The sequence below is a fragment of the Streptomyces sp. TRM68416 genome (assembly GCF_014596915.1).
Classification (GTDB): Bacteria; Actinomycetota; Actinomycetes; order Streptomycetales; family Streptomycetaceae; genus Streptomyces.
On the sequence record NZ_JACVWU010000037.1, the window covers coordinates 1 to 57,671 of the forward strand.

Below are 57,671 nucleotides of genomic sequence, written 5' to 3' on the forward strand. Positions count from 1 at the left end.
GCTAGGGCCTGCGCACCTCGTAGAGGAAGCAGCCGTACTCGACGGCCCGGACGTGGACCAGTGCCACGGCCGGGTCGTCGAATGCGTTGTGGAAGGCGTCCTCGTCGAGGGTGGCCACCAGCTGTCCGCCCAGGATGCGCCCGTCGGCCGAGTACCGGCGGACCGTGCGGTGGGCGTTGGCGAAGGGGAGACCTGCGCCGGAGGGGCCCGCGCACTCCTCGGCGTGGATGAAGACCGGGCCCTGTTCGTCGTAGGCGCCGGGGTCCACGCTGGTCTCGGCCGCCCAGCGGCGCAGCGGGGCGTAGGAGACCAGCGCGATCCGCTCGCCCGGTGCGCTGCGGCGCAGGCAGCACCGCAGCGGTGCCCCGCCCTCCTCGTCGGTCACGGGGACCGTCTCGCGGCCCGCGTCGTCGGTGGTGCGCAGTTCCTTCAGGATCGCGGGAGCGACGGGCCGTGCGGTGTACGTGGTCATGGCTCCAGGCTCCCGCCCGTCCGCCCCGGTCACCGGCGGGAAACGGACATCGCCTTCTGCTCAGGTCGCATGGAAGGATGGCCGAACCCACACATAACGAGGAGATGACCGCGTGCCTGGCACAAACCTGACTCGCGAAGAGGCACAGCAGCGGGCGAAGCTGCTGACCGTTGACTCGTACGAGATCGATCTCGACCTCTCCGGCGCGCAGGAGGGCGGTACCTACCGGTCCGTGACCACGGTGCGCTTCGACGTCGCCGAGTCCGGCGCGGAGTCCTTCATCGACCTGGTGGCACCGACCGTGCACGAGGTCACCCTGAACGGCGACGCGCTCGACGCGGACGAGGTGTTCAAGGACTCCCGGATCGCCCTTCCGGGGCTGCTGGAGGGCCGTAACGTCCTGCGGGTCGTCGCGGACTGCGCGTACACCAACACCGGCGAGGGCCTGCACCGCTTCGTCGACCCGGTCGACCAGCAGGCCTACCTGTACACCCAGTTCGAGGTGCCGGACGCCCGCCGCGTCTTCGCGTCCTTCGAGCAGCCCGACCTGAAGGCCACCTTCCAGTTCACCGTGAAGGCGCCCAGCGGCTGGACGGTCATCTCCAACTCGCCCACGCCCGAGCCGAAGGACGACGTCTGGACCTTCGAGCCGACGCCGCGCATCTCGACGTACATCACGGCTCTGATCGTCGGCCCGTACCACTCGGTGCACAGCGTGTACGAGAAGGACGGGCAGTCCGTGCCGCTGGGCATCTACTGCCGCCCCTCCCTCGCCGAGTACCTCGACTCGGACGCGATCTTCGAGGTGACGCGGCAGGGCTTCGACTGGTTCCAGGAGAAGTTCGACTACGCGTACCCGTTCAAGAAGTACGACCAGTTGTTCGTGCCGGAGTTCAACGCGGGCGCGATGGAGAACGCGGGCGCGGTGACCATCCGCGACCAGTACGTCTTCCGGTCCAAGGTGACGGACGCCGCGTACGAGATGCGCGCGGAGACCATCCTGCACGAGCTGGCCCACATGTGGTTCGGCGACCTGGTCACCATGGAGTGGTGGAACGACCTGTGGCTGAACGAGTCGTTCGCCACCTACACGTCGATCGCCTGCCAGGCGTACGCGCCCGAGTCGCGCTGGCCGCACTCCTGGACCACCTTCGCCAACTCCATGAAGACGTGGGCCTACCGCCAGGACCAGCTGCCGTCCACGCACCCGATCATGGCCGAGATCCGTGACCTGGACGACGTCCTGGTCAACTTCGACGGCATCACGTACGCCAAGGGCGCCTCCGTCCTCAAGCAGCTCGTCGCCTACGTCGGCATGGACGAGTTCTTCGGCGGGGTGCAGGCGTACTTCAAGCGCCACGCGTTCGGCAACACGCGCCTGTCCGACCTGCTGGGCGCGCTGGAGGAGACCTCCGGCCGCGACCTGAAGAACTGGTCGGAGAAATGGCTGCAGACGGCCGGCATCAACGTCCTGCGGCCCGAGATCGAGACGGACGCGAACGGCGTCATCACCTCCTTCGCCATCCGCCAGGAGGCCCCGGCCCTGCCCGCCGGCGCCAAGGGCGAGCCGACGCTGCGGCCGCACCGGATCGCGGTCGGCCTGTACGAGCTCGATGACGAGAGCGGCAAGCTGGTGCGCGACGAGCGCGTCGAGCTGGACGTGGACGGCGAACTGACCGACGTACCGCAGCTGGTGGGCAAGCGCCGTCCGGCCGTGGTGCTCCTCAACGACGACGACCTGTCGTACGCCAAGGTCCGCCTCGACGAGCAGTCGCTGGCCTTCGTCACCGAGCACCTGGGCGACTTCGAGTCCTCGCTGCCGCGCGCGCTGTGCTGGGCGTCGGCGTGGGACATGACGCGGGACGCCGAGCTGGCCACCAGCGACTACCTCTCCCTCGTCCTGTCCGGCATCGGCAAGGAGTCGGACATCGGCGTCGTGCAGTCGCTGCACCGCCAGGTGAAGCTGGCGATCGACCTGTACGGCGCGCCGGCCGGTCGCGAGGCCCTGCTGACCCGCTGGACGGACGCGACGCTGGCGCACCTGCGGTCGGCGGTGGCGGGCAGCGACCACCAGCTGGCGTGGGCGCGGGCGTTCGCGGCGACGGCCCGTACGCCGGAGCAGCTGGACCTGCTGGAGGCGCTGCTGGACGGTTCGCAGACGATCGAGGGCCTGGTCGTGGACACGGAGCTGCGGTGGGCGTTCGTGCAGCGTCTGGCCGCGGTGGGCCGCTTCGACGAGGCGGAGATCGCGGCCGAGTACGAGCGGGACAGGACGGCCGCGGGCGAGCGTCACGCGGCCACCGCCCGTGCGGCGCGGCCGACTCCGGAGGCGAAGGCCGAGGCGTGGGCGTCGGTCATCGAGTCCGACAAGCTGCCCAACGCCGTCCAGGAGGCGGTCATCTCGGGCTTCGTCCAGACCGACCAGCGCGAGCTGCTGTCCGCGTACACGGACAAGTACTTCGAGGTCGTCAAGGGCATCTGGGACGCCCGCTCCCACGAGATCGCCCAGCAGATCGCGGTCGGCCTCTACCCGACGCTCCAGGTCTCGCAGGACACCCTGGACCGGACGGACGCCTGGCTGGCGTCCGCCGAGCCCAACGCGGCCCTGCGCCGCCTGGTCTCGGAGTCCCGTTCGGGTGTGGAGCGCGCGCTGAGGGCGCAGGCGGCGGACGCCTCGTAGGCACGGCACCGGCACCGCTCGGGGCGCCCGGTTCGACACCGGGTGCCCCGAGCGGCGGGGTGGGTCAGGGGCGGGCGCCGGGCTTGTCGACCACGCCCCAGCCGAGCCGGGCGGTGATCACCGCGTTGGACGCCGGAAGGGGCGCGAAGGTCACCTCACCGGATCCGCGCGACTCCTCCTTGGACGGCCCGGCGGGCCTCGTGCGCTGCTTCTCGCCCAGGTAGGCGTACGTCTTCGGGTCGAAGAACAGCTCCTGCTTGCCCTGCCAGCCGGCGGCGGAGGGCTTGGCGTAGTTCACGCTCACGCCGATCGCCGCGCGCCCGAGGGGATCCTTGACGCCCTTCTCCACGCGGGCGCCGGGGATCTTCGCCAGCGCCCGGAACAGGCCCGCCTGGACATGGGAGGGGAGGAGCACCGAGCGGTAGAGGACGTTGATCTCCCGCCAGTCGCGCTCCGCGCGCGTCTCCCCCTTGATGTCGCCGATGGCGTGCTCCTCGCGGATGCGCTTCATCATGCGGTCGGGATCGCTGGGCAGGGTGCTGAGGAAGCGCCAGAACTGCCGCTGCGAGCGGTCGTCATAGCCTTCCTTCGCCCACTTCTCCTCCTGGTTGGGGCCGTACCAGACCTGGAGCTTGTTCGGGTCGAAGTCGGACATGTCGCCCTCGCCGGGCAGCCCGGGCAGGTTCGCGTGGCCGGTGCCGTCCCAGCGGGTCCACTCCTCCGAGGTCTGCGGCTTGCCCTGCGTGAAGGACATGGACTTCTCGTAGACCCACTGCTTGGGTCCGGGTTCGGTGACGGCCTGCTTCTCCACGGTGGTGGCGGCGAGTTCGAGGGCCGCGGCCGAGGCCTGCGCCGACAGCAGCCCGCCGCCGTCGGCCGGGGCGGCGCCGTCGGGCAGCGAGACGACGATGCCGGCGGTCACGGCGAGCGCGCCGGTCGCCGCCGCGGTCACCAGGAAGGTCCTGCGGGTCCTGCGGGGCGGGCGCACCGGCGCCGGGTCGGCCGCGGTCTCCTGGCGGAAGGCCTGGGTGAGCCTCACCCGCGCTGGGGCGAGCCGGGCGGTGTCGGGCAGGGGGGCGTCGGTGTGCAGGGCGCGGAGGTCGGACAGCTCGTTCATGCGGGCTCACCTTCGGGTATGCGAGCTTCGAGGGCGGGGTTGTGGGGGTCCGTGGCGGCGCGCAGCTTCCTGCGGGCACGGTTGAGCCGGGAACGGACGGTTCCCACGGGGATGTCCAGGGCCTGGGCGATCTCCTGGTAGCTGAAGTCGGCCCAGGCGAAGAGCAGCAGCACATGCCGGTCCCCGGCGGAGAGCCGGGCCAGCGCCTTGGCCAGGGGGCGGGCTGCGGACTGCGCGGCGATGCGGTCGTCGGCGGAGTCGGTCCAGCTCTCGGCGACCGGGCTGGTGCCGGTGCGGGCAAGGATCTTCAGGGCCTTGACCTCCGCACGGCGGTGCCCGCTGATGTGTCTCGCGGCGATGCCGTGCAGCCAGGGCCGGACCCCGGCCCGGTCCGGGTCGAAGCGGTCCCGTATCCGGAACGCGGTCAGGAAGGTCTCCGCGGTGACGTCGTCGGCCGCGTCCCGGCCGAGCCGCCGGGCGACGTACCGGTGGATGGCTGGTGCGTGGCGGTCGAACAGCTCGGCGAACCGTTCGGGGTCGTCGAGCGACGCCGCGACGACGGCGGCGTCCCCGTCCGGGGTGTCGCGCGGGGAATCGGTCATCAAGGATCCGTCCGGTGAGAGGGCGGCAGAACGAGAAGAACTGCCTTCACCCCTACTTGGCAAGCCACACGAAAGCGGTTCACGCACACCGGGCGACAGCCGCGATCCCCGCACGTCCGTCCTCGGCGAGCCGCAGCACCCTGCGCCGCTCCCCCGCCCCGGACGGCAGCCCAAGCACCGTGCGTCCGCACTCGACACGCCGCACGAAACGCCGCACACGTCCCGCACGGGCGACCCGCAACACCTTGCGCCGCGCCCGCCCCGGCCGGTCGCCCCCCATCACCGCACACCCGTCGCACGGAACAGCTCACGCACCTCGGGCGGCCGCCCGAGGGCCGTACGTGCGCACTCGGTGCGGCTCACGCGTTCCGCGCGGGCCGCTCCGGGAGCCCTACGTCCTCCGCCACGCCCCGAACCGGCGGCCCCGAACGCCCCACCTCCTCCGCCACGCCCCGAACCGGCGGCCCCAGGCGCTCCACCTCCTCCGCCACGCCGCGCAGGGCGGTGAGGACCGTGCGCACCGCCGGGGCGTCCTCGCTGCCGCGGCGCACCGCTGCCACCACGTGCCGTACCGGGCGGTCGGCGCCCAGTTCGCGCATCACCACGCCGGCGCCGGGCACGGCGGCCGTGCGGGGGACCAGGGCGATGCCCAGGCCGGCCTCGACCATGGCCAGGATCGCGGGCCAGCCGGCGGCCGAGTGCGCCTGGGCGGGGCTGAATCCGGCGGCCTCGCAGGCTCCTCGGGTGATGTCCGACCAGGGGCCGCTGCCGCCGAAGATCCACGGTTCGGCGGCGAGGTCGGCCAGCCGCAGGGCCTCGGCGTCCGCCAGCGGGTGGGCGGGCGGCAGGGCCACGTCCAGCGGGTCGGCGAGCAGCGCGACGGTCCGGAAGCGGGCGTCGCGGGCGGTGGGTGCCTGGGCGGCGAGGGAGAGGGCGAGGTCGACCTCGCCGGCGCCGAGGAGGTCGTAGGCCTGGGCCGCCTCGGCCTCCCGCACCTGCACCCGTACCCCGGGGTGCGTGGCGCGCAGGGCGACCACGGCCGGTACGACGAGGGCGGGTACGGCGGTGGAGAAGGCGCCGATGCGCACCTCGCCGACCTCTCCGTCCGCGTACGCCGCCAACTCGGCCTCCGCCCGCTCCAGTTGCTCGAACACGGCTTCGGCGTGCCGCAGCACGAGGCGGGCCGCGTCGGTCAGCCGTACCCGCCGCCCGTGGGCCTCCAGCAGCGGCACGCCGAGCTGGCGGGCGAGGTTGGTCAGTTGCTGGGAGACGGCCGACGGAGTCATCCGCAGCGCCGCGGCCGTGGCGGTCACGGTCCCCTCCTCCCGCAGGGTCCGCAGGATCTGCAGTTTTCGGATGTCCCACTCGGCCATGGCGGCAACCTACGTCACCGGCGCGCGCCGCCCGCGCCGAGTACGACTCCGCCGAGGATCAGTGCCATGCACAGGGCCTGCCCCCACCCGGTGGCCTCGCCGAGGAGCGCCCAGGACAGCAGGGCCACGCACACCGGCTGGAGGTAGTAGACGACGCCCGCACGGACCGGGCCGATCAGGGCGATCGCCTTGTTCCAGGCGAAGAAGGCGACGGCGGAGGAGGCGACGCCGACGTAGAGGAGCGGCAGGACCGTGCCGGTCGTGGGGGTGAAGCCGCCCTGGAGGGCGAGGCTCGCTCCCTGCGCGGGCAGCAGCAGCACGGTGCCCAGCAGGAAGGTGGTGAACAGGAAGGCCGTACCGCCCAGTTCCGCGGGCCGGCGGCGCAGGAGGGCGCTGTAGCCGCCGAAGCTGAAGGCCGCGGCGATCATCCACAGGTCGCCCACGGCGAGCGAGCCGCCGCCCCTGACCAGCAGGAGCACGCCCGTGCAGGCGACCAGCAGCCCGGCCACCCGGCGCGCCCCGAGCCGGACGCCGCTCATCCGCTCGAACACCGCCGTCAGCACCGGCGACGCGGCCATGATCATGCCCATGTTGGCGGCGGGCGTGGTCAGTCCGGCCTGGTTGACGAGGGTGTTGTAGACGGCGACGCCGAGGAGGGAGGCGAGCAGGACGTAACCGAACCGGCGGCGGATCAGCGCCCGCTGCCGCCAGGCCTGCCGCGCGCCGAAGGGGGCCACCACGACCAGGGCCACGACCCAGCGCCAGAAGGCGTGCTGGACCGGCGGCACGCTGTCGTGCAGCGCGCGGGAGGTGACGAAGCTGCCGGACCAGACGAGCGTGGCGAGGGCGGCGAGCGCGATCCCCACGACGGGGGCGGCTGTCGTGGGGATCGGGGCGCGGGAGGTCGTAGGGGCGGTTCGGTGGGCGGTGGCGACGGCCACGTAGGTCCTTTCGCTGGGACGGGGTCTCGGTGGATCTGTGGATCTGTGGATCTACCGTCGCAGCGCGTGACCTGTCAGGTCCATCGAATCTTTTCGATCACTCTTTTCAGCAGAACTGAACAATTGACCCCTGGCGTCCTTCGGCGCGATCTGCCCGGCGACCGTCGCCCCGAACGCCAGCGCCATGCCCACGAGCTGCACCGGCGTCAGTGCCTGGCCGAGGGCCGCCCAGCCGACGACCGCGGCGGTCAGCGGGGAGAGCGGGCCGAGAAAGGTGACCTGCGTGGCGGAGAGCCGGCCGATGCCGCGGAACCAGAGCCAGTAGGCCACCGCCGTGTTCGCCAGCGCGAGGTAGGCGTACCCGCCGAGGGCGCGGCCGTCCAGCGCGGGCGGCGCGCCCTCGGCCAGGAGGGCGACCGGCGCGATGAGCAGGCCGCCGGCGGTCAGCTGCCAGCCGGTCAGCGCGAGCGGGCCGACCCCGTCGGGGCGGCCCCATTTCTTCGTCAGCACGGTGCCGGTGGACATCGAGGCGGCGGAGGCGAGGGCCGCGAGCACACCGAGCGCGTCCAGCGCCCCCGCCGCCCTGAGCACGACCAGGCTGACCCCGAACGCGGCCACGACCCCGGTCAGCACCGCGCGCACGGTCGGCCGCTGTCCCAGCAGCACCGCGGACAGGCCCACCACGAGCAGCGGCCCGACCGAGCCGACGACCGCCGCCATGCCGCCGGGCAGCCGGTACGCGGACAGGAACAGCAGCGGGAAGAAAGCGCCGATGTTCAGCGCGCCGAGCACCGCCGCCTTCCACCACCAGGCGCCGCGCGGCAGCACCCGGGCGAGCGCCAGGAGCAGCAGCCCGGCGGGCAGCGCCCGCAGCAGGCCGGTGAACAGGGGGCGGTCCGGCGGCAGGAACTCGGTGGTGACCACGTAGGTGGTGCCCCAGGAGACGGGGGCGAGCGCGGTGAGGGCGATGAGCGCGGGGCGGCTGGCGGCCATGGGGACGCACCCTTCAGATAGGTCGATAGAAAGTAGCTTACCCGTAAGCTACTTTTACGCAAGCAGCTTTTCCGGGGTCCGCTTTCCCGTGATCCACTTTCTTGCGGCCGACCGTTCCAGGTCCGATACTCGGCCCATGAATGCACGCCCGGAGCAGCGCAGGGACGCCGTCGACGCGATCATCGACCAGTGGGCGGACGTACGGCCCGACCTCGACACGGCCGCGATGGAGGTCTTCGGGCGGATCGGCCGCCTCGCGCGGACGATGGGCGACCGCATGGAGAAGACGTACGCGCGCTTCGGGATCTCCCGCGGCGAGTTCGACGTCCTGGCCACGCTGCGGCGCTCCGGAGAGCCGTACACCCTCTCGCCGCGGCAGCTCTCGGCGACGCTGATGCTGACCACGGGGGGCATGACGGGGCGGCTGGACAAGCTGGAGCGGGCCGGCCTGCTGCGGAGGTCGCCGGATCCGCACGACCGGCGCGGGCTCCAGGTGAGCCTGACGGAGGAGGGGCTGCGGATCGTCGACGAGGCGGTCGGCGCGGGTCTCGCCGTGCAGACGGAGGCACTGTCGGTGCTGGACGCCGAACAGGCCGGCCAACTGGCCGACCTGTTGCGGGAGTTGCTCAGGGACTGAAGGGACCGAAGGGGCCGTAGGGACCGAGGGGCTGTAGGGACCGAAGGGACCGAGAGGGCTCTCAGCCGACCGGGGCCATGCTCTGACCCAGGTGCCGGGCCACGGCCTCCTCGATGTCCGACCGGCTCGGGGAGTCCGCCGCCCAGGCCACGTATCCGTCGGGGCGGACCAGGACCGTCGTACGGGTGTCGTGGCCGCGGCCGGTACGGCGTTCCACCGCGAGCCGGTCCTCCAGGCCGGTCTTGTCCGCGTACTCCTCCGGGGTGATCAGCACGAACCGGCCGCCGCGCAGGGCCTCGTAGAGGCGGCCGCCCTCCAGGGCCACGTCGGCGACCCGGGAGCCGGTCAGGCGGTGGGCCCCGGCCGGGGCGCCGTACTTGACGCCGACGCCGGCGATCTGGAGGGCCAGCTTGCGGCGGGCGGAGGTGAGGATGTTGAGGGTGGTGGCCACCACCGCCCGCAGGCCCCGCTCCCAGGGGTGGTTGGCCATGGCGAGGCGGACGATGGCGCCGCTGCTGCGCATGGCCTCGGTGCCGACGGGGTGACGCTCGGTCTGGTAGGTGTCGAGCAGCGCGTCGTCCGCGCGACCCTGGAGCACGGCGGCGAGCTTCCAGCCGAGGTTGGCCGCGTCCTGCATGCCGATGTTCATGCCCTGGCCGCCGGCCGGGGTGTGCACGTGCGCGGCGTCACCGGCGAGGAAGACCCGGCCCACGCGGTAGGCGGGCGCCTGGCGTTCGTCGCTGTGGAAGCGGGACAGCCAGCGGGCGTCGTGCATCCCGAAGTCGTGGCCCGCGGCGAGCCGGACGGTCTCCCTGACCTCCTCCAGGTGCAGCGGCTCGCTCTCGGGGATGTCCCGGCGGCGGTTCCAGGCGACGACCCGGTAGTAGCCGTCGCCGAAGTCCGCGAAGAACACGAAGGCATCGCCCCGGGCGTGCACGGAGAGCACGTCCTTGGGCGGCTCGGCCAGCCGGACGTCGGCGAGGAGCACGGAACGGATGACCGAGCGGCCGGGGAAGGGCAGGCCCACGGCGTTGCGCACGGTGCTGCGCATGCCGTCGGTGCCGACGACGTACTGCGCCCGCAGCGTCTCGCTCGCGCCGCCGGGGCCGCGCGTCTCGACCGTGACGCCGTCCTCGTCCTGCCCGACCCCGGTCACCTCGGTCTCGTACCGGAACCGGACCCCGGCCTCGATCGCGCGCCGCTCCAGGATCCGCTCCATCTCGTACTGCGGAAGGATCAGGAGGTGGTTGAAGCGGGAGGGGAGGGTGTCGAACTCGACGGTGAGCCGGGTGAAGAGGTTCATCCGGTCCAGCCGCCTGCCGAGCGACTCGGCCTCCTCGGCGAGGGCGCGGGCGTCGAGCAGTTCGAGGGTGCGGGCGTGCACGACGATCGCGCGGGAGAGGTTGCTGATCCGGTGCGGGCGCTTCTCGACGAGCGTGACGGGGACCCCGGCGGCGGCGAGGTCCCCGGCCAGCAGCAGGCCGGTGGGGCCGCAGCCGACGACGATCACGGAGCTGGGGGTGTGGTCGGCGCCCGGGTGGGGGGTGCGGTTCGGGTCGATACCGATGCCGGTGCCGTTCATGGTGGCCTCCTTGCCAACGCCTCCGGGTTTACCAACGCATGTTGGCCAACGCTCGTTGACGACGATACGACGCAACGCGTCGAGAGTCAACACTTGTTGGCCCACGAGCGTTGGCCTACGCTTGTTGGTATGACTGGAAATGAACGCAGTACCGCGACCGATTCCGGGGGCGGCCCACGTCGCCGCTCGGAGACCACCCGCACCGCGATCCTCGCCGCGGCACGCGAACGCTTCGCAGCTGACGGCTATGAGCGGGCCACCATCAGGGCCATCGCCAAGGACGCGAACATCGATCCGTCGATGGTGATGCGCTACTACGGCAACAAGGAGGGGCTGTTCGCCGCGGCCGTCTCGGTCGACCTGAAACTGCCGGGCCTGAGCCGGCTGCCCCGCGAGGAGATCGGCGAGGCGCTGGTGCTCCACTTCCTGCACCTGTGGGAGGAGAACGAGGTGCTCACGGCCATGCTGCGGGTCGGCGTGACCAACCGGGCCGGCGCCGAGCGCATGCAGGAGATCTTCCAGGAGCAACTGCTGCCCGTGGCCCGCGAGGTCTGCCCGGACCAGGAGCAGGCCCCGGTGCGCGCGGCCCTCACCGCCACCCAGCTGCTCGGCCTCGCGCTCACCCGGTACGTGCTCCGGCTGCCCCCGGCCGTGGCGCTCGGCGACGAGGAGGTGGTGGCGTGGATGGCGCCCACGGTGCAGCGTTACCTGACGGCACCGGCCGCCTAGGAGACACGCCGGCCGGGGGACATGCCAAGGGCGCCGTCCCCGGCGCCGTACGGCGGTGTGCGCGTACGGCGGCGGGGGCGGCGCCCTCGGAACGTGCGGGGTGGGGTCAGGCCTTGGCCGCGGCCTTCGGCTTGGACTTGGTCGCGACCACGCGGTGGGCCGGGTTCGACCGGTCCAGGACCATCACGAGGCCCACGATGACCGCGAACAGGACCAGCGGGGCCACGACGAACAGCCCCAGCGTCTCGGCGACGCTCAGGCCGGAGCCCGGTTGGTCACCGTCGTCGCGGGTCAGCGCGAGCGCGGGGGACGACATGAGCAGCATCATCAGCGTCGTACCGGCGGCCAGGGCGCCGACGCGCAGGGCGTTCTTCTTGTCCACGCCGCCCAAAGTACCGAACCCTGCCGGGGGCCGCGCGCCCGGGGGGTACATACGGCTCCCCCGGCCTGCCGGTGACCACCCGGCGGGGGGCCGGACGTTGCGGTGACCCGCGGGCCGGCGGGGGCTGATCGCGCAGTTCCCCGCGCCCCTTTGGTACGCGACACCCACGCCCCTCTTCAGCGCCGGTCGCCCTACCCAGCCCGTCCGGCGCTTGAGGACGAGGCCGTTCAGGCCGAACGGGGGTCCAGGGGGCGGAGCCCCCTGGCGGGGTCGAAGGGGCAGCGCCCCTGGGGATGGGACGGGTAGGGGCGGCGGGGGCGAGATCAACAGGCGGGATCACCCCGCCCGCACCACCTCCACCAACGCACGCAACCGCGGCGACGACGCCAGCTCCTCCAGCGTCACCGCCCGCCCGTCCGCGTCAGCAACAGGAAGCCGCCAGTTCGGATACTGGTCCCACGTACCGGGAAGATTCTGCGGCCGCCGATCCCCCACCGCATCGGGCAGCCAGATCCCGACCATCCGCGCCGGCGTGCGCAGCAGAAAGCGATGGACGGCCTGAATCTCCACCTCCTCCTGCGACGTACCGTGCCCACCCCCCGTCCCCTCCATCAGCCCCAGCCGGGCCAGCACGGCCAGCCACTCCCCCGTGTCCGCCGCCGCCTCCGCCCGCTCCTCCTCCAGCGACCGGGTCAGCAGCCCCAGGCTGTACCGCAGTTCGACATGCTCCCCGGTGAGCCGCGCGGCCGTGGACGGCAGATCGTGCGTCGTCGCCGTCGCCAGACAGTCCGCCCGCCACCGCTCGGGCGGCAACGGCTGCCCGTCCCCCTCCCAGTCCCGTTCGAACCACAGCACGGACGTCCCCAGCACCCCCCGCGCGCGCAGCGCCTCGCGCACCCCGGGCTCTACGGTCCCCAGGTCCTCCCCGATCACCAGCGCCCCGGCCCGCGAGGCCTCCAGCACGAGGATGGCGAGCATGGCCTCGGCGTCGTAGCGGACGTAGGCGCCCTCGGTGGGCGGATGCCCCTCGGGGACCCACCACAGCCGGAACAGGCCCATGACATGGTCGATGCGCAGCGCACCGGCGTACCGGAACAGCGCCTTCAGCAGCCGCCGGTACGGGGTGTACCCGGACTCCGCGAGGCGGTCCGGGCGCCAGGGCGGCAGCCCCCAGTCCTGGCCGCGCGCGTTGAAGGCGTCCGGCGGTGCCCCCACCGACATCCCGTCCGCGAAGTGGTCCTGCTGCGCCCAGGCGTCGGCACCCTGCGGATGCACCCCGACCGCGAGATCGTGGACGATCCCGACCGGCATACCGGCCTCGCGCGCGGTGCGCTGGGCCGCGGTGAGCTGGGCGTCGGTCAGCCAGGCGAGCAACGAGTAGAAGTCGACGCGGTCCATCAGTTCCCCCCGCGCGCGAGCCGTTTCCGCCGAACGGGGATCGCGCAGCCCCTCCGGCCAGCTCCGCCAGTCGGGGCCGTGCACCTCGGCCAGCGCGTACCAGGTGGCGTGGTCCTCCAGCGCCTGCCCCTCCTCGGCGAGGAAGTCGGCGTACGCGGCCCGGCGCCCCGGCCCGAGGGGCACGTCACGGACCAGTTCCAGCGCCGCGCGCTTGAGCTCCCACACGGCGTCCCGGTCGATCAACGCGCCCTTGTCCAGGACGGACTCGCGCAGTCGGTCGGCGCGCTCCAGCAGCGCCCGCACCCGCTCGCGGTCCTCGACGCGGGCGTACTCCGGGACGTCCTCGACCCGCAGGTGCACCGGGTCGGGGAAGCGGCGCGAGGAGGGACGGTAGGGGGAGGGGTCGGTGGGCGCGCCGGGCACGGCCGCGTGCAACGGGTTGACCTGCACGAACCCGGCGCCGAGCGTCCGCCCGGCCCAGCCGGCGAGTTCGGCGAGGTCACCGAGGTCGCCCATGCCCCAGGAGCGGCGGGAGAGCAGCGAGTAGAGCTGGACGAGGAATCCGTAGGAGCGTCCGGCGGGGGCGGGCAGCCGCGCCGGGGCGACAACGAGGTGCGCGGTCGCGGTACGTCCGTCGGGTGCGGTGGCCGTCAACCGGTGGACCCCGGCGGGGAGTCGCTCGGCCGAGGCGCGGGTCTCGCCCTGCTCGGTCTCGATGCGCAGCCGGGTGCCGGACGGCAGTCCGGTGAGGGCGGCGGGCAGGACCGGGTCGGATCCGCTCCAGACCACGACCGTCGGCGGCAGCAGCCGCTCGCTCAGTTCGCGCTCGCGGGCGGCGAGCGCGCGGCGGACGGCGGCGGGGCTGCTCGCCTCGACGTCGAGGGCGGCCAGGACCAGGGCGAGCGCGGACGCCGAGGCCGGGACCGTGCGGTCCGGGGAGGGCTGGTAGGAGGTGGCGACGCCGTGCAGCTCGGCCAGTCGCGACAGATCCTCGGACGGGACGTCCCCGGTCGGGTTCTCGGCCGACCCCTGCGCTGCCATCTACGGCCTCGCGGAGTCCGGGCCGACGGGGAAGGCCTCGCTGGTCAGCGGCGGGGCGTCGGCGAGCGGCGGCTCGCTGGTCAGGGGCTCCGCGTCGGGCAGTGGCGGTTCACTGGTCAGGGGGGTCTCGGCGCAGGCGCTCTCCGCACTGAAGACGCACAGGTGCGGTTCGGGCTCGGTGAGCGCCTCGGGTTTGGACAGGGCGGAGAGCAGAAGGTGTGCCGATGCGGCCACGGGGGCCTCCTTGTCGAGTACGGCGACCTACGGCCTGTCCTGCGGATCGCGCCGGCCAGGCCTTGGCGGGTTACCGCAGCCCTACCCAGCGGGCGCGACGGCAGACGTCCAAGGAGGAACAACGTGCCTGTCGTCACATTCCGCTCCGCCGCGTCACCCCCAGACTGGGACAAACCGACGACAACGGCCACTTCCGCGCCCCACCTGTTCATGATCCGCGACGCCCTCGACTGCACCGGCCTCACCGCCACCGCGGCCGCCCTCCCGGGCGTGGCGGGCCTACGCGCCAGCAGGTGTGTTCGCATGGGGAAGCACCCTGTACGTCCTGTGAGGTTCCAGGCCGACTCCCCGAGGGGCGCGGGGCTGTATCGATGTGCGGCTCCGCCGCGTGGGCGCGACAAGCCCCCACCGGGCCGCAACCGGGACACGACCTGCCCCCCGTACACAAAAGCCCGGATCGTCAGGCAGAAATGCCATCGATCCGAGCCAAGGCGTCATCCGCGCCATACGGCTGCAAATAAGGCAACCACCGCGGATCCCGATGCCCGGTGCCAATGATGCGCCAGGCAAGACCGGACGGCGGAGCCGGTTTGTGCCGCAGCCGCCAGCCGATCTCGAACAGGTGACGGTCGGCCTTCACGTGGTTGCAGCGGCGGCAGGACGCCACCACGTTGTCCCAGACGTGCTTGCCCCCGCGGCTGCGCGGGATGACGTGGTCGACGCTGGTTGCGACGCCACCGCAGTACATGCACCGGCCCCCGTCCCGCGCGAAGAGCGCACGACGGGTAAGAGGAACGGGCCCCCGATAGGGAACCCGGACGAATCGCTTGAGCCGGACCACGCTGGGTGCGGGGACTGTGACGGTCGCGCTGTGCATGAAGGCGCCGGACTCCTCAAGGCATACGGCCTTGTTTTCGAGGACGAGGACGAGCGCGCGGCGAAGCGGTACGACGCCGAGTGGCTCGTACGACGCGTTGAGGACCAGGACATGCGGCACGGATGCCTCCTTGGGCGTCGGCGGCGCGTGGCTCGCGCCGGGACGATCTGTAGTCAGTCTCTCCTCATGCCTGGTGGAAGCGCCACCATGTCCAGGTAACGGGCTGGGAGTGTTTTCGACCACACCCTTCTTCATCCCCAGGTGGGCACGGTCTCTCCCTCGAACATCGCAACGATCCACACACGATGCACCGTTAGTGTGGGGGTCTGCCGTCCGGTGACCTTTTCGTGACCTTGAAGGGTCGCGCCACCTCTGACCGCCGTACCGGGAGGCAGACGCTGCACCTGGAGGTACCTGCCGTGTCCTTGCCCGCCGTCCTACTGGCCGAGAGTCCCTCGCCCTCACCCTCGGAGTCCCAGACTCCGGTCGTCCCCTCGCTCCAGGACGCCCACGAGAGCGCGACGAACGCCGCCAGCTGGGTCGAGGAGAACTGGTCCACCTGGCTCGCCATCGGTCTGCGGGTCCTGCTGATCGTGGTGATAGCGGCGGTGCTGCGGGTGATGGTCCGGCGGGCGATCACCAAGCTCATAGACCGGATGAACCGCACCGCGCAGGCGGTGGACGGCACGGCCCTCGGCGGTCTGCTGGTCAATGTGGAGCGGCGTCGTCAGCGCTCGCAGGCGATCGGTTCGGTGCTGCGCTCGGTGGCGAGCTTCCTGATCATGGGCACGGCCGCCCTGATGGTCCTGTCCACCTTCGAGATCAACCTGGCACCGCTGCTGGCGTCCGCCGGTGTCGCGGGCGTGGCGATCGGTTTCGGCGCCCGCAACCTGGTCACGGACTTCCTCTCCGGCGTCTTCATGATCCTGGAGGACCAGTACGGCGTCGGCGACTCGGTCGACGCGGGCGTGGCCTCCGGCGAGGTGATCGAGGTGGGGCTGCGCGTGACCAAGCTGCGCGGCGACAACGGCGAGATCTGGTACGTCCGCAACGGCGAGGTCAAGCGCATCGGCAACCTCTCCCAGGGCTGGTCGACGGCCGGCGTCGACGTGACCCTCCTGCCGTCCGAGGACCTGGACAAGGTCAAGCGCGTCATCGGCGAGGTCTCCGAGCGGATGAGCAAGGAGGAGCCCTGGAACGAGCTCCTGTGGGGCCCGATCGAGGTGCTGGGCCTGGACAGCGTGCTGCTGGACTCGATGGTCGTGCGGGTGTCGGCGAAGACGATGCCCGGCAAGTCCGTGACCGTGGAGCGCGAGCTGCGCTGGCGCATCAAGCGGGCCTTCGACGCGGCGGAGATCCCCATCATCGGCGGCTCGACGGCACCCGTGGAGACGGCGCCCGCGGCCGATCCGACGGCGGGCATGGCCGCCCCCTCGGCCTACGCCAGCCCCTCCTCGCCGCAGACCCTGGCGGCGACGCCGCTGACCCCGCCGCCCAGCATCTCCAAGTGACCTCGCGGGCCCGCCCGGCCCGCTCGTGAGACGCCCCGCCCCGTCGTGCGTACTCGACGGGGCGGGTTTGCTCTGCAGGAGGGGGTTGACGCTCCCTCCCCGGCGGCCTACCTTCCTCCACAACCGATAGGAAACTTTCCTAACAGTGCATGCCTCCGCATGAGAGGCTGTCGCCGGAGCATCAGGAGAGGCAGGTGTCGACCATGGCAGGACCCGCCGGCCCACCGGGCACCCCAGGCACCCCGGGCACGCCCAGCGTCCTGCGGGCCATGAACGACCGCGCCGCCCTGGACCTCCTCCTGGAACACGGCCCCCTGTCCCGCACCCGCATCGGCAAGCTCACCGGCCTGTCCAAGCCCACCGCCTCACAGCTGCTGACCCGGCTGGAGGCCGCGGGCCTGGTCCTCGCCACCGGCACCACCGCGGGCCGCCCGGGCCCGAGCGCGCAGCTCTACGAGGTCAACCCGGCCGCCGGGTACGCCGCCGGACTCGACGTCACCCCCGAACGCGTCCTCGCCGCCGTCGCCGACATCACCGGCCGCACCGTCGGCCGCTGCGAAGTCCCCACCCCGGGCCGACGGGCCGCGCAACCCGTGGTCCGGCAGGTCACCGACGCCCTCGACGGCGCCGTGAAGGCGGCGGGCCTGACCCGCGACGACGTCCGCAGGCTCGTCATCGGCACCCCGGGCGCCTTCGACCCCGGCACCGGCCGCCTCCGCTACGCCGCCCACCTGCCCGGCTGGCACTCCCCCAGCCTCCTCGACGACCTCGCCGCCGCCCTGCCGATGCCGGTCGAGTACGAGAACGACGTCAATCTCGTGGCCGTGGCCGAACAGCGGCTGGGCGCCGCCCGCGGGCACCAGGACTTCGTCCTGCTGTGGAACGAGGCGGGCCTCGGCGCCGCCCTGGTCCTCGGCGGCAGGCTGCACCGCGGCTTCACCGGCGGCGCGGGCGAGGTCGGCTTCCTGCCGGTGCCGGGCGCGCCCCTCGTACGCCAGGTGGCCCGCGCCAACAGCGGCGGCTACCAGGAGCTGGCCGGCGCCCAGCGCATCCCGGAGCTGGCCCGGGAGCTGGGGCTGGACGACGTCCCCGAGGGCGCGTACACCGACAGCGCCGCCACCCTGCTCGCCCGCGCCGCCGGCAGCGACAGCGCCCCGCACCACCGGCTCCTCGCCACCTACGCGACCGGTCTGGCCACCGGTCTGGCCTCGCTCGTCTCCGTGCTGGACCCCGAACTCGTCGTCCTCAGCGGCAGCGCCCTCGCCTCCGGCGGCGAGCCGCTGCTGGCCCTCGTCCGGTCCGAACTGGCGGACCTCGCCGCCGCCCGGCCCCGGCTGGTGCTGGGCGACGTGACCGAGGACCCCGTACTGCGCGGCGCGCTGGAGAGTGCGCTCGCCACCACCCGCGACGAGGTCTTCGACACGTTGCCGCTCCGCTGAGGGGCCGCAACGACACCTGCCGGTCGTCCTGACGCCGCGGGCCGTGTGCGGCCGGCCGCGCAGTTCCCGCGCCCCTCTCGGGGCACTCCACATCACCCCCTGCTCACAGGAGGCCTCGCCATGCCCATATCCACCCGACATGCGGCTTACGTCCTCACCGCCGCCTCCCTCGCCCTCCTCGCCACCGCCTGCACCGGCCAGTCCGGCTCCGGCGCCTCCGACGACCCGAACGCCGAGACCACGATCACCTTCTGGCACGGCTGGAGCGCCCCCGCCGAAGTGAAGGCCGTGCAGGAGAACATCGACCGGTTCGAGAAGGCACACCCCAACATCAAGGTGAAGGTCGTCGGCAACATCAACGACGACAAGCTCAACCAGGCGCTGCGCGCGGGCGGTTCGAAGGGTCCGGACGTGGTGTCGTCGTTCACCACGTCCAACGTCGGCAAGTTCTGCTCCTCCGGAGCCTTCCTGGACCTCAAGCCCTTCATCGAGAAGTCGAAGCTCGACCTCGACGCGATGATCCCGAAGCCGATGCTCGACTACACCGAGTTCGAGGGCACGCGCTGCGCGCTCCCGCTGCTCGGCGACGCCTACGGCCTGTACTACAACAAGGACGCCTTCGAGGCGGCGGGCATCGACGCGCCGCCGAAGACCTGGTCGGAGTTCGCCGAAGTGGCGAAGAAACTGACGAAGCCCAAGGGCGACGGCTACGAGCAGCTCGGCTTCATGCCGACGTACCACGGCTACGAGACGGTCGTCTCCCACTACATGTCCCAGTGGGACCACGCCTACTTCGACGCGGACGGCAGGTCGAACATCGCCAAGGACCCGGCGTTCGCGGAGATGTTCACGTACCAGAAGAAGCTCGTCGACGACCTCGGCGGGTTCACGAAACTGGAGAAGTACCGCAACACCTTCGGCGACGAGTGGGGCGCCGAACACCCCTTCCACACCGGCCAGGTGGCCATGCAGCTGGACGGCGAGTGGCGCCTGGGCATGGCCAGGGACGCCGGGGTCGACTTCGAGATCGGCACGGCGCCGCTTCCGGTGGCCGACGACGAGGCGGACGAGTACGGCAAGGGCTTCCTCTCCGGCACGGTCATCGGCATCGCCCCGCAGAGCGAGAAGCAGAACGCCGCCTGGGAGCTGGTGAAGTACATGACGACCGACACCGGGGCCGTCGTCGCCTTCTCCAACGCCATCCGCAACGTGCCCTCCACCTTCGAGGCGCTGAAGTCCCCCGACCTGAAGACGGACCCGGCCTTCAAGACCTTCCTGGACATCGCCCAGCACCCCGGCTCGACCACCGCGCCGAACGCCGTCAACGGCGCCGCCTACCAGCTGACGCTCCAGGACTTCGGCTACCAGTACGAGTCCGGCAAGGTCACGGACCTCAAGGCCGGCCTCGCGAAGACCGCCGCGCAGATCGACCGCGACATCGAGCAGGCGAAGTAGCCGCCCATGTCCACGCTCGCCGTACGGCGCCGCAGATCCGCGCTGCGGACGCTGCTCTTCCTCTCCCCCTGGCTGATCGGCTTCGGCGTCTTCTTCGCCTACCCGCTGGTCTCCACCGCCTACTTCTCCCTGATGAAGTACGACGGCTTCGGCACCCCCGAGTTCCGCGGCCTGGACAACTGGACGTATGTCTTCTCCGACTACCCCATGTTCTGGCCCGCGCTGGCCAACACCCTGTGGCTGGTGCTGGTCATGGTCACCTGCCGGGTGGCCTTCGGGCTCGGGGTCGGCCTGCTGATCACCAGGATCCGGACGGGCACGGGCGTCTTCCGCACGCTGTTCTACCTCCCCTACCTCGCCCCGCCCGTCGCCGCCACGCTCGCCTTCGTCTTCCTCCTCAACCCCGGTACGGGACCGGCCAACTCGGTGCTGGACGGGCTGGGGCCGCCGACCCCGGGCTGGTTCACGGACCCCGCCTGGTCCAAGCCGGCGCTCACCGCACTCGCCCTGTGGGGCGTGGGCGACCTCATGGTGATCTTCATGGCCGCGCTGCTCGACGTACCGAAGGAGCAGTACGAGGCCGCCGAACTGGACGGGGCGTCGGCCTGGCAGCGGTTCCGGTTCGTCACCCTGCCGAACATCTCGCCGATCGTGCTGTTCGCGGTGGTCACCGGCGTGATCCAGACCATGCAGTACTACACCCAGCCGCTGGTGGCCGGGAAAGTGGCCTCCGGGGTCATCGGCGGCTCCGGCCAGTCCTTCGAGCCCGGCTACCCCGACAAGTCGACCCTGACGCTCCCCCAGCTCGTCTACAACCTCGGCTTCCAGCGCTTCGACTACGGCGCCGCCTGCGTCGTCGCGCTGGTGCTGTTCGCGCTCGCCATGGCGTTCACGGCGCTGCTGATGCGCCGCCGCGGCGGACTGATCGGGGCAGGTGAACGATGACCCAAGTACTCGACAAACCGCAGGAGTTGACCGTACCGCCGGAGGCGCACGCCGCGCGGCGCCGCTCCCTGCTGGAGTGGATCGCGGTCCACGCCCTCGGCGTCGCCGCGGCGCTCTTCTTCACCCTCCCCTTCGTCTTCGTCGTCCTGACCTCGCTGATGAGCGACCAGCAGGCCCTCACCCGCGACCTCGTGCCCGACACCTGGGAGTGGGGCAACTACCGCGAGGTCCTCGACACCCCCGGCTTCCTGACCTGGTGGCGCAACACCCTCCTGTACGCCGGTCTAGGCACCGCGCTCACCGTGGCGTCCTCGGTCCCGGTGGCCTACGCCCTGGCCAAGTTCCGCTTCCGCGGCCGGAGTCTGTCGCTGATGCTGGTCATCGCGATGATGATGCTGCCGCCGCAGGTGGTCGTCATCCCGATGTACCTGTTCTGGGCGAAGCAGCTGGACCTGTCGGGCACCCTGTGGCCGCTGATCGTCCCCATGGCCTTCGGCGACGCCTTCTCCATCTTCCTGCTGCGGCAGTTCCTGATGACGATCCCGGACGAGTACCTGGACGCGGCACGGGTCGACGGCTGCGGGGAGTTCAGGACCCTGGTGAAGGTGGTCCTGCCGATGGCGAAGCCGGGCATCGCCGCCGTGGCCCTGTTCCAGTTCTTCTACGCCTGGAACGACTACTTCGGCCCGCAGATCTACGCCTCCGAGAACCCCGGCGCCTGGACCCTGTCCTACGGCCTGGAGTCCTTCAAGGGCGCGCACCACACCGACTGGAACCTGACCATGGCCGCGACCGTACTGGTCATGGCCCCCGTAATCGTCGTGTTCTTCTTCGCGCAGAAGGCGTTCGTCGAGGGCGTCACCCTGACCGGAGTGAAGGGTTGAGCGAGACATGAAACTCACCGTGGTCGGCGGAGGATCGACCTACACACCCGAACTCGTCGACGGGTTCGCCAGACTGAGGGACACGCTGCCGGTGCGGGAGCTGGTCCTCGTCGACCCGGCGGCCGAGCGCCTGGAGCTGGTGGGCGGGCTGGCCCGCCGCATCTTCGCCCGGCAGGGCCACGACGGGCGGATCGTCACTACGTCCGACCTCGACGCGGGGGTCGAGGGCGCCGACGCCGTCCTGCTCCAACTGCGCGTCGGCGGCCAGGCCGCCCGCAACGACGACGAGACCTGGCCGCTGGAGTGCGGCTGCGTCGGCCAGGAGACGACCGGCGCGGGCGGACTGGCCAAGGCGCTGCGCACGGTGCCGGTGGTCCTGGACATCGCCGAACGGGTCCGCCGCGCCAACCCGCGCGCGTGGATCATCGACTTCACCAACCCGGTGGGGATCGTGACGCGGGCGCTGCTCCGGGCCGGGCACCGGGCGGTCGGCCTGTGCAACGTGGCGATCGGGCTCCAGCGCAAGTTCGCGGGCCTGCTCGGGGTCGCCCCCGCCGACGTACACCTGGACCACGTGGGGCTCAACCACCTCACCTGGGAGACGGGGGTGCGGCTCGGCGGCCCGGAGGGCAAGGACGTCCTGCCCGAGCTGCTGGCCGGGCACGGCGGCACGATCGCGGACGACCTGCGCCTGCCGCGCGCGGTACTGGACCGGCTGGGCGTGGTCCCCTCCTACTACCTGCGCTACTACTACGCCCACGACGAGGTCGTACGGGACCTGCGCACAAAGCCCTCGCGGGCGGCCGAAGTGGCGGCCATGGAGAAGGAGTTGTTGCAGATGTACGCCGACCCGGCCCTCGACGAGAAGCCGGAGCTGCTGTCCCGCCGGGGCGGCGCCTACTACTCGGAGGCCGCGGTGGACCTGGCGGCGTCGCTGCTGGGCGGCGGCGGAAACCCGTACCAGGTGGTGAACACGTACAACCGCGGCACGCTGCCCTTCCTCCCGGACGACGCGGTGGTGGAGGTGCAGGCGGCGGTGGGCCCGCAGGGCGCGACGCCGCTGCCGGTGGCGGCCGTGGACCCGTTGTACGCGGGCCTCATGGCGAACGTGACGGCGTACGAGGAGCTGGCGCTGGAGGCGGCGCTGCGGGGCGGCCGGGACCGGGTCTTCCGAGCCCTGCTCGCCCACCCGCTGATCGGCCAGTACGCGTACGCGGAGACCCTCACCGACCAGCTGATCGCACACAACCGGGAGCACCTCGCGTGGGCATGACGGACAGCGTCCTCGCCGTCGACGCGGGCAACAGCAAGACCGACGTGGCGGTGGTCACGGCCGAGGGCGAGGTGCTGGGTACGGCTCGCGGGGGCGGGTTCCGGCCCCCGGCGGTGGGCGTGCCGACGGCCGTGGACACGCTCGCGGAGGCGGTGGGCACGGCCTTCGCCGAGACGGGCGTCTCCTCGGTGACACACGTCTCGGCCTGCCTGGCCAACGCCGATCTCCCCGTGGAGGAGGAGCGGTTGGCGGCCGCGCTGCACGCACGCGCGTGGGGCGGGACGGTCGACGTCCGCAACGACACGTTCGCCGTCCTGCGGGCCGGGGTCGCCGAGCCGCGGGGCGTGGCCGTGGTGTGCGGGGCGGGCATCAACTGCGTCGGCATGCGCCCCGACGGCCGCACCGCCCGCTTCCCGGCGCTCGGCCGCATCTCCGGTGACTGGGGCGGCGGTTGGGGCCTCGCGGAGGAGGCCCTGTGGCACGCGGCCCGCGCGGAGGACGGCCGCGGGGGTCCTACGGCGCTGGCCCGCGCCCTGCCCGCCCACTTCGGCCTTCCCTCCATGCCGGCGCTGATCGAGGCGCTCCACCTGGAGCACATCGCCGCCGCCCGCCGCCACGAGCTCGCGCCCGTCCTGTTCGCCACGGCCGACGCGGGCGACCCGGTGGCCCGCCGGCTCGTCGACCGCCTGGCGGACGAGGTCGTGACCATGGCCACGGTCGCCCTGACCCGCCTGGATCTCCTGGCGGAGGAGACCCCGGTGGTCCTGGGCGGCAGCATCCTGGCAGCCCGCCACCCCCGACTCGACGAAGCGGTACGGAACCTACTCTCCTCCCGCGCCCCCAAGGCCGTCCCCACCGTGGTCACGGCACCCCCGGTAGTGGGCGCCGCCCTCCTGGGCCTGGACACGCTGAACGCGCCCCCGAGGGCCGAGGAAAAACTCCGAGCCCACTACGCCTAGTCCGCACCCCACCCCTGGGGGCTCCGCCCCCAGACCCCCGACCTTTGCCCACCCACCACCCGTTTCCAGTGGGTCGAAAGGTGCACCTCCCACCCCCGGGCCTTTGCCCACCCACCCCCCGCTTCCAACGGGCCGAAAGGTGGACCTCTCGACCCACCGAGTCGGGTGGTGGGTGGGCAAAGGCCCGGGGTCCAGGGGGCGGAGCCCCCTGGGCGGGGTCGAAGGGGCGGCAGCCCCTGGGGACGGGACGGGTAGGGGCGGCGGGGGCGAAAAACCACCGCGCCCGCACGCACCCGTACACCCCCGCCGGAACCGAACCGATTCCCCCGGCGTATTCATGGGCAGGGGGTGATCCGGGACACGGCAAGGCCGCCGACAGGCCCGCCGTGACGAATGTCAGTCCCGACAGCGATACTTGCGGGCGACGGATGACCATGGGGGAGGTCAAAGTGACACACCCGCCGAAAGGCAGCGCGGCACCACCGGGACCGGGCACGCCCACAGTGCCGTCGGTCCCCCCGCAGCACCACCAGGGCACCCACCCCCCGGCACCGGCCTCCCCACCCGCCCCGCCACCGGCACCCCCCACCCCCCGCCGCCGCACCGCCTTCGCCGAGGGCGCCGACCGCCTCCGCACCGCAGCCACCACCGAACCCGGCCGCCTCCGCATCATCGGCGCCGTCCTCGCCCTCCTCGTCGTCACCTTCGGCGCCGTCACCGCCTGGCAGGTCACCGACCGCGCGGCCGCCGCCGACGACGTCCTGCACCGCAGCCAGCCCCTCAGCTCCGACGCCGCCGACATCTACCGCTCCCTCGCCGACGCCAACACCGCCGCCTCCAGCGGCTTCCTGGCCGGCCGCGAGGAGACCGGCGTCAACCGCGTCCGCTACGAGAAGGGCATCCGCACGGCCGCCGCGAAGCTCGTCAACGCCGCGGCCAACTCCGAACCCGGCTCCCCCTCCGCCGCCACCGTCGCCAAGCTCAACCGCCTGCTGCCGGAGTACAAGGGCCTGATCGAGCAGGCCAGGACGTACAACCGCCAGGGCTTCCCGGTCGGCGGCGCCTACCTGCGGTACGCGAACGAGAAGATGCAGCAGGAGATGCTCCCGGCCGCGGAGGACCTCTACAAGAAGGAGAACCAGCGGCTGCGCGCCGACTACGGCGACGCCACCCCGTACCCCTGGGCCGCGATAGCCCTCGGCGTCATCGCCCTCGCCGCCCTCGCCTGGGCCCAGCACCGCAACTACCGCCGCACCAACCGCGTCCTGAACCACGGCCTGGTCGCCGCCACCGCCGCCACCACGGTCGTCCTGCTGTGGCTGGTCGTCGGCCACAGCGTCGCCCGCGCGGGCCTGAACGACTCCTACGACCACGGCGTGCGCTCGCTCAACGTCCTGCACGACGCCCGCATCGCCTCCCTCAAGGCCCGCGGCAACGAGAACCTCACCCTGGTCTCCCGCGGCGCCGAGACCAAGAAGGTCGGCGACGAGACCTTCGACGCCTACGACTACGACTTCACGCAGGACATGGAGACCCTGGGCAAGGGCCTCGCCCAGGCCGAGAAGCTCGCCGACGACGCCCCGGGCGAGCAGCCCGTCACCGCGGCCGTCGGCAACATGACGGAGTGGAAGAAGCGCCACGCCGCGGCCCGCGCGGAGGACGAGAACGGCGAGTACCAGCAGGCGCTGGACAAGGTGATCGGCGCCAAGGGCACCACCGGCGAGTGCTTCGACAGCGTCGACGCCAACCTCGCCGCCGCACTGAAGCACGAGACGACCGAGTTCGAGCGGGCGGCCGGCGACGGCCTGGACGCGATGTCCGGGCTGTCGACGGGCGCGGCCGTCCTCGCCGTACTGGCCGCGGCCGGCGCGGTACTGGGCATCGGCCGCAGGCTGTCGGAGTACCGGTGAGAGGGGGCATGACGACCATGCACGCGCGACGCTTGAAAGCCAGTCTGAAGGGCTGGGGCGGAGTGGGCGCCATGGCGGCCGTGTGCGCCCTGGCGGTGGTCCTCGCGCTGCTGCTGCCGCTGATCCCGTCCTCCGGCGACGGCGGCACCGGCACCGGCACCGGCACCGGCACCGGCGAGAAGGTGACGCAGGGCAGCCGGACCCGCGCCGCGGAGGAATGCACGGCCCCGGAGAAGCAGACGCTGTCCCCGTCCCGGGCGGACGGCCCCACGATCGAGGCGATCAAGAGCCGTCAGGGCGAGAAGCGCAAGCTGGTCGTCGGCGTGGACCAGAACAGCTACCGCTGGGGCTACCGCAACCCCAACAGCAGCGGCACCGCCCGGCTCGAGGGCTTCGACATCGACCTGGTGCGCCGCATCGCGGAGGACATCCTCGGCGACCCGAACGCCGTCCAGTTCAAGGCGATCCCCACCAACCAGCGCATCCCGGCGATCCAGGAGGGCCGGGTCGACATGGTGGTGCGCACCATGACGATCACCTGCGACCGGCTGGCGGACGTCGCGTTCTCCGCCCCCTACTTCAAGACCGGCCAGCAGGTCCTGGCCGCCAAGTCCTCGAAGATCACCGGCTACGACCGGACGCTCGCCGACCGCAAGATCTGCTCGGCGGAGGGTTCCACCGCGTACACGACCCTGGAGCAGGGGAAGGAGAACGGCGACCTGCCGGACTCCGCCGACATCGGCACCACCGTCCCCAACCAGCTCGACTGCCTGGTGCGGCTGCAACTGGGCGAGGTGGACGCGGTGGTGACCGACGGCGCCCTCGCCGCGAGCCAGGCCGCGCAGGACCCGACGGTGGAGCTGAAGGGCGACGCGTTCACCACCGAGTACTACGGCGTGGCGATGCAGAAGGACGCCGACGATCTGGTACGCCGGGTCAACCAGATCCTGGTGGAGTACCGCAGGGACACCTCGGGCGGCTGGCAGGCGTCGTACGACACCTGGCTTTCGGCGACACTGGGAGCCGATGCGGCGGAGTCGGAGCCCCCCGCACCGGAGTACCTCCGCAAGAGCTGAACCGACAACCGATCAACACCGACCAACACCCCACCCCAGGCACACAACACAGCAGCGAGAGGTGATCGATGGGCGTCACGGGACCCCCCGGGCCGGTGATGGACCGGGACGAGGTGGACCGTGCGCTGGCGCGGCTCGGCGCGGAGCACGAGGCGATCGAGACCTCGCTCCTCGCCCTCCAGGACCACGCGGGCCGCAGACTCCTGGAGGGCGCCGAGCTGACGGGTGTCACCAAGGAGCGCTGGACGGCCACGGAGGCCTCCATCACGCTGCTGTGGGCCTACTTCGACGCGTACACGGACGCGCTGCGCAGCGCGCGGGAGATCCGCGCCCGCCGCCGCTGGTCCAGCCGCGAGGACCTGGTGGAGCTGACCGAGCTGCTGCGCGGCGAGTCGGTGACGGTGGCGGGCTCCGCCACGGCCACCGCCAACGCGCCCACGCTGCACGGCGGTTCGGGCAAGCTCAGCGAGCGGTTCTCGCTGGTCACCCTGGTGGACCGGATGAACGAGCTGTACGCGACGAGCCTGGACATGGTCGTCGCCGCCGACGCGGTGTGGTCGGCACTGCCCGCCCGGATCGATTTACTCGCCGCGGAGCTGCAGCGCACCCGCAAGCTGGCGCACTCCGTGGGCGTGCGCCCGGGCGAGCACCCCTCGGGCGACGACCTGGAGCGCATCACGCGCACGCTGACGCACCTGCGCGAGCAGGTGGTCTCCGACCCGCTGGCGTTCTGGCGTCCCGCATCGGGCAGTTCGGCGCCGGGCGGCGGCAAGCCGGACACCACGGTCTACGACCGGGAGGCGCGCGCCCTGGAGGACGTACGCCGGGAGATCGACGCCGTGCTGACCGTCCGCCAGGACGCCGAGGCGCGGCTGGTGAAGCTGCGGGACGTGCTCTCCCGCGCGGACCGCACGCTGGCCGAGGCGCGCACCGCGCGCGGCGAGGTCCTGGCGAAGATCGCCGCCACGGAGGTGCCGGTGGTCAGCGGCCCGCCGACCGTGCTGCAGGAGCAGCTGGCGACGGCCGCGGAGTACCGCAGACGCGCCCAGTGGCACCGGCTGTCGCCGCTGCTGGAGTCCCTGGAGCAGAAGGCTGAGGACGAACTGCTGCGCGCCCGCGAGTCGTTGACCGCGGTCACCGCGCCCCTGGCGGTCCGCGCCGAGCTGCGCGGGCGGCTGGACGCGTACAAGGCGAAGGTGGCCCGGCACGGCCTCGCGGAGGACCCGTTCCTGATCGAGCGGTACGACGCGGCCCGCCGCATGCTGTGGAGCGCCCCCTGCGACCTGCGCGTCGCCGAACAGGCCGTGCTGCGCTACCAGCAGGCGGCCGCCGAACTGCTGGCCGCCCCGCGCGTGCCGGGGCAGGGCGCGCCGGAGGACCACAGGGGGCCGGGCGCGTGAGCGACTTGGGGGGTACAGCGACATGAGTCAGGCACAGCAGACCTGCCAGCGGCCCGGCTGCGACGGCCGTTACGAGGACGTGGGCGGCGGCGAACTGTACTGCGACACCTGCGGTCTGGCCCCGGTCGTCGCCACCAACCGCATGGTCGGCTCGTCCTCCACCGGGGTGACGGGCGGCGGCAAGGGCGGTTCGGGCAGCGGAAGTTCACGCTCCAGCAGCCGCGGCAGTTCGCGTACGTCCTCGCAGTCGTCGAAGTCGCGCCGCTCGGTGTCGGGACGGCTCTCGCGCTCGCTGTCGGGGCGTTCCACCGGCCGTTCGGTGTCGGTGCGCAGCTCGGGCTCGGCGGCGTCCTCCTCGGGGCGGGGCCGGCTCGGGGCGGGCCTGGTCGAGGTGCCGGACGTGCCGCGGCCGGACCCGCGCGGGATGGTGCTGGAGAACCCGGAGGTGCCCGAGCGCAAGCGGTTCTGCTCGCGTTCGGACTGCGGTGCTCCGGTGGGGCGGGCGCGCGGCGACCGGCCGGGCCGTACGGAGGGGTTCTGCACCAAGTGCGGTCACCCGTACTCCTTCGTCCCGAAGCTGAGGTCCGGGGACGTGGTGCACGGCCAGTACGAGGTCGTGGGCTGTCTGGCGCACGGCGGGCTGGGCTGGATCTACCTCGCCGTGGACCGCGCGGTCTCCGACCGGTGGGTGGTCCTCAAGGGCCTGCTGGACACCGGTGACCAGGACGCGATGGCCGCCGCGATCTCCGAGCGGCGCTTCCTCGCCGAGATCGAGCACGCCAACATCGTGCGGATCTACAACTTCGTCGAGCACCTCGACCAGCGGACGGGGTCGCTGGACGGGTACATCGTGATGGAGTACGTCGGCGGCAAGTCGCTGAAGGAGATCGCCAACGGCCGCCGCGGGGCGGACGGCAAGCGTGATCCGCTGCCGGTGGAGCAGGCGTGCGCGTACGGCATCGAGGCCCTGGAGGCGCTCGGCCATCTGCACAGCCGCAACCTGCTGTACTGCGACTTCAAGGTCGACAACGCCATCCAGACCGAGAGCCAGCTCAAGCTGATCGACATGGGCGCGGTGCGCCGGATGGACGACGAGGAGTCGGCCATCTACGGCACGGTGGGCTACCAGGCGCCGGAGGTCGCCGAGGTCGGCCCGTCGGTGGCGTCCGACCTGTACACGGTCGCGCGCACGCTGGCCGTGCTGACCTTCGACTTCCAGGGGTACACGAACGTCTTCGTGGACTCCCTTCCCGACCCGGACAGCATCGAGGTCTTCCGCCGCTACGAGTCCTTCTACCGGCTGCTGGTCCGGGCCACGGACCCGGACCCGGCCCGCCGGTTCGCCTCCGCGCAGGAGATGGCGGAGCAGCTGACGGGCGTCCTGCGCGAGGTCGTCTCGCTCCAGACGGGCCGGCCCCGCCCGGCGCTGTCGCCCCTGTTCGGGCCCGAAGTGAAGGTCACGGACACGGAGTTGTTCCCGCGGCTGGACGGGGAGGTGTCACGCCTCGGGGCGCGGAGGACGGGCGGACGCGGTGACGGCACGGCCCCCGCCGCGTCCGCGAGCCTGGTCAAGCCCGTCGACGCACCGGCCGCCGCCCTCGCCCTGCCCGTCCCGCACGTGGACCCGAGCGACCCCAACGCCGGTTTCCTGGCGGGCCTGATGACGTCCGCGCCGGCCGAGCTGCTGAGCGCGCTCGGCGCGGCACCGGCCCCGTCGACCGAGACCCGGCTGCGGCAGGTCCGCGCCTGGCTGGAGAACGGCGACGCGGCGACCGCCCACGAGGCCCTGCTGCGCCTGGAGTCGGAGCGGCCCGACGACTGGCGGGTCGTCTGGTACCGGGGCGTGGCCGCGCTGGTGACCGGCGACCACGAGGGCGCCGCGCTGGCCTTCGACGCGATCTACGACGCCTTCCCCGGCGAGCCCGGGCCGAAGCTGGCGCTCGGCCTGTGCGCGGAGGAACTGGGCCAGTTGGACAACGCCGCCGAGTACTACGGCCTGGTCTGGGCGACCGACCCGAGCTTCGTGAGCTCCGCGTTCGGCCTGGCCCGCGTCCAGCTCGCGACCGGCGACCGGCGGGCCGCCGTGGCGACGCTGGAGTCGGTGCCGGAGTCCTCCATCCACTACACGGCCGCGCGGGTGGCGGCCGTCCGGGCGCGGCTGCGGCAGCGCACCGCGGTCGCCGGTGACGTACCGTTCCTGGAGGATCTGACCGCGGCGGCCGGGCAGGTGGAGGCGCTGGATGCGTACGGTCTGGACCCGGCGCGCCGCGAGCAGTTGGCGGCGGAGGTGCTCGGCTGCGCGCTGGACTGGATACTCTCCGGTGGCCGGGATGCCGTCCCTCCCGGCACCGGCGAACGGTCGCTGCTCGGCAGTGGCCTGGACGAGCGGGGACTGCGTTTCGGCCTGGAGCGTTCGTACCGCACGCTGGCCCGGCTCGCACGGGGCGGCGAGGAGAGGATCGACCTGGTGGAACGTGCCAACCGTTACCGCCCCCGGACGTGGGTGTAGTTGATGTCGCAGATGCCTCAGCAGGCCACTCTGTCGAATTGCCCGAGCTGCGGTGAACCGCCGCAGTCGGGTGACCGTTTCTGCGGTGCGTGCGGATACGACCTGTCCGCCGTGCCCGCACGGCCGGACGGCGACCCGACGATCGCCCTGACCGACCCGTCGGCCGCCCTGGCCGACCCGCCGGCCGCCGTGAACGGCACGGCCGCGCCCGGTGCCGGCGGCCCGGCCTGGCCGTCGGCCTCCGAGCCGGACGGCTGGGGCACCCCGCCGGCGGTGCATCTGCCGACCGACCTGGAGGGCGTGGAGTCGGACGGCCGCGAGCGCGCCGGGCACGCGCCGTCCTCCGGTGTGCGCTTCGACCGCGCCCCGGAGCCCGACGAGTACCCGCTCCAGGCGCCGGACCCGCGCATGGCCGCCGAGCAGCCCGCCGCGGCCGAGCCCGCCAAGGTGTGCGTGGCCTGCCGGGCCGGCCGGGTCGACCACGACGGCTACTGCGAGAACTGCGGCCACGCCCAGCCGCGCGAACGCGACCACATGGAGCAGGAGTTCGGCCCGGTGGCCGCCGTCAGCGACCGCGGCCTGCGTCACCACCGCAACGAGGACGCGTTCGCCGTGGGCTGTGCCGCCCTGCCCGACGGCTCGTCCGCGGCCCTGGCGATCGTCTGCGACGGCGTCTCCTCGGCGACCCGCCCCGACGAGGCCTCGCTGGCCGCGTCCCGGGCGGCGAGCGACGCCCTGCTGGCCTCCCTGCCGCTCGGCACGCACCCGCAGCAGGCCATGCACGAGGCGATCGTCGCCGCCTCCCGCGCGGTCAACGCGCTGGCGGGCGAGCCGGCCACCGCGCGCGAGCACGCCCCGCACCAGAACGCCCCCGCCTGCACGATCGTGGGCGCGGTGATCACCTCCGGGCTGCTGGTCGTCGGCTGGGTCGGCGACAGCCGCGTCTACTGGGTCCCGGTGGACCGCGGCGCCCCCGCGGCCCGGCTCACCGAGGACGACTCCTGGGCCGCACAGATGGTCGCCGCGGGCCTGATGAACGAGGCCGAGGCCTACGCCGACGAGCGCGCCCACGCGATCACCGGCTGGCTCGGCGCGGACGCCTACGAACTGGAGCCGCACACCGCGTCCTTCAAGCCGGACCGGCCGGGTGTGGTGGTGGTGTGCACGGACGGCCTGTGGAACTACGCGGAGACGGCCGGGGAGATGGCCGAGGCCGTGCCCCTCGACGCCGCCGTGCGCCCGCTGCACTGCGCCCAGGTTCTGGTCGGTCACGCGCTCGACGGCGGGGGCCACGACAACGTAACAGTGGCCGTCCTGCCGTTCCCGGCCCCGCAGACGGGGGCAGGATCGGCCTGAGAGGCCTCGCGCGGGACGCAGCCTCAACGGACCGGAGGGGACCGGTCCGCCGACAGCCGTACCCCCGCTCCGGCGGGGTTTCCGAGGGGGATCAGAGAAGGCATGGCCAATTTCTCGAAGTCGAACGTGCCGCAGTTCTCGATGGACGTCTACCAGAACGAGTACCTGCCGGAGGGCGGTCGCGAGGTCAACGCGATCGTCACGGTCACCGCGACCGGCGGCGGCACGATCGGTAGCGCGGTCGCGGCACCCCACCTCTACACGCCCGGACAGGGCCCGTCCGCGGCCGTGGCGATCATGGTCGACTGCTCGGGCTCGATGGACTACCCGCCCACCAAGATGCGCAACGCGCGCGACGCCACGGCCGCCGCGATCGACACCCTGCGCGACGGGGTGCACTTCGCGGTGATCGGCGGCACCCATGTGGCCAAGGAGGTCTACCCGGGCACGGGCCGCCTCGCGGTCGCCGACGCCACCACCCGCGAGCAGGCCAAGCAGGCGCTGCGCAAGCTCAGCGCGGGCGGCGGTACGGCCATCGGCACCTGGCTGCGGCTCGCGGACCGGCTGCTGTCCGGCGCGGACGTCGCCATCCGCCACGGGATCCTGCTCACCGACGGCCGCAATGAACACGAGTCACCGCAGGACCTGCGCGCGGCGCTGGACTCCTGCGCGGGGCGTTTCACCTGCGACGCCCGTGGTGTGGGCACCGACTGGGAAGTGAAAGAAGTCACAGCGATCGCCTCCGCGCTGCTCGGCACCGCCGACATCGTCGCCGACCCGGCCGGTCTCGCTGCCGACTTCACGCAGATGATGGAGACGGCGATGGGCAAGGAGGTCGCGGACGTCGCCCTGCGGGTGTGGACGCCGGTCGGCACGACCATCCGGTTCGTCAAGCAAGTCGCGCCCACGGTCGAGGAGTTGACCGACCGCCGCACCGAGGCCGGTCCGCGCGCCGGGGACTACCCCACGGGTTCCTGGGGAGACGAGTCCCGTGACTACCACGTCTGCGTCGAGGTCCCGGCCGCCGGCCTCGGCCAGGAGATGCTGGCCGCCCGGGTCTCGTTGGTCATCCCGCAGCCCGGGGGCAGCGTCCAGAACCTCGGCGCCCAGGGCCTGGTGAGGGCCGTCTGGACGGACGACATGGCCGCGTCGACATCGATCAATCCCCAAGTCGCGCACTACACCGGCCAGGCCGAACTGGCACAGGCCATCCAGCAAGGGCTGGATCTACGCAAAGCGGGAGATATGGACGGAGCAACGGCCAAACTGGGCCGGGCCGTTCAGCTCGCCAGCGCCTCCGGAAACGCCGATACGGCGAAACTCCTTGCGAAGGTGGTGGACGTGGTCGACGCGGCGACAGGTACTGTGCGACTGAAGGCGAAGGTCGAGGAGGCCGACGAGATGACTCTCGAAACCCGGTCGACAAAGACTGTTCGTGTAAAGAAGTGACCAGAGAACTGTCGTAGTACTGCCGTAGTGGTGAGCGAGCCCGACCCCTTGGGGTGGGAGAAATCCGGCCATACCGGCTGGAAAGGAAAGGGGGAAGCGCCGACATGCCGACCTGCCCGAACGGACACCAGTCGGGTTCCGACGACTGGTGCGAGGTCTGCGGTCACCGCATGGCCGGTGCCGTACCTCCGCCCCCGCCCCCGCCGCCGCCCCCGGGCGGTGGCTACGGCTTCCCGCCGCCCGGTGCGCCGGGCGGCCCCGCCGGCCAGCCCGGCGCCCGGCCGCACCTGGCCGCCGTACCGGACCCGGAGCCCGAGCTCTGCCCGCAGTGCCGCACGCCCCGCGAGGGCGGTGCGCCGTTCTGCGAGGAGTGCCGGTGGAACTTCCTCACCAACACGGCGACCTCGTACACCCCGGCCGCCCCGCGCCCCCCGGCCCCCAGCCCGGCCGCCCGCTTCCAGCAGCCCCCCGGCCCCTCCTACGGCGGCGGCGGCGATTCCTTCGACTACCAGAGCTCCCGCCCCTCCCAGGTGAACCGGCCCGCGGAACCGATTCCGCCGTTCGGCGCGGACCCGTCGACGCCTGCGGGGCCGGGCGGTCCGGGGGGACCCGGCGCCTTCGGCGGGCCTGGCGGGCCTGATGGTCCGGGCGGTGGCCGCGGCAGTTCGAGCGGTCCCGGTGGTCCGGGCGGTCAGGGCGGCCCGGGTGGACCTGGCGCGTTCGGCGGGCCTGGCGGGCCCAACGGTCCGGGCGCACCCGGTGGGCCTGGTGGACCTGGTGGCTTCGGCGGCCCCGGCACGTCGGGCGGACCCGGCGCCAACGGCCCCTCCGGCTTCGGCTCCGACCCCTCGCGGCAGGCGCCTCCGCCGCCGCCCGGCCCTGGTGCGGCCGGTGGCGCTCCGCAGGCGTTCCAGTCCCCCTCCGGCCCGTCCGCCCCGCCCGGCTTCCCGCAGGAGACGAACCGTCCGCAGCCCGGCGGCCCGTCCTTCGGCGGCGGTGACGACGACTGGGTGATCTCGCCCCCGTCGTCCACCGCGCCCGGCGGCCCTGGAGGACCCAGCGGTCCCGGCGGCCCCGGCCCGGCCCAGGGCGGTGGCTACGGCTATCCGCAGCCCGGCTCCGGCCAGGCGCCGCCCCCGCCCGGCCCCGCCTTCCCGCAGCAGCCGGCGACCTGGACGGCGACCATCGGACCGGACCGCGAGTACTTCATGGCGATGATGCAGCGCTCCGGCCCCGAGGCCGCGGGCCTGAACCTGCCCGCGTACTCGCCGGAGCAGCAGCGCACCCTCACCGGCAACCAGCTCACGATCGGCCGCCGTCGCCACTCCACCGGCGAGACCCCGGACATCGACCTGTCGGTGCCGCCGGAGGACCCGGGCGTCTCGCACCAGCACGCGGTGCTGGTGCAGCAGCCGGACGGCTCCTGGGCGGTCGTCGACCAGAACTCGACGAACGGCACGACGGTCAACGGCTCCGAGGACCCCATCCAGCCCTTCGTACCGGTACCGCTCCAGGACGGCGACCGGGTCCACGTCGGCGCCTGGACGACAATCACCGTCCGCCGGGGCTGAGCCCCGGGTGGGGCCGGGGTGTCGTGCGACCCCCCGGCCCCACCACAGCGACCAGCCCCACAGCCGCCCGTCGTCCCACCGCAGCGGCCCCCGCTCCCGCTCGCCGGACCGACCACCCGGCCACCCCGGTGGCCCCCGCACGCCTGCGTCTCACCTCACCCCAGCGCCCCCACTCCCCCTCGCCGGAACGGCCTCCCGGGCACAGGCCCCCGCCCTACCTCCGCGCCTCCCGCCTGGCCCCCGCGCCACCCGCACGGGCCCCCTCACCCCACCGCAGCGCCCCGCGCCCCCGCTCACCGGACCAGCCACCCGGCAACCACCCCACCTCACGCCACCGCCCCCGCACGGCTGCGGCCTCCACCTCACCCCAGCGCCCCCACTCGGCTGCCCCCACCTCACCCCAGCGGCCACACATACGGCCCCTCCGGGTCGTCCAGCCACGCCCACTCGCGGTCGCCGCTGACGGTGATGCCGTAGCGCTCGCGGCCCGGTATGTTCTCGCGGTTCCAGAGGGCGTACGCCTCCTGCGGGTCGAGGCTGGCCTGGGTCAGGGCCAGCAGGAAGCGGAACAGGTCGTCCTCCCTGGCCCGGCGCGGGACTCCGCCGAGGGGCGCCGGTTCCGGTTCGGCGCGGTCGGCGCCGCGCAGCGGGACGAAGTAGGCGGGTGTGTGCAGGAAGCGGCCCTCGGCCTGCCCGGAGGCGTGGACGGTCAGGGCGACCAGGCCGGTGGCGAGCGGGGTCAGGATCCGGGCGCCCGGCCGGCACTGGGCGAGCCAGGCGCGTGGAATCGACGGCAGCGTGCAGGTCGCGATGATCCGGTCGAAGGGCGCGCGCTCCGGGGCGCCGCGCGTGCCGTCGCCGGTGAGGACCACGGGGTGGTGGCCGGCGGCGGCCAGGTGCTGCCGTGCCGTCTCGGTGATCTCCGGCTCCAGGTCGATGGTGGTGACGAGGTCGTCGTCGCCGAGCCGGTGTGCCAGCAGGGCGGCGTTGTAGCCCGTACCGGCCCCGATCTCCAGGACCCGGTCACCGTCCCGCACGCCGAGCGCGACCAGCATCATCGCCATGAGCGAGGGCTGGCTGCTGGAGGAGACCAGTTCCCCGTCCCGCATCCGGGTGGCCAGCGGCACGTCCGCGTACGCCCCGCGCACCCAGCGCTCCCGGGCCGCAGGGTCGGGGCTCTCGCCCCAGCGCCGCTCGTGGCCGCCCCTGACACCGACGTAGTAGAAGGGCACGAAGACATGGCGCGGGACCGCGGCGAAGGCCTCCCGCCACACCGGGTCCTCGTCCCAGACCCCGCTGCGGTCGATCTCGCGCACCAGCTCCGCCCGCGCCTGCGCGGCGAGGTCGCCCAGTTCCTTGTCCGGCGCGTGTGCGCTCATGACTCCACTGTCCTGCGCGAGGCGACGCGAGGCGAGTGCCGGCGCCGGCCGAACCGGAATCCTCCCGTCCTACGGCCATGATCGCCGCGGCGGTCCTAAGCCTTGAGTCCTCGGTCCTGCCGTCTGAGACCATGGGGAGCGTGAATGAGATTCGGCGCGGCACGCTTCAGGAGCAGACCTTCTACGAGCAGGTCGGCGGGGAGGAGACCTTCCGCCGCCTCGTCCACCGCTTCTACCAGGGTGTCGCGGAGGACCCGATCCTGAAGCCCATGTATCCCGAGGAGGACCTGGGCCCCGCCGAGGAGCGCCTGACCCTCTTCCTGATCCAGTACTGGGGCGGTCCGACGACGTACAGCGAGAACCGCGGCCACCCGCGACTGCGGATGCGCCACGCGCCCTTCGCCGTCGACCGCGCGGCCCACGACGCCTGGCTGAAGCACATGCGGGACGCCGTCGACGAACTCGGCCTGTCCGAGGAGCACGAGCGGACGCTGTGGAACTACCTGACGTACGCGGCGGCGTCGATGGTGAACACCGAGGGCTGATCCGGCGGCGCGGCGGGCCGCTCAGCGAACGCTGACGCCCAACGCCCCGAGCCCCGCCGTACGCACGGCGATCGATCCGTAGGGGCTGCGCAGCCGCAGCCACGCGCCCGACGAGAACAGGCCGAGGGGGGTGTCGTCGGGCGCGCGCAGGAAGCCCAGCGACTGGGCGGCGTGCACGGCCCGTACCGGCAGCCGGGTCTCCCCCACCGTGCGGGACCAGATCTCCCGGCCGACGCGGTCGAGTTCGGTCCGGGTACGGCGCTCGGGCGGCAACTCCTGCGTACGGGAACGGAATTCGGCGATCCCGGCGCCGACCATGGCCCGCAGGGCGTCCGGCGCCGGCAGGCCCGGCTCGGCCCGCCAGCCGCCGCGCGGCGGCAGCACCCCGGCCCACGGCGGGCCGGTGACCGCGGCCGGGACCACGGCCGTGGCCGCTGCCTCGTCCACGGCCTCCAGCAGCTCACCGGCGGAGACGGTCACGTCCAGCGTGACGTCGAGGCCGTTCTCGTACGGTTTGGCGAGCCGGGCCGTGCGGATCGCCAGCACCTCGAAGGAGGGCGGCCGTCCGAAGACGGCGAGTGCGGTGCCGGCCGCCTGGAGGCGCACCGCGGCTCCACGGTCGTAGTGGAGCAGCCGGGAGAGGAAGGCCGCGAGGTCCGCCGCCTCCCCCTCGTCGGCGAGATGGAGCACCGTCATGCGGCGACGGCCTCCTCCTCGTCGTCGTCCCGGTACTCCTCCAGGAACTCCCGTTCCTCGGAGGTGATCCGGCGCGGCCGCTGCGTCTCGAAGTCGAACGGCACTATCACCGTCGACGCGCGGACGTAGACGAGGTCGTCGTCCTTCACCTCGTAGGCGATGGTGAAGGACGCGGCCCGTATCTGCGTGACCCACAGCTCGATGTCCACGGGCGTGTGCCGGTGGACCAGCTGCCGCTTGTAGTCGATCTCATGGCGTGCCACCACGGACCCCTGCTTGAAGTCCTTCTCCGGGCGGAACAGGAAGTCGATACGGGCTTCCTCCAGGTAGCGGAGGAAGACCACGTTGTTGACGTGGCCGTACGCGTCCATGTCCGCCCAGCGCAGCGGGCAGCGGTAGATGTGCCGCAAGACCGATCAGCCCCGGGTCAGCTTCTTGTAGGTGGCGCGGTGCGGACGGGCGGCGTCCGGGCCGAGCCGCTCGATCTTGTTCTTCTCGTACGACTCGAAGTTGCCCTCGAACCAGAACCACTTGGAGTCGCCCTCGTACGCGAGGATGTGCGTGGCCACCCGGTCCAGGAACCACCGGTCGTGGGAGACGACCACGGCGCAGCCGGGGAACTCCAGCAGCGCGTTCTCCAGGCTGGAGAGGGTCTCCACGTCGAGGTCGTTGGTCGGCTCGTCGAGAAGCAGCAGGTTGCCGCCCTGCTTGAGGGTGAGCGCGAGGTTGAGGCGGTTGCGCTCACCGCCGGAGAGCACGCCGGCGGGCTTCTGCTGGTCGGGGCCCTTGAAGCCGAAGGCGGAGACGTACGCGCGGGACGGCATCTCGACCTGACCGACGTTGATGTAGTCCAGCTCGTCGGAGACGACCGCCCACAGCGTCTTCTTCGGGTCGATGTTCTCGCGGCTCTGGTCGACGTAGGAGATCTTGACGGTGTCGCCGACCTTGATGGTGCCGGAGTCCGGGGTCTCCAGACCCTGGATCATCTTGAAGAGGGTGGTCTTGCCGGCGCCGTTCGGGCCGATGACACCGACGATGCCGTTGCGCGGCAGCGTGAACGAAAGGTCCTCGATGAGCACCTTCTCGCCGAAGGCCTTGTTGAGGTTGTTGACCTCGACGACGATGTTGCCCAGCCGCGGGCCCGGCGGGATCTGGATCTCCTCGAAGTCCAGCTTCCGCATCTTCTCGGCCTCGGCGGCCATCTCCTCGTACCGGGCGAGACGGGCCTTGGACTTGGCCTGCCGCCCCTTGGCGTTGGAGCGGACCCACTCCAGCTCTTCCTTGAGGCGCTTGGCGCGCTTGGCGTCCTTCTGCCCCTCGACCTTGAGACGGGTCTGCTTGGTCTCCAGGTACGTGGAGTAGTTGCCCTCGTACGGGTAGGCGCGGCCGCGGTCCAGCTCCAGGATCCACTCGGCGACGTTGTCGAGGAAGTACCGGTCGTGGGTGATGGCCACGACGGTGCCCGCGTACTTGGCGAGGTGCTGCTCCAGCCAGTTCACGGACTCGGCGTCGAGGTGGTTGGTGGGCTCGTCGAGGAGCAGCAGGTCGGGCGCCTCGAGCAGCAGCTTGCACAGCGCGACGCGGCGCTTCTCACCGCCGGAGAGGTTGACCACGGGCCAGTCGCCGGGCGGGCAGCCCAGCGCGTCCATGGCCTGCTCCAGCTGGGCGTCGAGGTCCCAGGCGTTGGCGTGGTCGAGCTCCTCCTGGAGCTTGCCCATCTCGTCGAGCAGCGCGTCGGAGTAGTCGGTCGCCATCAGCTCGGCGATCTCGTTGAACCGGTCGAGCTTGCCCTTGATCTCGGCGACGCCCTCCTGGACGTTCTCCAGGACCGTCTTCTCCTCGTTGAGCTTCGGCTCCTGCATGAGGATGCCGACGCTGTAGCCGGGAGACAGGAACGCGTCGCCGTTGGAGGGCTGCTCGAGCCCCGCCATGATCTTCAGCACGGTCGACTTGCCGGCACCGTTCGGACCGACGACGCCGATCTTCGCCCCCGGCAGGAAGTTCAGGGTGACGTCGTCGAGGATCACCTTGTCGCCGTGCGCTTTGCGCGCCTTGCGCATGGTGTAAATGAACTCAGCCAAGAGAAACCGTCCGGCAGCTTGAAATCTGGCAGTGGGCAGATACACCCCATCTTGCCGTACCGCCACCCTTGGGTGGTAACCCGTTAGGCTCGACCCCTTTGACCTGGGCTTTTCTCCGCCTCGTACGGGCGGTGCAGGCAGCTGAGGGGCGTTCGCGGTCGGGGACGGCCCCCGGGGAGGGGCCGTGGCGGCGGGGTGTCGGGGTGTCGGGCCGGGACGGTTGCGCGGTCGGCTCAGTCCTGGGCCGAAGGCTTCCTCTTGCGGGCGATCACCAGGGCGGTGCCGCCGAGCAGGAGCAGGCCGATGGCTGTTCCGGCGATCGCGGCGGTCGCGTCGGAGCTGCCCGTCGCGGCGAGGTTGGTGCCGGCGGCCGGGTTGCCCGCGGTGGCGGGGCTCGGCTCGGCGAGGGTCTGGGTAGTGAGGCCGTCGGTCTCGGCGGCCGCGGCCTCGGCCGCGTGGGTCATGCAGTCGAGGACGCCGGTGAAGCGCTGGGCGAAGCCGCCGGGGCCCTCGATCGTGAAGTCGTAGGCCTGGTCCTCCTGGAGCGGGACCGTCACCGTGCGGGACTCGCCCGCCCCGATGGTGTACTCGATGCCCAGCAGCTCGAAGCCGAACGCCTCGTCGCCCCCGTTGACCACGGTGAGGTCGACGCCGCCCTCGGCGCAGTTCTCCACCGCGGACAGCGCGGGTATCGCCCCCGTCTTCGCCCAGGTCGCGCCCGCCGTCGCCGAGACCGTCGACTCGCTGGAACCGGCCAGGATCTGCGTCTGGCTGCGGCTCTCGGAGGCGAAGGCTCGGCCGACCGGCACGGTCGTGGAGGCCTGCACGGTCAGCTCGGCGGTGCCGTCCACGGCGTCCTCGGGCACGTCGAAGTACACCTGCCCGCCGTCCGCCGCCGAGGTGACGTCCTTGCCGTCCTCGTCGACGATCCGCACGCCGCTCATGGCCGCGTCGGCGGGCGGCGTCACCCGCACGCGGTCCACGCCGGTGTGCACCGTCACCGGTCCGAGCCGCTCACCCGGGTGGCCGGAGAGCGCGGGCGGGTCCAGGCTGAGCGCGGCCTTGGGCTCGGCCAGGCTGCGGGCGTTCTTCTCCAGGTAGTCGGCGAGCCGCTCGGCCTGCGGGTCGACCGCCTCGACGTCCGCGCCGTCCGAGTAGCGCCAGATCGCCACCTGGGTGCCGACCGCCGCGTCCTGCTCGGTGAGGCCGCCGCGGACACCGGCCCGGTCGGCGAGCGCCGCGAGGTCGTTCACCTGCGGGTAGGAGTTCTGCAGGATCCAACGGATCCGGCCCGCGTCCTTGTTGGCGCCCAGCGAAGTGCCGCTCCACGGCGTCTCGTGGTACCGGGCGCCCTTGCGCGTGGGGTTGTACAGGTCGACGCAGTACGTCTGCAGCGTGCCGCCGCCGTCGACGGACATCTCGAACAGGCCCGCCGAGATCTCCTGATCGCCTTCGTCGCCGCGTATGACGGCGGCGCCGTACGTCTTGAGGCCGCCTATGGTGGCGGTCGCCCCGCCCTGCTTCCGTACCGTCCCGTCGTCGGCGGCGGCCCGTCCGGCGCCGGTCAGCGCACCGGCGGCGACGAGTGCGGCCGCCAGTGTCACGGCGGCGAGACGCGCCGCTCCTCGCCCGCGTCCGACCGGCGCGGAGAAAGCAGAAAGCACAGAATTCCCCTTCGAGCAGGACCCGTTGATGTGGGGGGCACGGTCCCACCAGCAGAATCTTCAAGCCCAGAGAGCCTTGTTCGGCATCCTAAAGACCAGGCGCACCACGCTTCCCGGTGATCCCGTCGGCCGGGCGATCCGACTCGGAATCGTTATCGCGGTGACCGCCGGTGAGCAGGGCTTATCGACAAATCCACCGGGGTCGTTCGGTGCACATCCGCCGATAAGCCGCAGTTCGGTCAGGGCTCGCGTGGCGGTGACGTCACGTCACCGCCACGGCCTCCGCAGCCTGTTGGGCCGTGCTCCCGTCCGCGGCCGGTGTCTCCCAGTCGGGCTCGGGCTGCGCGCCGCCGGCCTCCGGCTCGGGCCTGCCGGGCCGCCGGAAGGCGGACGTGCCGCGCGCCAGGTCGTGGCCGATCGCCAGCGCGTCGATGTCGGCCGAGGTCCAGGTCTGCCCCTCGCGCAGCTCCGAACGGACCTTCAGCCGGCCCTGCACGATGACGGGGTCGCCCACGTTCAGCGAGGCCGCCGCGTTCGTGGCGAGCTGGCGATTGGCCCACACCGTGAAGAAGTTGGTGTGCCCGTCCGTCCAGGCGCCCTTCTCCCGGTCCCAGTAACGCTGGGTCACCGCCAGCCGGAACCTGGCCGACGGTCCCGCCGCGAGCTCCCGGTACACCGGTCGCGTCGCCACGTTCCCCACCGTGCACACCATCGTCTCGTTCATCGTGAACCCCTCCCTCGCCCGGCCGACGGGGCCGGGCGGATACGCGTACGGGCCCGTCCCGTACGGCTGCGTCCGTCGTGACGACCGCGTCCGCCGCGATCGCCGCGAGAGCCAGACTGCCTCCGTCGGGCCGAGCCCGCCGCGCGCTGTGGATCATCCCCGCGTCTGTGGAAAACCCCGCCACTCGAACGGGCCGTTCCGCTCTGCGCTCCGCTCCGCACTCCGCTGGAAGTGCAGTGGTGTGTCGTCGTTCGCCTGCGGACTCGTCGTGGCTGGTCGCGCCCCGCGGCGGAGCCGCTGACAGATGCAGCCCCGCGCCCCATTGGGGCGCTGCCCAACCGCGGTCGAATGCGCCAGCCCTGTCTGGCTCCGCCCCACCGGCCCGCCCCGCATCACCCCACCCGAGTCATCCCACCCCCACCCCGGTGACCCGCCCGTACTGTTCCCGCACCTCCCGGTAGCGCAGCAGCTCGGCCGCCAGCGGATCGAGTACCCGTGCCCGTCCGCATCCGGCGGCCGCCTCCCGAAGCCGCCGTTCCGCCTCGGTGCCGTAGCGTCGGGCGGGCCCGCGTGCCGCCATCCGGCAGCTCCACTCCACGAGGGGCCCGCCGACGATGCCGGCCACCATCAGCAGCACCGGCACTCCCAGGTTCGGCGCCATGACCCCGGCGATCTGCCCCACCAGCCACAGCCCGCCGACGATCTGCAGGAGTGTCATGCACGCCTGGACCAGGACGGCCGCAGGCCACCAGCCCGGCCGCGGCGGCCGTCCCGGCGGCAGGCCCGCGCGCGCGGCCAGCTCGTCCAGCGCCTCGGGCAGCCCCTGGGAGCCGCGTACGGCCGCCTCGCGCACCGCCTGCGCCCAGGGCGCGGGCAGCCCGGCCGAGGCTCGCTCGGCCACCGTCCGCACCGCCTGCTCCACACGCTGCCGCGCGGTGGCCTCGTCGTCCGGCTGCGCCGGCGGCCGCAGCCGTCCGGTGGGAGGGTCGCGCCGGTCTTGGTACCACCGCCACAGCCGCAGCCAGGGCGTGCCGCAGGCGCGGTTGGCGTTGCGCAGCCAGGCACGCTCGGCGGCCTCGCCCGCGGCGGTGGCGCCGACCGCGTCCGCGAGCCGCGCGGAGAACTCGTCGCGCGCCTCCTCGCTGAGCCCGATGCGCCGGGACGTGGCGTAGACGGGCCGCAGCCGCCATGCCGCGGCGTCCACGTCGGCCGAGATCCGGCGCGCCGCGGCGCCGCGTTCGGTCACGAACTGGCCGAGGGCCTCGCGCAGTTCGCCGACGCCGTCGCCGGTGAGTGCGGACAGGGCGAGCACGACCGCGCCGGGTTCGCCGTACTCGCCGAGCGCGATCCCGTCCTCGTCCAGCAGCCGCCGCAGATCGTCGAGGACCTGCTCGGCGGCCTCGCCGGGGAGCCGGTCGATCTGGTTGAGGACGACGAACATGACCTCCGCGTGGCCGGCCATCGGCCGCAGATAACGCTCGTGCAGGACGGCGTCCGCGTACTTCTCCGGATCGACGACCCAGATGACCGCGTCGACGAGGTCCAGGACCCGGTCCACCTGCTCGCGGTGGAGCACGGCCGCGGAGTCGTGGTCGGGCAGGTCGACCAGGACGAGCCCGCGCAACTGCCCGTCGGCGTCCGCGTTCTGCGCGGGGCGGCGCCTGAGCCGCGGCGGGATGCCGAGCCGGTCGATGAGACTGGCCGCGCCGTCGCTCCAACTGCACGCGATGGGCGCGGCGGTGGTCGGCCGGCGTACGCCCGTCTCGGAGAGTGTCACCCCGGCGAGCGCGTTGAACAGCTGCGACTTGCCGCTTCCGGTGGCCCCGGCGATGGCGACCACGGTGTGCTGTCCCGAGAGCCTGCGGCGCGCGGCCGCCTCGTCGAGCACCCGGCCGGCCTCGGCGAGGGTCCTGCTGTCCAGGCGCGTGCGGGACAGTCCCACCAGCTCGCGCAGCGCGTCGAGCCGGGCCCGCAACTGTCCGTCGTACGCGAGCGGGGGCACGCCCTGCGGCCCGGCGCCGGGCCTGCGCTCCGTGACCCCGGTGTGCTGCGCCCCGGCGGCGGTCTCGTTGACCCGGCGGGCGATCAGCCCGTCGTCCCAGGCGGGCGTGGAGTCCGCGCGGGGCGAACCGCCGTCCACGCGCGCGTGCGCGCCCTCCGCCTCCCCCTCCGCCGGGGCGGCCTCCTCCACGGGCGCTACGACCTGTTCGGCCTCCTCCCCGGCCTGCGCGCCGAAGGACTCGCCCGCGCGGGCCCCGTCCACGCGGGCCCCGTCCGCGCGGGACTCACCCTGGGCGGCGGCCCCGTCCGTGTCCTCGTCGCCCGGGGTGTGCCCGGGGTCGTGGTCCTGGTCCTGGTCAGTGACGGCAGTCACCGGTCACCTCTCCTTCTGCAGTACGGACAGCGCGGCGATGAGTTCGGCCTGGGGCTCGGGGTGGACGTCGAGCGCGTCGAGGGGCGCGAGGCGGCGTTCGCGTTCGGTGTGCATGACCCGGTCCAGGTGGTCGGTGAGCAGCCGCCCGCCCCGGTCGCGCAGCCGCAGCGCACCGTGCGCGCCGATCCGTTCCGCGAGCCCCTCGCCCGCGGACCGGGCCCGGCGTCCGCCCAGCAGCGCGGTGGCGACCAGCGCGGCCACCGCCTCGGGGTCCGGCGCGGCGCTCCCGTCGAGGTCGCGCACCTCGTCCTCGGCGTACTCCTCCAGCTCGCGCCGCCACCGCCGTACGGCGAGCCCGATGCGGTGCTCGGCGCTCTCCGCGGCGGGGTCGCGGTCGGCCAGGCCCGGGGCGCCCGCCGCCGGTTCGCGCCGCCAGGCCTCGTCCACGCGCTCGTCGGCGGCCGTGACCGCGCACAGCAGGAGCGCCGCGAGGCTCTCCACGAGGGCGTCCAGGAGCTCACCGGCGGAGCAGTCCAGCGGGAAGGCGCGCCAGCGCTTCAGGGCGTCGCCGGCGAGGACGGACCCGGCCTGGAGACGGCCCCGTACGCGCGCGTGCTCGCTGTCGTAGGCGCTGTCGACGGCGGTGGTGAGCCGCAGCGCCGCGGCGTACTGCGCGGCGGCGGCGCCGGCCAGCTCGGGCATGCGGGTCTTGAGCGATTCGAGGGCACCGTAGGCCGTGCGGGCCAGGACGTGCTGCCGTGCGGCCGCGTCCTGGGTCTGGTGGACGAGCCAGGTGCGCAGGGGGGCCACGGCGGTGGCGGGCAGCAGTCCGCCGCCCCAGGCCGACTCGGGCAGCTCGGGCACGGTGAAGCGGGGCACATGGCCGAGGCCTGCCTTGGTGAGCAGTGCCCCGTACTGCCGGGAGACCTCGGAGACGACCTGGTGCGGCACGCGGTCGAGCACCGTCACCAGAGTGGCGTCGAACTCCTTTGCGGTGCGCAGCAGATGCCAGGGAACGGCGTCGGCGTAGCGGGCGGCGGTGGTGACCATGACCCAGATGTCGGCCGCGCAGACGAGCTCGGCGGCCAGGACACGGTTGTCGGCGACGAGGGAGTCGATGTCGGGGGCGTCGAGGAGGGCGAGTCCGCTCGGGAGTGTCTCGGCGGTCTCGATGCGCAGTACGCGCGTGGCGTCCTCGCCGGGCAGCGGGTGTTCGTCGCCGGTGTCCTGCTGGGGCGCCCACACGCGGGTGAGGTCGGGCAGCACCCGCATGCCGCTGAACCAGTGGTGGTCCTCCGGGTGGCACACCAGTACCGGGGTCCGTGTCGTCGGCCGCAGCACTCCGGCCTCGCTGACCCGGCGCCCCACGAGGGAGTTGACGAGCGTCGACTTGCCGGCCCCGGTGGAACCTCCCACGACCGCCAGCAAGGGTGCTTCAGGTTCTCTCAACCGGGGCACCAAGTAGTCGTCGAGCTGGGCGAGCAGTTCGTCGCGGTTGGCACGCGCGCGTGGAGCCCCCGCCAGGGGCAGCGGGAAGCGTGCGGCGGCGACACGGTCGCGCAGAGCGGAGAGTGCGTCGAGCAGCTGAGGCCGTACGTCCAAGGTCACCACATGCGAAGAATGCCCAATTTTAGGGGAATTCTGAAGCATATGACAGTGTCTGCGCGCCGATGGAACACAAGGGATGGAAGGGATGACTGGGACACAGGCATAGTCCAGGCATAACGAGTGCACAACACCCGGTGCGCGAGACGCCAAAAGCGGTGCACGATTCGTACCTGCCTGCGATTATCAGGACCGCTTCACTGAACCTCCACATTGAGCCACGGAGGCGAAGCAACAGGGACAAGGACGCGGGAGCCCTATCCTTGTCCCCGGCAACGTCACGGATCAGCCCGCACCCGGGCACCAAGACAGAGGCCACCACACCCGGCCCCCGTAGCTCAGTGGATAGAGCAGGCGCCTTCTAAGCGCTTGGCCGCAGGTTCGAGTCCTGCCGGGGGCGCCCAGTCTCCGCCCTCCCGTCGGGAGGGCGTTTTTGCTGGTCAGAGGCCGTTTATCGAGCTCGGCGGAGCAGCTTCGCGGGTGCGGGTGGACACTCGGGCGGAGTCTGCTGGTGTCCGGCTGGGGACGATTTCGTCCGGCCCTCGGCGGGTGTTCTTCCCGAAAACTTCCCGAAGTTTCGGTGCGGCCTCTCTACAGTCGCCGCAGGACGACCGCGTCGCCTCGACCGAACAGATGGGGCAAATCGGCATACAGGTTGAATGGGTGCTGGATATCAGATCATCCTTGCCACCATGAGTCTCGCCTCCACCTCCTTCGACGTGCCCGACACGGGCGCCTACGCACACGACTGGGCCCTGGTCGACGTGGAGACATCGGGACTCATGGCCCGGCGAGATCGCGTCCTCTCCGTCGCGGTGATCACGATCAGTCCGGACGGCGAGCAGACCGGCGAGTTCTCGACACTGCTCAATCCGGGCTGTGATCCGGGACCTGTGGAGGTGCACGGGCTGACCGTCGAGCGGTTACAGGGGGCACCGACGTTCGACCAGGTCGCCGGGCGGATCGGAGCGATGCTTCAGGACCGGGTCCTGGTCGCCCACAACGCCCAGTTCGACTACGACTTCCTGGCCTACGAGTTTGCCCGTGCGCGGATGTGGCTGCCAGTGTCGCAGCGGCTGTGCACCCTGGCTCTGAATCGCCAGGTGGATCCGCCGACGGACGACATGAAGCTCGGCACCCTCGCCGCCCATTACGGCATCCCCCAGCAGCGTGCGCACGATGCGCTGGACGACACCCGCGTGCTGGCCGGGATCTTGCGGGCGTCACTGCGCGAGGCGGCGCGGCTCGATCTGCCCTTGCCGCTGGTGACCTGCCCGCCCCGGGCAGAGTCCCAGTTCACGCCGAAGCCGCCGAAGACTCCCTGCGCCTACCGCAATCCGGGACGGCTGACTCCCGGCGAGCCACTCCAGCAGGGGATGAAGGTCGCGATCACCGGTGAGACCGCCCATGCCCGGGCGGAGCTGGTCGGGCGGGCAGTCGCCGCCGGGCTGAACATGATGACCTCCGTCAGCCGGCACACCAGCGTGCTGGTCACCAATGAACCGGCGTCCGATTCGGCAAAGGCCCGACGCGCACTCGCCGAGGGCGTGCCGGTCATCGACGAGCACACCTTCCTGCGGCTGTTGGCCGACGTACGGCCGGGGGCAGCGCATCAGACGACGGCCGTCGCTGTCACCCCGGTGGCCGAGCCGGAAGCAGAACCCGTCGTCGGCCCCGTGGAGTCGGCGCCCACCACGACCTCTGCCGCACCCGTGCCGGAGGCCGCGGCCCTCCCCAAGATCGCCCCCGGTGCGGGGACACCCACTCCGCGCCGGCCGACGCCCCCCATCGGCACCTTGGACAAGCCTCTGGCCGGGCGTCGCGTGCTGGTGCTCGGTGGTGTCCATGCCGATGCCGCGGCGGCCCGTACCCGCATCGTCGAGCTGGGCGGCTCAGCGGCGGTCAACCTGTCCGCCAGCGTTACCGACGTCGTACTCCTGGAGGGAGGGCAGGGCGACCGGCGCATGAGCCGCATCACCGCCCTCGAACTCCCCGTGCACGACCTCCACTGGCTCACCGCTCCGAACGCCACCGCCCCGGCCACGGCGGCCCTCCGGCCCCAGGAGCCGCACGTGATCCCGCGAGGCGGTGTCATCGACCTGCCCAGGCCGCACGGCAGACCTGCGCCGGAGTGGTACGTCACCGCTGGCTGGGCCCCGCAGTCCGACTACGAGATCGACGTCGTCGCCTTCCTCCTCGACGAGGACGAACAGGTCACCTTCGACGAGGACTTCATTTTCTACGGGGCCCCGGAGAGCCCGGCTGGAACCGCGCGGCTGCTGACCGGCGGCCCTGCCGAACAGACCATCGCCCTCAACCTGGCCTCCCTGCCGCCCGCGACGCGCAAGGTCGTCGTCGCTGCCGCCATCGACGGCGCCACCACCTTCGGGACGGTCGGTGCGATCCAGGTCGGTGCGGCCCCCGGCAGCAGCGGCGCACCGCTCGCCCGGGCAACCCTGGATGCCGCCACCACAGAACGCACCATGCTCCTCGCGGAGATCTACCGCAGGGGCCCGGTGTGGCGCCTACGAGCCGTCGGCCAGGGCTACGACCACGGCCTCGACGCCCTCGCACGCGGATACGGCGTCGACATCGCCGAGTGAACACCGGTGCCGGAGGCAGAGGTCCGTGCGTCTCCTGGGTCCGGGTCAGGCCCGGCGACGCGGTGCGGACGTGGATCCAGGCGGGGGAACCGGCATGCTCGGGGCCGGCCCGGCGGGCAGTCGCTGGGGGCCTTCGATGCGCTGCTGGAGCTCGGCGAGCTGGCCCGTGATGCAGCGGGCGTAGGTGGCGAGCAGGACGGGGACGCTGTTGCCGGCCCACTCGGCGACCTGGGCGGGTGGGATGCCGTTGTTGAGCCAGGTGGTCAGGCAGGTGTGGCGCAGGTCGTAGACGCGCTTGCCCACGGGTGACTCGTATTCGTGCTCTGGCAGGACCGCCTTGCGAGCCTTGTTCCAGGCGCGGCGGAAGACCGATCCGGCCAGCAGCCCGCCCTTCTCGCCGGGGAAGAAGAGGTCGCCCGGCTGGAGGCCGTCCCTTTTGATCAGGTCGCGGAGGACAGCGACGAGTGCCGGGTGGGCGGGGACGGGGCGGGTGTCGCCCTCGGCACGGCCCTTGAGGTCGCGGGTTTCATGGACGCGGCCGTCGTCGGTCCACTGGCTGCCGACCTCGGGCTCGGCGGTGTGGACGAGCAGCTCGCCCCAGCCCTCGGCAGGCAATGTGGTGGCGCTGACGCGGAGGGCTACGGCCTCCTCCGGCCGCAGTCCGGCGTAGTAGAGGGTGGCGAAGAAGGCGTGGAGGCGGTGGCCGGTGCGGGGACGGTCGGCGATCCAGGCCAGGAGGCTGGCGACCTGACCCGGGTTGAGCAGCGACCGCTTGTCGACGGCCTCGGCCACCTTGGGGGCGGCGCCTTCCTGCTTGCCCTTCGGGAGCGGGTTGGCGGTGAGGATCTTCTGCCGGACGGCGTACTTCATCGCCACGTTGAGGATCCGCTGCTCGCGCTTGACGGAGCTGGCGGCGGCCGGGCTGCCGTCCAGAAGTGTGTCGAGCGCATGCAGGACGGCGTCGACGCGTTTGGTGTCCTCCCAGGCCGTCATGGGCAGGGAGTTGCGGGCTATCCACGACAGGACGGTGCGGACCTCGGGCGGCGCCTCGTCGCGTCGGATCTTGTTGAAGGCGTACTCGCGCAGGGCCCGGCGTACGTCGATCGGGTCGAAGCGGTCCGGGAGTTCGGTGCGCAGCAATGCGAGGGTGACCTTGGTGAGGGCCTTGGCGGTGTTCTTGCGGTTGTTGGCCGAGATGCGCGGCCACTTCATGTCGACGTACTGGAGGGCGAATTCGTAGCAGGTGACCTCGGCGGCCGACGTGGCGTGTGAGACCGGCAGGCCGGTGTCCATGTCGAACGGTTCGCCGTTGTTCGCGGCTACGCGCAGCGTTGCGCGGAAGGATTCGGCGAGCGCGCTCGTGGCATAACTCTGGCCGTGGCGCCTTCCGTTGACGGACCACCGGACGGTGTAGCTGGTCTTGCGCTTTCCCCTGTAGATCTCCGTGTCGTAGAAGCGGACCTTGTAGGACCGGTTACTCAAGCGTGGTCCTCGCAGTCGGTCAGCCAGTTCTCGTAGTCACTGCGGCGGATGCGCAAAGCGCCGTTGGGGATGCGTATGCAGCGCGGGGCTGTGCCCTTCTTGCGCCAGTCGTAGAAGGTGGAGCGGGAGATGCGGAGGTCGTCGCAGAACTCGTCGACCGTGAGTTTGTCGGTGGGGCGGTGGGGCGGAGACGTCAAGCGGTGCTCCTTGGGCAGGGGGCGGGGGTGTCCTGCGTTTGCGCCGGGTCAGCGCGAAAGGCAGGCGGACTGTGGAGTTGCCAGTCGATAGCGGCGTGGATCCGTGGGCAGGGTCAGCACCTCGATTGGCACCACAACTATCCATAGAATCGCCGGTTTCGCTAACCGGCGATCGTCGTCTATATTGCGCTCGCGCGGTCCGCCGCGAAGTGGTTTCCCAGGGGCAGGAAGTACCGATAACCGGCACATCAATCGACTATTTCGTCAACCGGCGATCGTGCCCTAAAGTTTTGGGACCGCCTTCTACCGCCTTCTTTTTCGGCGCCCTTTCTGCCGTGAGAGATGTCGCGGGATAGGGCTGGACTTGCGCGGCCCGGGTGTGGCTATGTGTTGACGGCACCCCGGAAAGCGCGAGCGGCCACCAGTGCGCCACGCGCCGCCGGCCGGTCAACTCCCCCACCCCTGATGCCCGTATCGCCACGACGACGGTGAGCCGTGGGTGCCCGCCCACCTGCAACTGAGTGAGGAACCGCCCCTCTTGGCCCGAATCCGCACCATCAAGCCCGAAGCCTTCGTCTCCGAGTCCCTGGCCGCCGTCTCCCTGACCGCCGAGCGCACCTTCATCGGCCTGCTCACCCAGGCCGACGACCAGGGCCGCCACCGCGACCACGCCGCGATCATCGCCGGACAACTGTGGGTGCTGCGCCCGGAGCACGCGCCCTCGGACGTCGAGACGGACCTCGCCCAGCTCGCCGACGCCGGGCTGATCTGCCGCTACACAGGGCTCGACGACAAGCGGTACCTGCACATCGTCACCTGGCATCAGCACCAGAAGATCAACCGGCCCAGCAAGAGCCGCCTCCCCGCCTGCCCGCACCACGACGCCCCGGCAGGAACCACGCCAAGCCCCACGGGGGTCGGCTTCACGGAGCCCTCACCACCCCTCAGGGAGCCCTCCGTGCAGACTCACGCGAGATGCGCGAGCCCGCACCGAATCCGGACACCGACAACGAATCCGCAGGTCAGGAGGGATTCACAGAGCCCTCCATGAGGGCTCACGGAGAGCGCCCGGAGCCGTCGGTGACGTCTCACGGTACGGATCTAGGACCTAGGATCATGGACCTAGGAAGTACCCCTTCGGGGGGCGCGAGCGCCCACGCACCCGACACCGTCTCGGCCCGGCAGCTGATCGCCGAGTACGTCGCTGCGTGCGCCCACCGTCCACCAACCGGCGTCCTGGACCATCTCGGCCGGGAAGTGCGCAAGATGCTCGCCGAGGGCATCGCCCCCGCCCACATCCGGGCCGGACTCGAACGCCACCGAGCCAAGGGCCTCCATCCCAGCACCTTGCCGAGTCTCGTCCACGAGGCCATGAACGCCGCGCCCGTCCCGGTCGGCCACACGCCGTGGACAAACCCCAGCGACATCGACGCCGCCTACGGAGGTGACCTCTGACCGCCACCCTTGCCCAAGAGCCTCGCCAGGTCGGTCCGCTCGCCAACCGGCTCAACACGATCCTGGCCACCCGCGGTATCGACCCCCGCGTCACAGCCGAGGAACCGCCGCCCGAGCCCGTCACGGCGCTGGAACTCGCGGACGCCCGGATCCCCGCCCGCTACCGCCGAGCCCTGGCCGACCACCCCCAGATCACCGCCTGGGCCGACCACATCGCCGGAGCAGGACGCCCCGGGCCCGGAGGTCCAGGAATCGCCGAGGGCCCGTCGCTGCTGATCGCCGGCCCCACCGGCACCGGCAAGACCCACCAGGCGTACGGCGCCGTCCGCGCCCTCCTGACCCGAGGTGTCCGCCTGCGCTGGGAGGCAACGACCTCCGCCGACCTGCACGCGCGGCTCCGTCCCCGAGCAGGCCACGACGCCGAACGGGACCTGCAGACGCTGGCCCGTTGCCCGCTGCTGGTCCTGGACGACCTCGGCGCGGCCAAGACCAGCGAGTGGACCGAGGAGCTCACCTACCGGCTGATCAACCACCGGTACGAGCACATGCTCCCCACCCTCATCACCACCAACCTCCCCACCGCCGAGCTGCGCACCGCGCTCGGCGACCGCGTCGCCTCCCGCCTCGCCGAGATGACCGAACGCGTCATCCTCACCGGCCCCGACCGACGCCGCACCGCACCCGCCGCCTGACGGCGGCACCGCGTCTCCCCCTTCCCACCCTCACCTCGCCCCGCCCGCGCACAGGCATGCCCTCACACGCGCGAGCCCTTTGGAGAGCCCCTGCATGACACCTGGCAACACCGTGACCACAAGCGCCGCAGAGACTCCGGCAGCATCCCTGGCGCACTGGACCACCTCCCCCACCGCCGCCGTGCTGCTGCTCGTCGCCCTCGCCCTGACCGCTGGATGGCGGTGGCAGCGCGTCCGCAAGCCCGGCAACCGGCAGCGACGTCGCACCGCCTCGATCCCGGTTGCCGCCGTCGCCGCGATCGGCTGCACCGCCTACAGCGCGGACACAAGCTGGCGCTTCGCCGCCGACTACCTCGACATGGGCGGCACCATCGAGCGCGCCGCGATGTTCGCCGTCGCCGAACTCGCCCTGTTCGCCACCGCCCTGATGGCCCGGGCTAACCTCAACGGCCCGAAGCAGGCGCCCGGCCTGCCCGGCACCCTCACCTGGGTGATCACCGGCGTGCAGATCGTGCCTGCCTACGCCGAGTCCGGGCTGGTCGGCGGAACCGTGCGGGCCTTCGTCGGCCCGGTCCTGGCGGCGATGCTGTGGCACCTGGCCATGGGCATCGAACTGCGCAACCGCAGCCCGCACGCCGACTCCCGCAGCCTGACCGCCGTCCTCGCCCGCCAGATACGCGAACGACTGCTGGCCCGCCTGGGGATCGCCGACCGGGACGCGGACGCCGCCCGGATCATCCGCGAGCGCGCCCTCGACCGGGCCGTCACCCTGATCCTGCGGGCAGAGGCCATGAAGCCCGAGAAACGTGCCAAGCGGCGAGGCCAGCGCCTCACCCGCCGCCTGCACCAGGCACTGGAGCAAGCCGACGTCGACCGCGACGAACGCCAGGACGATCTGCTACTGCGCAAACTCGCCACCCGGCAACAGGCCCTCGCCCTCGCCTCCATCCCCCTGCCCGCCCGCTGGCCCCACCCCGCCCCGGGGTCTATGGACGGATCCACGATCGCTGGCCTTCGGGCCAACACGGCAATTCGGGCGGAGATTCCGGACGGCCCGCCTTCAAAGGTCGCGGGTGATGACGCCGCCGACCGGGCACCCCGCCAGGCCGAAAACCGCCCGCAACAGCCCGCCCGCACCGCCACCATCCCGGAACCGAACCCGGGCGAGAAACCGCCGAACGTCGATCCGGGCAAGGCTGCGCGGGCGAAGTCGAATCGCCCGGGCCACAAGCCGCGGGCGACACGGGACCTCCTCACCGAGTACGCCCATCGCCTCCACCGCGACACCGGACGTCTCTCCCGTGACCTGTTGGAGAACGCCGTGCGCGAGGACGGCTACAGCGTCGCCAGCGACACCGCCGGAGAAGTCGTCCGCAGCGTCAAGGCCGACCTACGCACCAGGCCCGCCGGCCACCCGCAATGAAACCGCCCCTACACCCAAGCCCCAAGGAAGACCGCTCGATGCACGACTCGCACCACGCACTCCACGACGCCCAAAAGGAGATCAACACCCCCACCTCAGCGCCAGCAAGTTGTACCGGGAGCAATGCTCCCGACGTTCCCGCCCCGGGGGTGGCGGGAACAGCTCGGTGCCAGGGGGCACCGGACCGTAAGGCTGCGACCGAGGGCGGACCGCAGCCAGGAGGGAAGCAGGCCGAGTCCCTCGCGAAGAGACGTCAGCGCGCGCGTCTGCCGCGAGAGCGCAAGCGCCTGAAGCAGCCCAGCTGCCGTATGAACGACGCAGAGTTCAAGCGATTCACCGACGCCGCCGCCTACTGCGACCTGTCCAACGCCGCGTTCCTCGCCTACGCCGCCGACAAGGCCGCTCGTGACCTGACTCGCACCGCCGCGGAGATCGCCACCGAACGGGAGGTCATCAACGAGCTGTTCGCCGCCCGCCGCCATCTGGGCCGCATGCACGGCCTGTTCAACCAGGTCGCCAAGGCCCTCAACTCCGGCGCCGACGCACCCCACCTGGACGCTGCGGCCGAGGCCGTCCAAAGCGCCGCCCGCCGGGTGGAGGACGCCGCCGACGCCCTGCTCGCCCACCGCGACGGCGGTGCCGCTGAGTGATCCCCAGCATCCACGAACGCGGCAGCAGGACGATCGGCCTCATCAACTACCTCTACGGCCCCGGCACCCACGAGGAGCACATCGACCCGCACCTGGTCGCCGCCTTCGACCCCCTCACCCCCGACCCCGGCCGCGACCCGAAGGCCACCTATGAACAGCTCCAGCGCCTGCTCGACCAGCCCGTCAACGCCCTGCCCACCAGCCGACGCCCCAAGAAGCATGTCTGGCATCTGTCCGTGCGGGCTGCTCCCGAGGACCCGATCCTGTCCGACCAGGACTGGGCGGCCATCGCCCGCCGCGTGGTCGCCGCCACCGGCATCGCCCCCGACGGCGACGATCAGGCATGCCGGTGGGCGGCCGTCCGCCACGCCGACGACCACATCCACATCATCGCCACCCTGGTCCGCGACGACGGCCGACGGCCCCGCCTGCACAACGAGGCCCGTCGCGCTCAGGCCGAATGCCGCCGTATCGAGGCCGACTACGGCCTGCGCCGCGTACCGCCCGGGGACGGCACCGCCGCCAAGCGCCCCACCAGCGCCGAACGCCACAAGGCGGAACGCCAGGGCCTCGAACGCCCCGCGCGCGAAGAGCTGCACCAGACCGTCCGCCAAGCGGTGGCCGGCGCCGCGAGCGAGGCGGAGTTCTTCGCCCGGCTCAAGGCCGCCGGGCTCCTGATCCACCAGCGCGTCGCGCCGTCCGGCGACCTGCTCGGCTACAAGGCGGCCCTGCCCGGCGACGTCAACGACGACGGCGAGCCCATCTACTACGCAGGCTCCACGCTCGCCCCCGACCTCTCCCTGCCCCGCATCCGCAGGCGCTTCCCCACCACCCACGACGTCCACCAGGACGAGCAGGAAGCGGCCACACGTCGGCCGCCCGCTCACTCGCACGCAGCTGTATCGGCGCCGACTGCCGCCCGACGCTCGGCCACCCGCGCCGCCTGGACTGCCCTGGTCACCTTCGACCAGGACGGCGACGGCGCTGCTGCGGCCCGCATCGCCGCCACCGGCGAGATTCTGGACACCCTCGCCCAGACCAGCGCAGCGCACACTCGCCAACAACTCCGTGACGCGGCCTGGGCGTTCGAGCGGGCCACCCGCTCCCACACCCGTGCCGAGTACCGGCATGTCCAGGCCATGCGCCGAGCCGCCCGCGACCTCCGCTACAGCGGCCCAGCGCTGGGCCGAGGGGAGGACGGCGCGACCACGGCGATGCTGATCGACACCCTGTTCTTCCTCGCCACCGCCGCCGCGCACTGGCACGCCCAGCGTCACCACGCCCAGCAGGCCGAGGCCGCCCGCCAGGCCGCCGTCCACCTGCGCGCCGCCTACGCTGCCGCCGCCGAGGAGCCCATGGCCCGCCTGCACGCCCAGGGCCTGCGCCTGGTCCAGCCCGTACGCGACTGGGCCGCCGCCCTCCTCCACGCCACAACGCCCGAGATCGCCGACGCAGTAGTGAACGAACCTGGCTGGCCCGCCCTGGCCGCCACCCTCACCCACGCCTACCAGGCCGGCCACAACCCCCAGGAGCTGCTGGCCGAAGCCGTTGCCCCCCGTGAACTGGACTCCGCCGGGTCGGTCAGCGACGTCCTCGTCTGGCGCCTGCGCCACATCGCCGACCTGCCCGCCGACGCGGCCGAAACACCTTCCACCCGGCCCGCGCGCCACGGCACACCGGCCTCGTCTCCCGGCTCCGCTCGGCTCGCTGGTCAAGGCGGCGCACCGCAGGGACACCGCAGGTAATCCCGCTGCGGAGACGCCTTTCGGTCAATGTTCGACCTGGGCGCCTCCGTACGCGTCTTGTGCGGGTTTGCGGTATGGCGGTGCTTCCTGTGCCCGAGGACGATGCCCCTCTGTGTCCGCCGCTGATCGTCGTGGCCGGCGCCAACAGACACGGGGGTGGGAACTTGTCATACGCGGAGCACCAGTCGGTGTTCTCGGCGCCCGCGGTGCCCTTGGGGACGGCGGGCGACGCGCGGGAGGTGATCAGGCACGGGGCCTACACCGAGGGCATCACGCGCCGGTTGAGCGCCGCCGCCTTCGCCCGCACGGACTGGCTGGCCGTACTCTGTGCCGTACTGGCGCAGCTGTGGAAAGACCTGAAGGCCGCCGTACGGAGGCGGCTGCGATGGCTCTTCCCCGCCAAGGAGGCCGAGAAGGCTGCCGGTTCGTCGGAGCCGAAGCCGCCAGAGGTGGTGCTGGGTGAGGACTACGCGGTCTGGGTCCGTCGTCGGATCAAGAAGTCGGCGCGGCCGGTGCCGGTCTACGGCTTCCATCAGGAGCCGGTGGTGCACGCGTGCGATCGTGCCATCCAGCGCATGCGAAGACGCCGAGTGGCCGTCGTGGCCGCGGTCGCGGGCGTTGTCTGGCAAGCCATCGCCGGCGCCCTCACTGCCGGCTGGGCCATCCCCGTCCTGCTGGCCGGGCTGTGGGGCATCTACCTGGCCGAGCGCTACCTGGCCCAGCTGCGGCTCAACGCGCTACTGGCCGGAGAACTGCACGCGCCTCCGACCGCAGTGCAGGCCCACGCCCTGCCGTACCTCCACGAACGTCGCGCAAACGGCGACCGGCACCGGTTCCTCGGTGCGGGGCTTCAGGCGTGGCAGGAGGCCGTCATCGGTATCGACGTCGAGCCCGCCCCCGAGGGTCAGGACGCCGAAGACGACAGCACCAGGCCGCTTCCGGGCCTCGGCTCACCGGCACGAAGGCCAGGTCAGCCCGACATGGCCGAGGTGGCCAAGGCCGTCCTGGACGCGCTGGCGAAGCACAACAAGCCGGTGGCCCGAAAGCCTCTGAAGCACTTCACCGCCGCTCAGCTGCACGCCCACATCGCGCGCCGCCTGGACGATCCGGCACCCTCCCACCACCGCGATCATCCGAAACTGCGCGTGGAGGTCATCGGGATCGCCGGCATCCACCACAAGCGCTGGGACCAGATCGACGACGACGCCTGGCGCAGCCTGCACACCCTCGCCGTGGACAACTTCGGTGACAAGCCCGCCGAGGAGGTCGCCCGCCGCTACATATGGGCGCGGGTCACCGCCTGGAACGGCGACCTCGTCGCCGCCATACTCGTCCACTTCGCCTACCAGGGCGGCTTCCTGCGCGTCACCGTCCGCCCGCACATCATGGGACCCCTCAACCCGAAAGTCGCCGGGCTCGCGCCCGCAGATCCGCGCAGCCTGAAGTGGATCGGCCGCACCGCGTTCAACGCCCTTGCCGACGTCTACGTCGGACTCGACCGGCTCATACGCCGCAAGGCCCGCAAGCGCCCCGAGCTCGACCCGGGCAGCGGACCGGTCAG

45 protein-coding genes, 1 tRNA gene and 1 pseudogene (1 of these 47 running past the window's edge) are annotated in these 57,671 nt (G+C 72.2%); 26 read left to right on the forward strand and 21 right to left on the reverse strand.

Translation table 11 applies throughout. The annotated features are described in order from the left end of the window. Position 1: 1 nt before the first annotated feature. On the reverse strand, positions 2 to 472 hold the full coding sequence (locus ICC28_RS37560) for a DUF1203 domain-containing protein (protein WP_188293340.1): 471 nt from the start codon (positions 470 to 472) through the stop codon (positions 2 to 4). Positions 473 to 584: 112 nt separating this feature from the next. Between ICC28_RS37560 and pepN the strand changes: the two genes are divergently transcribed. After that, positions 585 to 3,152 (forward strand): aminopeptidase N, encoded by a 2,568-nt coding sequence (pepN, locus tag ICC28_RS37565; RefSeq protein ID WP_188293341.1) that lies wholly within the window; start codon positions 585 to 587, stop codon positions 3,150 to 3,152. Between the two features lie 64 nt (positions 3,153 to 3,216). On the opposite strand, the gene ICC28_RS37570 is transcribed toward pepN, so the two are convergent. The 5 genes from ICC28_RS37570 to ICC28_RS37590 form a co-directional block, all read right to left on the reverse strand. Beyond that, positions 3,217 to 4,269 (reverse strand): CU044_5270 family protein, encoded by a 1,053-nt coding sequence (locus tag ICC28_RS37570; RefSeq protein ID WP_188293342.1) that lies wholly within the window; start codon positions 4,267 to 4,269, stop codon positions 3,217 to 3,219. Then, the gene (locus ICC28_RS37575) at positions 4,266 to 4,871 is read right to left on the reverse strand and encodes an RNA polymerase sigma factor (RefSeq protein WP_188293343.1); all 606 of its coding nucleotides are present in this window, start codon (positions 4,869 to 4,871) and stop codon (positions 4,266 to 4,268) included. The genes ICC28_RS37570 and ICC28_RS37575 overlap by 4 nt, the downstream gene beginning before the upstream one ends. A gap of 359 nt (positions 4,872 to 5,230) precedes the next feature. Next, positions 5,231 to 6,244 carry a LysR family transcriptional regulator gene (locus tag ICC28_RS37580; protein ID WP_188293344.1) on the reverse strand — a complete coding sequence of 338 codons (1,014 nt, stop codon included), beginning with the start codon at positions 6,242 to 6,244 and terminating at the stop codon, positions 5,231 to 5,233. Between the two features lie 14 nt (positions 6,245 to 6,258). Continuing rightward, complete coding sequence (locus ICC28_RS37585; protein ID WP_317454172.1) at positions 6,259 to 7,134, reverse strand: DMT family transporter; 876 nt, start codon at positions 7,132 to 7,134, stop codon at positions 6,259 to 6,261. 102 nt (positions 7,135 to 7,236) lie between these two features. Next, positions 7,237 to 8,178 (reverse strand): EamA family transporter, encoded by a 942-nt coding sequence (locus ICC28_RS37590; RefSeq protein ID WP_188293346.1) that lies wholly within the window; start codon positions 8,176 to 8,178, stop codon positions 7,237 to 7,239. 136 nt (positions 8,179 to 8,314) lie between these two features. Between ICC28_RS37590 and ICC28_RS37595 the strand changes: the two genes are divergently transcribed. Next, on the forward strand, positions 8,315 to 8,815 hold the full coding sequence (locus tag ICC28_RS37595; RefSeq protein WP_188293347.1) for a MarR family winged helix-turn-helix transcriptional regulator: 501 nt from the start codon (positions 8,315 to 8,317) through the stop codon (positions 8,813 to 8,815). Between the two features lie 61 nt (positions 8,816 to 8,876). Here ICC28_RS37595 and ICC28_RS37600 read toward each other — a convergent pair whose 3' ends face one another. Continuing rightward, positions 8,877 to 10,397 carry an FAD-dependent monooxygenase gene (locus tag ICC28_RS37600; RefSeq protein ID WP_188293348.1) on the reverse strand — a complete coding sequence of 507 codons (1,521 nt, stop codon included), beginning with the start codon at positions 10,395 to 10,397 and terminating at the stop codon, positions 8,877 to 8,879. Positions 10,398 to 10,526: 129 nt separating this feature from the next. Between ICC28_RS37600 and ICC28_RS37605 the strand changes: the two genes are divergently transcribed. Beyond that, on the forward strand, positions 10,527 to 11,126 hold the full coding sequence (locus tag ICC28_RS37605) for a TetR family transcriptional regulator (RefSeq protein ID WP_188293349.1): 600 nt from the start codon (positions 10,527 to 10,529) through the stop codon (positions 11,124 to 11,126). 106 nt (positions 11,127 to 11,232) lie between these two features. Here the strand turns inward: ICC28_RS37605 and ICC28_RS37610 are convergent, their stop codons facing one another. The 4 genes from ICC28_RS37610 to ICC28_RS37625 form a co-directional block, all read right to left on the reverse strand. Next, on the reverse strand, positions 11,233 to 11,508 hold the full coding sequence (locus ICC28_RS37610; RefSeq protein WP_188293350.1) for a hypothetical protein: 276 nt from the start codon (positions 11,506 to 11,508) through the stop codon (positions 11,233 to 11,235). A gap of 336 nt (positions 11,509 to 11,844) precedes the next feature. Further along, on the reverse strand, positions 11,845 to 13,947 hold the full coding sequence (gene malQ, locus ICC28_RS37615) for a 4-alpha-glucanotransferase (RefSeq protein WP_188293351.1): 2,103 nt from the start codon (positions 13,945 to 13,947) through the stop codon (positions 11,845 to 11,847). Next, on the reverse strand, positions 13,948 to 14,181 hold the full coding sequence (locus tag ICC28_RS37620) for a hypothetical protein (protein WP_188293352.1): 234 nt from the start codon (positions 14,179 to 14,181) through the stop codon (positions 13,948 to 13,950). It lies immediately after the preceding gene. Positions 14,182 to 14,641: 460 nt separating this feature from the next. Then, the gene (locus ICC28_RS37625) at positions 14,642 to 15,178 is read right to left on the reverse strand and encodes an HNH endonuclease (RefSeq protein ID WP_015660341.1); all 537 of its coding nucleotides are present in this window, start codon (positions 15,176 to 15,178) and stop codon (positions 14,642 to 14,644) included. A gap of 299 nt (positions 15,179 to 15,477) precedes the next feature. Here ICC28_RS37625 and ICC28_RS37630 point away from each other — a divergent pair, with 299 nt between their 5' ends. The 14 genes from ICC28_RS37630 (at position 15,478) to ICC28_RS37695 (ending at position 34,795) form a co-directional block, all read left to right on the forward strand. Further along, positions 15,478 to 16,569 (forward strand): mechanosensitive ion channel family protein, encoded by a 1,092-nt coding sequence (locus ICC28_RS37630; RefSeq protein ID WP_317454169.1) that lies wholly within the window; start codon positions 15,478 to 15,480, stop codon positions 16,567 to 16,569. Between the two features lie 203 nt (positions 16,570 to 16,772). Continuing rightward, a complete protein-coding gene (locus ICC28_RS37635) occupies positions 16,773 to 18,008 on the forward strand; it encodes an ROK family transcriptional regulator (protein ID WP_188293353.1) in 1,236 nt (411 codons plus the stop codon). A gap of 120 nt (positions 18,009 to 18,128) precedes the next feature. Continuing rightward, positions 18,129 to 19,463: an ABC transporter substrate-binding protein gene (locus tag ICC28_RS37640; protein ID WP_188293354.1), complete on the forward strand. Its 1,335-nt coding sequence runs from the start codon at positions 18,129 to 18,131 to the stop codon at positions 19,461 to 19,463. A 6-nt stretch (positions 19,464 to 19,469) separates the two neighbouring features. After that, on the forward strand, positions 19,470 to 20,408 hold the full coding sequence (locus ICC28_RS37645; RefSeq protein ID WP_188293355.1) for a carbohydrate ABC transporter permease: 939 nt from the start codon (positions 19,470 to 19,472) through the stop codon (positions 20,406 to 20,408). Further along, positions 20,405 to 21,292 carry a carbohydrate ABC transporter permease gene (locus tag ICC28_RS37650; RefSeq protein ID WP_188293356.1) on the forward strand — a complete coding sequence of 296 codons (888 nt, stop codon included), beginning with the start codon at positions 20,405 to 20,407 and terminating at the stop codon, positions 21,290 to 21,292. Before ICC28_RS37645 ends, ICC28_RS37650 begins: the two co-directional genes overlap by 4 nt. Before the next feature lie 7 nt (positions 21,293 to 21,299). Further along, positions 21,300 to 22,565, forward strand: coding sequence for a 6-phospho-beta-glucosidase (locus tag ICC28_RS37655; protein ID WP_188293357.1), 1,266 nt, complete (start codon positions 21,300 to 21,302; stop codon positions 22,563 to 22,565). Further along, a complete protein-coding gene (locus tag ICC28_RS37660; protein ID WP_188293358.1) occupies positions 22,562 to 23,524 on the forward strand; it encodes an N-acetylglucosamine kinase in 963 nt (320 codons plus the stop codon). The genes ICC28_RS37655 and ICC28_RS37660 overlap by 4 nt, the downstream gene beginning before the upstream one ends. Before the next feature lie 449 nt (positions 23,525 to 23,973). After that, the gene (locus tag ICC28_RS37665; protein WP_188293359.1) at positions 23,974 to 25,434 is read left to right on the forward strand and encodes a hypothetical protein; all 1,461 of its coding nucleotides are present in this window, start codon (positions 23,974 to 23,976) and stop codon (positions 25,432 to 25,434) included. A 17-nt stretch (positions 25,435 to 25,451) separates the two neighbouring features. After that, positions 25,452 to 26,510 carry a glutamate ABC transporter substrate-binding protein gene (locus ICC28_RS37670; RefSeq protein WP_188293405.1) on the forward strand — a complete coding sequence of 353 codons (1,059 nt, stop codon included), beginning with the start codon at positions 25,452 to 25,454 and terminating at the stop codon, positions 26,508 to 26,510. 68 nt (positions 26,511 to 26,578) lie between these two features. Then, the gene (locus ICC28_RS37675) at positions 26,579 to 27,910 is read left to right on the forward strand and encodes a hypothetical protein (protein WP_188293360.1); all 1,332 of its coding nucleotides are present in this window, start codon (positions 26,579 to 26,581) and stop codon (positions 27,908 to 27,910) included. Between the two features lie 22 nt (positions 27,911 to 27,932). Further along, on the forward strand, positions 27,933 to 30,419 hold the full coding sequence (locus tag ICC28_RS37680) for a serine/threonine-protein kinase (protein ID WP_188293361.1): 2,487 nt from the start codon (positions 27,933 to 27,935) through the stop codon (positions 30,417 to 30,419). Between the two features lie 3 nt (positions 30,420 to 30,422). Then, on the forward strand, positions 30,423 to 31,775 hold the full coding sequence (locus ICC28_RS37685; protein ID WP_188293362.1) for a PP2C family serine/threonine-protein phosphatase: 1,353 nt from the start codon (positions 30,423 to 30,425) through the stop codon (positions 31,773 to 31,775). A 102-nt stretch (positions 31,776 to 31,877) separates the two neighbouring features. Further along, complete coding sequence (locus ICC28_RS37690; protein ID WP_188293363.1) at positions 31,878 to 33,224, forward strand: vWA domain-containing protein; 1,347 nt, start codon at positions 31,878 to 31,880, stop codon at positions 33,222 to 33,224. A 104-nt stretch (positions 33,225 to 33,328) separates the two neighbouring features. Beyond that, the gene (locus ICC28_RS37695) at positions 33,329 to 34,795 is read left to right on the forward strand and encodes an FHA domain-containing protein (RefSeq protein ID WP_188293364.1); all 1,467 of its coding nucleotides are present in this window, start codon (positions 33,329 to 33,331) and stop codon (positions 34,793 to 34,795) included. Between the two features lie 395 nt (positions 34,796 to 35,190). Here ICC28_RS37695 and ICC28_RS37700 read toward each other — a convergent pair whose 3' ends face one another. Beyond that, the gene (locus ICC28_RS37700; protein ID WP_188293365.1) at positions 35,191 to 36,174 is read right to left on the reverse strand and encodes a methyltransferase domain-containing protein; all 984 of its coding nucleotides are present in this window, start codon (positions 36,172 to 36,174) and stop codon (positions 35,191 to 35,193) included. Positions 36,175 to 36,305: 131 nt separating this feature from the next. Between ICC28_RS37700 and ICC28_RS37705 the strand changes: the two genes are divergently transcribed. Beyond that, positions 36,306 to 36,719: a globin gene (locus tag ICC28_RS37705; protein WP_188293366.1), complete on the forward strand. Its 414-nt coding sequence runs from the start codon at positions 36,306 to 36,308 to the stop codon at positions 36,717 to 36,719. Between the two features lie 21 nt (positions 36,720 to 36,740). Here ICC28_RS37705 and ICC28_RS37710 read toward each other — a convergent pair whose 3' ends face one another. From ICC28_RS37710 to ICC28_RS37740, 7 genes are all read right to left on the reverse strand, one after another. Beyond that, positions 36,741 to 37,415, reverse strand: coding sequence for a hypothetical protein (locus ICC28_RS37710; protein WP_188293367.1), 675 nt, complete (start codon positions 37,413 to 37,415; stop codon positions 36,741 to 36,743). After that, positions 37,412 to 37,825 (reverse strand): acyl-CoA thioesterase, encoded by a 414-nt coding sequence (locus ICC28_RS37715; protein WP_188293368.1) that lies wholly within the window; start codon positions 37,823 to 37,825, stop codon positions 37,412 to 37,414. The genes ICC28_RS37710 and ICC28_RS37715 overlap by 4 nt, the downstream gene beginning before the upstream one ends. 6 nt (positions 37,826 to 37,831) lie before the next feature. Next, complete coding sequence (gene ettA, locus ICC28_RS37720) at positions 37,832 to 39,496, reverse strand: energy-dependent translational throttle protein EttA (RefSeq protein ID WP_188293369.1); 1,665 nt, start codon at positions 39,494 to 39,496, stop codon at positions 37,832 to 37,834. 233 nt (positions 39,497 to 39,729) lie between these two features. After that, on the reverse strand, positions 39,730 to 41,160 hold the full coding sequence (locus tag ICC28_RS37725; RefSeq protein ID WP_188293370.1) for a Cys-Gln thioester bond-forming surface protein: 1,431 nt from the start codon (positions 41,158 to 41,160) through the stop codon (positions 39,730 to 39,732). A gap of 262 nt (positions 41,161 to 41,422) precedes the next feature. Next, positions 41,423 to 41,884, reverse strand: a complete 462-nt coding sequence (locus ICC28_RS37730) for a single-stranded DNA-binding protein (RefSeq protein ID WP_188293371.1) — start codon at positions 41,882 to 41,884, stop codon at positions 41,423 to 41,425. Positions 41,885 to 42,290: 406 nt separating this feature from the next. Next, positions 42,291 to 44,258 (reverse strand): GTPase, encoded by a 1,968-nt coding sequence (locus ICC28_RS37735; RefSeq protein ID WP_188293372.1) that lies wholly within the window; start codon positions 44,256 to 44,258, stop codon positions 42,291 to 42,293. 3 nt (positions 44,259 to 44,261) lie between these two features. Beyond that, positions 44,262 to 45,869: a dynamin family protein gene (locus ICC28_RS37740; RefSeq protein ID WP_188293373.1), complete on the reverse strand. Its 1,608-nt coding sequence runs from the start codon at positions 45,867 to 45,869 to the stop codon at positions 44,262 to 44,264. Between the two features lie 321 nt (positions 45,870 to 46,190). Here ICC28_RS37740 and ICC28_RS37745 point away from each other — a divergent pair. Further along, a tRNA-Arg gene (locus tag ICC28_RS37745) sits at positions 46,191 to 46,263 on the forward strand. A gap of 292 nt (positions 46,264 to 46,555) precedes the next feature. Then, the gene (locus ICC28_RS37750) at positions 46,556 to 48,466 is read left to right on the forward strand and encodes a TerD family protein (RefSeq protein WP_188293374.1); all 1,911 of its coding nucleotides are present in this window, start codon (positions 46,556 to 46,558) and stop codon (positions 48,464 to 48,466) included. A gap of 45 nt (positions 48,467 to 48,511) precedes the next feature. Here the strand turns inward: ICC28_RS37750 and ICC28_RS37755 are convergent, their stop codons facing one another. Both ICC28_RS37755 and ICC28_RS37760 read right to left on the reverse strand, forming a co-directional pair. Continuing rightward, the gene (locus ICC28_RS37755; RefSeq protein WP_188293375.1) at positions 48,512 to 49,948 is read right to left on the reverse strand and encodes a tyrosine-type recombinase/integrase; all 1,437 of its coding nucleotides are present in this window, start codon (positions 49,946 to 49,948) and stop codon (positions 48,512 to 48,514) included. Then, entirely contained in the window at positions 49,945 to 50,145 is a 201-nt protein-coding gene (locus ICC28_RS37760; RefSeq protein ID WP_188293376.1) for a helix-turn-helix transcriptional regulator, read from the reverse strand. Before ICC28_RS37760 ends, ICC28_RS37755 begins: the two co-directional genes overlap by 4 nt. Positions 50,146 to 50,683: 538 nt before the next feature. Here ICC28_RS37760 and ICC28_RS41405 point away from each other — a divergent pair. From ICC28_RS41405 to ICC28_RS37790, 6 genes and pseudogenes are all read left to right on the forward strand, one after another. Next, positions 50,684 to 51,600: pseudogene (locus ICC28_RS41405) on the forward strand (hypothetical protein). Beyond that, positions 51,597 to 52,292 (forward strand): ATP-binding protein, encoded by a 696-nt coding sequence (locus ICC28_RS37770; protein ID WP_188293406.1) that lies wholly within the window; start codon positions 51,597 to 51,599, stop codon positions 52,290 to 52,292. The pseudogene ICC28_RS41405 and the gene ICC28_RS37770 overlap by 4 nt, the downstream one beginning before the upstream one ends. A gap of 94 nt (positions 52,293 to 52,386) precedes the next feature. Further along, complete coding sequence (locus ICC28_RS37775) at positions 52,387 to 53,715, forward strand: hypothetical protein (RefSeq protein WP_223190573.1); 1,329 nt, start codon at positions 52,387 to 52,389, stop codon at positions 53,713 to 53,715. Positions 53,716 to 54,023: 308 nt separating this feature from the next. Then, on the forward strand, positions 54,024 to 54,365 hold the full coding sequence (locus ICC28_RS37780; RefSeq protein ID WP_188293377.1) for a plasmid mobilization relaxosome protein MobC: 342 nt from the start codon (positions 54,024 to 54,026) through the stop codon (positions 54,363 to 54,365). Beyond that, entirely contained in the window at positions 54,362 to 56,110 is a 1,749-nt protein-coding gene (locus ICC28_RS37785; protein WP_188293378.1) for a relaxase/mobilization nuclease domain-containing protein, read from the forward strand. The genes ICC28_RS37780 and ICC28_RS37785 overlap by 4 nt, the downstream gene beginning before the upstream one ends. 164 nt (positions 56,111 to 56,274) lie before the next feature. After that, positions 56,275 to 57,671 carry the 5' portion of a hypothetical protein gene (locus ICC28_RS37790; protein WP_223190575.1) on the forward strand. It continues 253 nt past the right edge of the window, so the window shows 1,397 of its 1,650 coding nt (coding positions 1–1,397); its start codon is at positions 56,275 to 56,277; the stop codon falls past the right edge of the window.

Coding starts and splice junctions, on each gene's coding strand:
- ICC28_RS37750 (WP_188293374.1), top strand. CDS start 46,556: ATGAGTCTCGCCTCCACCTCCTTCGACGTGCCCGACACGGGCGCCTAC.
- ICC28_RS37600 (WP_188293348.1), bottom strand. CDS start 10,397: ATGAACGGCACCGGCATCGGTATCGACCCGAACCGCACCCCCCACCCG.
- ICC28_RS37730 (WP_188293371.1), bottom strand. CDS start 41,884: ATGAACGAGACGATGGTGTGCACGGTGGGGAACGTGGCGACGCGACCG.
- ICC28_RS37605 (WP_188293349.1), top strand. CDS start 10,527: ATGACTGGAAATGAACGCAGTACCGCGACCGATTCCGGGGGCGGCCCA.
- ICC28_RS37775 (WP_223190573.1), top strand. CDS start 52,387: ATGACACCTGGCAACACCGTGACCACAAGCGCCGCAGAGACTCCGGCA.
- ICC28_RS37575 (WP_188293343.1), bottom strand. CDS start 4,871: ATGACCGATTCCCCGCGCGACACCCCGGACGGGGACGCCGCCGTCGTC.
- ICC28_RS37650 (WP_188293356.1), top strand. CDS start 20,405: ATGACCCAAGTACTCGACAAACCGCAGGAGTTGACCGTACCGCCGGAG.
- ICC28_RS37560 (WP_188293340.1), bottom strand. CDS start 472: ATGACCACGTACACCGCACGGCCCGTCGCTCCCGCGATCCTGAAGGAA.
- ICC28_RS37570 (WP_188293342.1), bottom strand. CDS start 4,269: ATGAACGAGCTGTCCGACCTCCGCGCCCTGCACACCGACGCCCCCCTG.
- ICC28_RS37670 (WP_188293405.1), top strand. CDS start 25,452: ATGCACGCGCGACGCTTGAAAGCCAGTCTGAAGGGCTGGGGCGGAGTG.
- ICC28_RS37685 (WP_188293362.1), top strand. CDS start 30,423: ATGTCGCAGATGCCTCAGCAGGCCACTCTGTCGAATTGCCCGAGCTGC.
- ICC28_RS37675 (WP_188293360.1), top strand. CDS start 26,579: ATGGGCGTCACGGGACCCCCCGGGCCGGTGATGGACCGGGACGAGGTG.
- ICC28_RS37635 (WP_188293353.1), top strand. CDS start 16,773: ATGGCAGGACCCGCCGGCCCACCGGGCACCCCAGGCACCCCGGGCACG.
- ICC28_RS37705 (WP_188293366.1), top strand. CDS start 36,306: ATGGGGAGCGTGAATGAGATTCGGCGCGGCACGCTTCAGGAGCAGACC.
- ICC28_RS37695 (WP_188293364.1), top strand. CDS start 33,329: ATGCCGACCTGCCCGAACGGACACCAGTCGGGTTCCGACGACTGGTGC.
- ICC28_RS37595 (WP_188293347.1), top strand. CDS start 8,315: ATGAATGCACGCCCGGAGCAGCGCAGGGACGCCGTCGACGCGATCATC.
- ICC28_RS37690 (WP_188293363.1), top strand. CDS start 31,878: ATGGCCAATTTCTCGAAGTCGAACGTGCCGCAGTTCTCGATGGACGTC.
- ICC28_RS37590 (WP_188293346.1), bottom strand. CDS start 8,178: ATGGCCGCCAGCCGCCCCGCGCTCATCGCCCTCACCGCGCTCGCCCCC.
- ICC28_RS37680 (WP_188293361.1), top strand. CDS start 27,933: ATGAGTCAGGCACAGCAGACCTGCCAGCGGCCCGGCTGCGACGGCCGT.
- ICC28_RS37580 (WP_188293344.1), bottom strand. CDS start 6,244: ATGGCCGAGTGGGACATCCGAAAACTGCAGATCCTGCGGACCCTGCGG.
- ICC28_RS37640 (WP_188293354.1), top strand. CDS start 18,129: ATGCCCATATCCACCCGACATGCGGCTTACGTCCTCACCGCCGCCTCC.
- ICC28_RS37655 (WP_188293357.1), top strand. CDS start 21,300: ATGAAACTCACCGTGGTCGGCGGAGGATCGACCTACACACCCGAACTC.
- ICC28_RS37710 (WP_188293367.1), bottom strand. CDS start 37,415: ATGACGGTGCTCCATCTCGCCGACGAGGGGGAGGCGGCGGACCTCGCG.
- malQ (WP_188293351.1), bottom strand. CDS start 13,947: ATGGCAGCGCAGGGGTCGGCCGAGAACCCGACCGGGGACGTCCCGTCC.
- ICC28_RS37645 (WP_188293355.1), top strand. CDS start 19,470: ATGTCCACGCTCGCCGTACGGCGCCGCAGATCCGCGCTGCGGACGCTG.
- ICC28_RS37700 (WP_188293365.1), bottom strand. CDS start 36,174: ATGAGCGCACACGCGCCGGACAAGGAACTGGGCGACCTCGCCGCGCAG.
- ICC28_RS37780 (WP_188293377.1), top strand. CDS start 54,024: ATGAACGACGCAGAGTTCAAGCGATTCACCGACGCCGCCGCCTACTGC.
- ICC28_RS37660 (WP_188293358.1), top strand. CDS start 22,562: ATGACGGACAGCGTCCTCGCCGTCGACGCGGGCAACAGCAAGACCGAC.